At 42.8% G+C, this 56939-nt stretch carries 57 protein-coding genes and 2 tRNA genes (1 of these 59 running past the window's edge); 29 read left to right on the top strand and 30 right to left on the bottom strand.

The annotated features are described in order from the left end of the window. The 3 genes from ACOOEY_RS07995 to ACOOEY_RS07985 form a co-directional block, all read left to right on the top strand. Positions 1–634, top strand: the final stretch of a protein-coding gene (locus ACOOEY_RS07995; protein ID WP_420388142.1) for a TonB-dependent receptor. It extends 1823 nt beyond the left edge of the window; 634 of the gene's 2457 nt are visible here — the last part of the coding sequence; the start codon falls outside the window, past its left edge; its stop codon occupies positions 632–634. A 208-nt stretch (positions 635–842) separates the two neighbouring features. Further along, positions 843–1841, top strand: a complete 999-nt coding sequence (locus tag ACOOEY_RS07990) for an ROK family protein (RefSeq protein ID WP_420388141.1) — start codon at positions 843–845, stop codon at positions 1839–1841. Between the two features lies 1 nt (position 1842). Then, complete coding sequence (locus ACOOEY_RS07985; protein WP_420388140.1) at positions 1843–2490, top strand: hypothetical protein; 648 nt, start codon at positions 1843–1845, stop codon at positions 2488–2490. A 60-nt stretch (positions 2491–2550) separates the two neighbouring features. Here ACOOEY_RS07985 and ACOOEY_RS07980 read toward each other — a convergent pair whose 3' ends face one another. The 4 genes from ACOOEY_RS07980 to prmC all read right to left on the bottom strand — a co-directional run bounded on the left by ACOOEY_RS07980 (position 2551) and on the right by prmC (position 7316). Continuing rightward, positions 2551–4308: a M56 family metallopeptidase gene (locus ACOOEY_RS07980; protein ID WP_420388139.1), complete on the bottom strand. Its 1758-nt coding sequence runs from the start codon at positions 4306–4308 to the stop codon at positions 2551–2553. A gap of 19 nt (positions 4309–4327) precedes the next feature. Next, positions 4328–6052 (bottom strand): M56 family metallopeptidase, encoded by a 1725-nt coding sequence (locus ACOOEY_RS07975; protein ID WP_420388138.1) that lies wholly within the window; start codon positions 6050–6052, stop codon positions 4328–4330. Beyond that, positions 6052–6420 carry a BlaI/MecI/CopY family transcriptional regulator gene (locus ACOOEY_RS07970; protein ID WP_420388137.1) on the bottom strand — a complete coding sequence of 123 codons (369 nt, stop codon included), beginning with the start codon at positions 6418–6420 and terminating at the stop codon, positions 6052–6054. The genes ACOOEY_RS07975 and ACOOEY_RS07970 overlap by 1 nt, the downstream gene beginning before the upstream one ends. 92 nt (positions 6421–6512) lie before the next feature. Beyond that, complete coding sequence (gene prmC, locus ACOOEY_RS07965; RefSeq protein WP_420388136.1) at positions 6513–7316, bottom strand: peptide chain release factor N(5)-glutamine methyltransferase; 804 nt, start codon at positions 7314–7316, stop codon at positions 6513–6515. A gap of 46 nt (positions 7317–7362) precedes the next feature. On the opposite strand from prmC, the gene ribD reads away from it, so the two are divergent. From ribD to ACOOEY_RS07945, 4 genes are all read left to right on the top strand, one after another. Further along, positions 7363–8427, top strand: a complete 1065-nt coding sequence (gene ribD / locus ACOOEY_RS07960; RefSeq protein WP_420388135.1) for a bifunctional diaminohydroxyphosphoribosylaminopyrimidine deaminase/5-amino-6-(5-phosphoribosylamino)uracil reductase RibD — start codon at positions 7363–7365, stop codon at positions 8425–8427. Positions 8428–8520: 93 nt separating this feature from the next. Then, positions 8521–9003 carry a GAF domain-containing protein gene (locus ACOOEY_RS07955; protein ID WP_420388134.1) on the top strand — a complete coding sequence of 161 codons (483 nt, stop codon included), beginning with the start codon at positions 8521–8523 and terminating at the stop codon, positions 9001–9003. A 43-nt stretch (positions 9004–9046) separates the two neighbouring features. Beyond that, entirely contained in the window at positions 9047–9262 is a 216-nt protein-coding gene (locus ACOOEY_RS07950) for a hypothetical protein (protein ID WP_420388133.1), read from the top strand. Next, a complete protein-coding gene (locus ACOOEY_RS07945) occupies positions 9263–9556 on the top strand; it encodes a type II toxin-antitoxin system RelE/ParE family toxin (RefSeq protein WP_420388132.1) in 294 nt (97 codons plus the stop codon). It abuts the gene before it with no gap. A gap of 201 nt (positions 9557–9757) precedes the next feature. On the opposite strand, the gene ACOOEY_RS07940 is transcribed toward ACOOEY_RS07945, so the two are convergent. The 5 genes from ACOOEY_RS07940 to ACOOEY_RS07920 all read right to left on the bottom strand — a co-directional run bounded on the left by ACOOEY_RS07940 (position 9758) and on the right by ACOOEY_RS07920 (position 13749). Further along, positions 9758–10420 carry a phosphatidylserine decarboxylase family protein gene (locus ACOOEY_RS07940; RefSeq protein ID WP_420388131.1) on the bottom strand — a complete coding sequence of 221 codons (663 nt, stop codon included), beginning with the start codon at positions 10418–10420 and terminating at the stop codon, positions 9758–9760. A 4-nt stretch (positions 10421–10424) separates the two neighbouring features. Beyond that, positions 10425–11702, bottom strand: a complete 1278-nt coding sequence (locus ACOOEY_RS07935; RefSeq protein ID WP_420388130.1) for a Glu/Leu/Phe/Val family dehydrogenase — start codon at positions 11700–11702, stop codon at positions 10425–10427. A gap of 85 nt (positions 11703–11787) precedes the next feature. Next, complete coding sequence (locus ACOOEY_RS07930; RefSeq protein ID WP_420388129.1) at positions 11788–12600, bottom strand: phosphatidate cytidylyltransferase; 813 nt, start codon at positions 12598–12600, stop codon at positions 11788–11790. Continuing rightward, a complete protein-coding gene (locus ACOOEY_RS07925) occupies positions 12593–12805 on the bottom strand; it encodes a hypothetical protein (protein ID WP_420388128.1) in 213 nt (70 codons plus the stop codon). Before ACOOEY_RS07925 ends, ACOOEY_RS07930 begins: the two co-directional genes overlap by 8 nt. Continuing rightward, positions 12802–13749: a CPBP family intramembrane glutamic endopeptidase gene (locus tag ACOOEY_RS07920; RefSeq protein WP_420388127.1), complete on the bottom strand. Its 948-nt coding sequence runs from the start codon at positions 13747–13749 to the stop codon at positions 12802–12804. The genes ACOOEY_RS07925 and ACOOEY_RS07920 overlap by 4 nt, the downstream gene beginning before the upstream one ends. Before the next feature lie 35 nt (positions 13750–13784). On the opposite strand from ACOOEY_RS07920, the gene dusB reads away from it, so the two are divergent. Further along, positions 13785–14780: a tRNA dihydrouridine synthase DusB gene (gene dusB, locus ACOOEY_RS07915; RefSeq protein WP_420388126.1), complete on the top strand. Its 996-nt coding sequence runs from the start codon at positions 13785–13787 to the stop codon at positions 14778–14780. Positions 14781–14833: 53 nt separating this feature from the next. Continuing rightward, the gene (locus ACOOEY_RS07910) at positions 14834–15754 is read left to right on the top strand and encodes a DMT family transporter (protein ID WP_420388125.1); all 921 of its coding nucleotides are present in this window, start codon (positions 14834–14836) and stop codon (positions 15752–15754) included. Here the strand turns inward: ACOOEY_RS07910 and ACOOEY_RS07905 are convergent. After that, a complete protein-coding gene (locus ACOOEY_RS07905) occupies positions 15747–16580 on the bottom strand; it encodes an endonuclease/exonuclease/phosphatase family protein (RefSeq protein WP_420388124.1) in 834 nt (277 codons plus the stop codon). The genes ACOOEY_RS07910 and ACOOEY_RS07905 overlap by 8 nt on opposite strands. A 156-nt stretch (positions 16581–16736) precedes the next feature. On the opposite strand from ACOOEY_RS07905, the gene ACOOEY_RS07900 reads away from it, so the two are divergent. Both ACOOEY_RS07900 and ACOOEY_RS07895 read left to right on the top strand, forming a co-directional pair. After that, positions 16737–19139 (top strand): ABC transporter permease, encoded by a 2403-nt coding sequence (locus ACOOEY_RS07900; protein ID WP_420388123.1) that lies wholly within the window; start codon positions 16737–16739, stop codon positions 19137–19139. Positions 19140–19215: 76 nt separating this feature from the next. Beyond that, a complete protein-coding gene (locus tag ACOOEY_RS07895; protein WP_420388122.1) occupies positions 19216–20538 on the top strand; it encodes a hypothetical protein in 1323 nt (440 codons plus the stop codon). A gap of 1 nt (position 20539) precedes the next feature. On the opposite strand, the gene ACOOEY_RS07890 is transcribed toward ACOOEY_RS07895, so the two are convergent. Genes ACOOEY_RS07890 through ACOOEY_RS07875 form a run of 4 tightly spaced genes read right to left on the bottom strand, consistent with a single transcriptional unit; the run spans position 20540 to position 22410 of the window. Beyond that, complete coding sequence (locus ACOOEY_RS07890) at positions 20540–20722, bottom strand: hypothetical protein (RefSeq protein ID WP_420388121.1); 183 nt, start codon at positions 20720–20722, stop codon at positions 20540–20542. 3 nt (positions 20723–20725) lie between these two features. Then, positions 20726–21178, bottom strand: a complete 453-nt coding sequence (locus ACOOEY_RS07885; protein WP_420388120.1) for a YybH family protein — start codon at positions 21176–21178, stop codon at positions 20726–20728. Positions 21179–21207: 29 nt separating this feature from the next. Beyond that, the gene (locus ACOOEY_RS07880; RefSeq protein ID WP_420388119.1) at positions 21208–21771 is read right to left on the bottom strand and encodes a DinB family protein; all 564 of its coding nucleotides are present in this window, start codon (positions 21769–21771) and stop codon (positions 21208–21210) included. Positions 21772–21825: 54 nt separating this feature from the next. Beyond that, complete coding sequence (locus ACOOEY_RS07875; protein ID WP_420388118.1) at positions 21826–22410, bottom strand: Crp/Fnr family transcriptional regulator; 585 nt, start codon at positions 22408–22410, stop codon at positions 21826–21828. Positions 22411–22465: 55 nt separating this feature from the next. Between ACOOEY_RS07875 and ACOOEY_RS07870 the strand changes: the two genes are divergently transcribed. Then, positions 22466–22639 (top strand): hypothetical protein, encoded by a 174-nt coding sequence (locus ACOOEY_RS07870; RefSeq protein WP_420388117.1) that lies wholly within the window; start codon positions 22466–22468, stop codon positions 22637–22639. Continuing rightward, positions 22632–23111 (top strand): nucleotidyltransferase, encoded by a 480-nt coding sequence (locus ACOOEY_RS07865; protein ID WP_420388116.1) that lies wholly within the window; start codon positions 22632–22634, stop codon positions 23109–23111. Before ACOOEY_RS07870 ends, ACOOEY_RS07865 begins: the two co-directional genes overlap by 8 nt. On the opposite strand, the gene ACOOEY_RS07860 is transcribed toward ACOOEY_RS07865, so the two are convergent. The 6 genes from ACOOEY_RS07860 to ACOOEY_RS07835 all read right to left on the bottom strand — a co-directional run bounded on the left by ACOOEY_RS07860 (position 23097) and on the right by ACOOEY_RS07835 (position 31786). Next, entirely contained in the window at positions 23097–23843 is a 747-nt protein-coding gene (locus tag ACOOEY_RS07860) for a sulfite exporter TauE/SafE family protein (protein ID WP_420388115.1), read from the bottom strand. The genes ACOOEY_RS07865 and ACOOEY_RS07860 overlap by 15 nt on opposite strands. A 124-nt stretch (positions 23844–23967) precedes the next feature. Beyond that, positions 23968–25425 carry a M20/M25/M40 family metallo-hydrolase gene (locus tag ACOOEY_RS07855; protein ID WP_420388114.1) on the bottom strand — a complete coding sequence of 486 codons (1458 nt, stop codon included), beginning with the start codon at positions 25423–25425 and terminating at the stop codon, positions 23968–23970. Positions 25426–25494: 69 nt separating this feature from the next. Next, positions 25495–26850 carry an MFS transporter gene (locus ACOOEY_RS07850; protein WP_420388113.1) on the bottom strand — a complete coding sequence of 452 codons (1356 nt, stop codon included), beginning with the start codon at positions 26848–26850 and terminating at the stop codon, positions 25495–25497. Positions 26851–26856: 6 nt separating this feature from the next. After that, positions 26857–28230, bottom strand: coding sequence for an alpha-amylase family glycosyl hydrolase (locus ACOOEY_RS07845; RefSeq protein WP_420388112.1), 1374 nt, complete (start codon positions 28228–28230; stop codon positions 26857–26859). After that, positions 28221–30626, bottom strand: a complete 2406-nt coding sequence (locus tag ACOOEY_RS07840; protein WP_420388111.1) for a TIM-barrel domain-containing protein — start codon at positions 30624–30626, stop codon at positions 28221–28223. The genes ACOOEY_RS07845 and ACOOEY_RS07840 overlap by 10 nt, the downstream gene beginning before the upstream one ends. 113 nt (positions 30627–30739) lie before the next feature. Further along, positions 30740–31786, bottom strand: a complete 1047-nt coding sequence (locus ACOOEY_RS07835; protein WP_420388110.1) for a LacI family DNA-binding transcriptional regulator — start codon at positions 31784–31786, stop codon at positions 30740–30742. 389 nt (positions 31787–32175) lie between these two features. Here ACOOEY_RS07835 and fbaA point away from each other — a divergent pair, with 389 nt between their 5' ends. After that, positions 32176–33240, top strand: a complete 1065-nt coding sequence (gene fbaA, locus ACOOEY_RS07830; protein WP_420388109.1) for a class II fructose-bisphosphate aldolase — start codon at positions 32176–32178, stop codon at positions 33238–33240. Positions 33241–33344: 104 nt separating this feature from the next. Next, positions 33345–34214 (top strand): pirin family protein, encoded by an 870-nt coding sequence (locus tag ACOOEY_RS07825; RefSeq protein ID WP_420388108.1) that lies wholly within the window; start codon positions 33345–33347, stop codon positions 34212–34214. Between the two features lie 72 nt (positions 34215–34286). Here the strand turns inward: ACOOEY_RS07825 and ACOOEY_RS07820 are convergent, their stop codons facing one another. Beyond that, entirely contained in the window at positions 34287–35381 is a 1095-nt protein-coding gene (locus tag ACOOEY_RS07820) for an alkene reductase (RefSeq protein WP_420388107.1), read from the bottom strand. A gap of 192 nt (positions 35382–35573) precedes the next feature. Here ACOOEY_RS07820 and ACOOEY_RS07815 point away from each other — a divergent pair, with 192 nt between their 5' ends. Both ACOOEY_RS07815 and ACOOEY_RS07810 read left to right on the top strand, forming a co-directional pair. Further along, on the top strand, positions 35574–36023 hold the full coding sequence (locus ACOOEY_RS07815; protein WP_420388106.1) for a hypothetical protein: 450 nt from the start codon (positions 35574–35576) through the stop codon (positions 36021–36023). Positions 36024–36068: 45 nt separating this feature from the next. Further along, entirely contained in the window at positions 36069–36569 is a 501-nt protein-coding gene (locus tag ACOOEY_RS07810; RefSeq protein WP_420388105.1) for a hypothetical protein, read from the top strand. A 373-nt stretch (positions 36570–36942) separates the two neighbouring features. On the opposite strand, the gene ACOOEY_RS07805 is transcribed toward ACOOEY_RS07810, so the two are convergent. Next, positions 36943–37323, bottom strand: a complete 381-nt coding sequence (locus ACOOEY_RS07805; protein WP_420388104.1) for a VOC family protein — start codon at positions 37321–37323, stop codon at positions 36943–36945. A 2-nt stretch (positions 37324–37325) separates the two neighbouring features. Continuing rightward, entirely contained in the window at positions 37326–38804 is a 1479-nt protein-coding gene (locus ACOOEY_RS07800; protein ID WP_420388103.1) for a bifunctional metallophosphatase/5'-nucleotidase, read from the bottom strand. A 68-nt stretch (positions 38805–38872) separates the two neighbouring features. Between ACOOEY_RS07800 and ACOOEY_RS07795 the strand changes: the two genes are divergently transcribed. Then, positions 38873–39466: a hypothetical protein gene (locus tag ACOOEY_RS07795; protein ID WP_420388102.1), complete on the top strand. Its 594-nt coding sequence runs from the start codon at positions 38873–38875 to the stop codon at positions 39464–39466. 3 nt (positions 39467–39469) lie between these two features. Here ACOOEY_RS07795 and ACOOEY_RS07790 read toward each other — a convergent pair whose 3' ends face one another. Further along, complete coding sequence (locus ACOOEY_RS07790) at positions 39470–42514, bottom strand: DNA polymerase III subunit alpha (protein WP_420388101.1); 3045 nt, start codon at positions 42512–42514, stop codon at positions 39470–39472. Positions 42515–42686: 172 nt separating this feature from the next. On the opposite strand from ACOOEY_RS07790, the gene dinB reads away from it, so the two are divergent. Then, the gene (dinB, locus tag ACOOEY_RS07785) at positions 42687–43898 is read left to right on the top strand and encodes a DNA polymerase IV (protein ID WP_420388100.1); all 1212 of its coding nucleotides are present in this window, start codon (positions 42687–42689) and stop codon (positions 43896–43898) included. Positions 43899–43903: 5 nt separating this feature from the next. Here dinB and ACOOEY_RS07780 read toward each other — a convergent pair whose 3' ends face one another. The 3 genes from ACOOEY_RS07780 to ACOOEY_RS07770 are packed head-to-tail and all read right to left on the bottom strand — an operon-like array spanning position 43904 to position 46862. Next, positions 43904–44458, bottom strand: coding sequence for a thioredoxin family protein (locus ACOOEY_RS07780; RefSeq protein WP_420388099.1), 555 nt, complete (start codon positions 44456–44458; stop codon positions 43904–43906). A gap of 42 nt (positions 44459–44500) precedes the next feature. Beyond that, positions 44501–45856: a magnesium transporter gene (gene mgtE, locus ACOOEY_RS07775; RefSeq protein ID WP_420388098.1), complete on the bottom strand. Its 1356-nt coding sequence runs from the start codon at positions 45854–45856 to the stop codon at positions 44501–44503. Between the two features lie 58 nt (positions 45857–45914). After that, the gene (locus tag ACOOEY_RS07770; RefSeq protein ID WP_420388097.1) at positions 45915–46862 is read right to left on the bottom strand and encodes a succinylglutamate desuccinylase/aspartoacylase family protein; all 948 of its coding nucleotides are present in this window, start codon (positions 46860–46862) and stop codon (positions 45915–45917) included. 126 nt (positions 46863–46988) lie between these two features. Between ACOOEY_RS07770 and ACOOEY_RS07765 the strand changes: the two genes are divergently transcribed. From ACOOEY_RS07765 to ACOOEY_RS07745, 5 genes are all read left to right on the top strand, one after another. After that, entirely contained in the window at positions 46989–47480 is a 492-nt protein-coding gene (locus tag ACOOEY_RS07765) for a Spy/CpxP family protein refolding chaperone (protein WP_420388096.1), read from the top strand. A 76-nt stretch (positions 47481–47556) separates the two neighbouring features. Next, complete coding sequence (locus ACOOEY_RS07760) at positions 47557–48135, top strand: RNA polymerase sigma factor (RefSeq protein ID WP_420388095.1); 579 nt, start codon at positions 47557–47559, stop codon at positions 48133–48135. A gap of 41 nt (positions 48136–48176) precedes the next feature. Next, positions 48177–48506, top strand: a complete 330-nt coding sequence (locus tag ACOOEY_RS07755) for a hypothetical protein (RefSeq protein ID WP_420388094.1) — start codon at positions 48177–48179, stop codon at positions 48504–48506. Then, the gene (locus ACOOEY_RS07750; RefSeq protein ID WP_420388093.1) at positions 48503–49000 is read left to right on the top strand and encodes a Spy/CpxP family protein refolding chaperone; all 498 of its coding nucleotides are present in this window, start codon (positions 48503–48505) and stop codon (positions 48998–49000) included. The genes ACOOEY_RS07755 and ACOOEY_RS07750 overlap by 4 nt, the downstream gene beginning before the upstream one ends. 53 nt (positions 49001–49053) lie before the next feature. Beyond that, positions 49054–50208 (top strand): cytochrome-c peroxidase, encoded by a 1155-nt coding sequence (locus ACOOEY_RS07745; protein ID WP_420388092.1) that lies wholly within the window; start codon positions 49054–49056, stop codon positions 50206–50208. A gap of 128 nt (positions 50209–50336) precedes the next feature. Here ACOOEY_RS07745 and ACOOEY_RS07740 read toward each other — a convergent pair whose 3' ends face one another. From ACOOEY_RS07740 to ACOOEY_RS07730, 3 genes are all read right to left on the bottom strand, one after another. Continuing rightward, positions 50337–52898, bottom strand: coding sequence for an ATP-dependent Clp protease ATP-binding subunit (locus ACOOEY_RS07740; protein ID WP_420388091.1), 2562 nt, complete (start codon positions 52896–52898; stop codon positions 50337–50339). Positions 52899–52985: 87 nt separating this feature from the next. Further along, positions 52986–53618, bottom strand: a complete 633-nt coding sequence (locus ACOOEY_RS07735) for a WbqC family protein (protein WP_420388090.1) — start codon at positions 53616–53618, stop codon at positions 52986–52988. Beyond that, a complete protein-coding gene (locus ACOOEY_RS07730; protein ID WP_420388089.1) occupies positions 53618–54241 on the bottom strand; it encodes an L-threonylcarbamoyladenylate synthase in 624 nt (207 codons plus the stop codon). Before ACOOEY_RS07730 ends, ACOOEY_RS07735 begins: the two co-directional genes overlap by 1 nt. Positions 54242–54292: 51 nt before the next feature. Here ACOOEY_RS07730 and mltG point away from each other — a divergent pair, with 51 nt between their 5' ends. The 5 genes from mltG to ACOOEY_RS07705 all read left to right on the top strand — a co-directional run bounded on the left by mltG (position 54293) and on the right by ACOOEY_RS07705 (position 56926). Next, positions 54293–55327: an endolytic transglycosylase MltG gene (gene mltG, locus ACOOEY_RS07725; protein ID WP_420388088.1), complete on the top strand. Its 1035-nt coding sequence runs from the start codon at positions 54293–54295 to the stop codon at positions 55325–55327. Between the two features lie 3 nt (positions 55328–55330). Further along, on the top strand, positions 55331–55738 hold the full coding sequence (locus ACOOEY_RS07720) for an acyl-CoA thioesterase (protein WP_420388087.1): 408 nt from the start codon (positions 55331–55333) through the stop codon (positions 55736–55738). After that, positions 55735–56685: a YihY/virulence factor BrkB family protein gene (locus tag ACOOEY_RS07715; RefSeq protein WP_420388086.1), complete on the top strand. Its 951-nt coding sequence runs from the start codon at positions 55735–55737 to the stop codon at positions 56683–56685. The genes ACOOEY_RS07720 and ACOOEY_RS07715 overlap by 4 nt, the downstream gene beginning before the upstream one ends. Before the next feature lie 65 nt (positions 56686–56750). Continuing rightward, a tRNA-Ser gene (locus ACOOEY_RS07710) sits at positions 56751–56835 on the top strand. Positions 56836–56854: 19 nt separating this feature from the next. After that, positions 56855–56926, top strand: a tRNA-Glu gene (locus ACOOEY_RS07705). Positions 56927–56939 lie beyond the last annotated feature (13 nt).

Here is a 56939-nt window from a genome sequence, read left to right as displayed (position 1 = left end):
TGAAGCCAACTACTACCTGATGGATTATAAAAATCAGCTTGTGCTTACCGGTGAGGTAAACGATGTAGGGGCAGGTGTCAGAACCAATGTGCCAGATAGTTATCGTATGGGTATAGAACTGTCTGGAGCTATGCAGGTAAATAGCTGGTTTGCCTTTCAGGCCAACCTTGCTCTGAGTGAAAATAAGATCAAATCTTTTGAAGAAGTGATTTTCGACTATGGGGTTAATTTCGATGAGTATAACGAGGTGAGAACAGAGTTTGAAGATACCGACATTAGCTTTTCTCCTGCTGTGATTGCCGGTGGGCAGTTAATGTTTACTCCGGTTGCTAATCTGGAAATTGCTCTTCTTTCGAAATATGTTGGCGATCAGTACCTGGATAATACATCAAATGAAAACAGAAAGATTGATGCCTTCTTCGTGAATGATATCAGGTTCAATTATGGATTTGAAACCTCGTTAGTGAAGCGTATCAATCTGAGTCTTTTGATCAATAATCTGTTGAATACAGAATATGAATCAAATGGCTACACCTTCGGATACTTCGGAGGCCCGGATTATGAAGTCAGAGAGAATTACTTCTACCCGCAGGCAGGTACCAATTTCCTCTTTTCGGTTGGCCTGGACTTCTAGTCTGACAGACCGAGATTTGAATAAGCCCCTGTATGATAGATACAGGGGCTTATTTTTTATGCAATCGTTTACCTAAAAACTCTAAACCATTGTTCCGCTTATCAACCGCTAATCCTCATATTGTACTAATTTTAGATACTGTGATTGCGAAATCGCGAATTTCTGCTAAATCGCAAGACAGTTAGGATAGGCAAGAAATAGTGATGTCATGAGAGAGACAGCCATAGGTATAGATATAGGCGGAACCTTTACCAAATACGGGCTAACCGATGTGGAGGGAAACGTCTTGATGGAGGGATCCATACCCACCTATACTCATAAGGAAATCAAATCTTTTTTAGATGCTTTAAGTGAGGCTATTCATAAGAGTCTGGACGAGCTGGGTGAACCCATTGAAATTCTTGGAATAGGTATCGGAGCACCTAATGGCAATTACTACAAGGGAACAATCGAACATGCTCCCAACCTGCACTGGAAGGGCATTGTGCCCTTTATCGACATGTTCAAAGAGTACTTCGATTTACCCATGGTACTTACCAATGACGCCAATGCCGCGGCTATTGGTGAAAAGGTCTTTGGTGGAGCTAAAGATATGGACGATTTCATCGTCATTACTTTAGGTACAGGCCTTGGCTCGGGATTGGTGACCCGTGGAAAACTGATATACGGTCACGATGGTCTGGCAGGTGAACTGGGACATACCAATGTTTACCCTGATGGCCGCGAGTGTAATTGTGGCAAGAGAGGTTGTCTGGAAACGTATGCTTCAGCTTCCGGTATCAAAAGAACCGTCTTTAAGCTATTGGCTACCAATAATGTAGATACCCCTTTGCGTAGCTACACTTATGAATCTCTCACCTCTAAGAAAATTACCGAAATGGCTTTGCAGGGAGATCCAATTGCCCTGGAAGCTTATAATTATACTTCTGATATTCTTGGCCTAAAGCTGGCCGATGCTGCAGCAGTGACCAGCCCCGAGGCTATTTTCCTATTTGGTGGCTTGGCTAAGGCCGGAGATATTCTGGTGGAAGCTACCAAGAAGTCATTCAATGAATACCTCTACCCTGGATACAAGGGAAAAATCAAAATTAAGCTGTCTGAGCTGATGGATCGCAATGCTGCTGTACTGGGTGCAAGTGCCTTGGTATGGAGTGAAATTGCTAATAGCAATACCATTAGAATTCCTCAGCAGGCCAGAGCGGTTTAATATGTCTTCACATCACATCGTCAGAGATGAGCAGGAGCCTGCTCTTTTGATTGATGATGCATCGGTCATCCATTACAACTTTGTTGAACTGTTATTGGAATGGTCACCCAAGGTCATTGTTACGGTCAATGCGCTCGATGATGTACTTCAATGGGGAGTGAAGATCGATACAGTCATAGCCAGACCTGATCAGGTGAAAGATTTTAAGGAGAAACTCAAACCTCAGTCTCCCGTCCAACTATTGGTTTTCGAATCGTCCGATTTGTTACAATCTGCTTTTGTTGTACTGGAAGACTTCAAGCATCATGCTGTCAATATTCTTGCAGATACATTTAACAGTAGCTGTCTGGACACCATAAAACACTATGCTGACCAAATAGACTCAGTACTCTACTACAATGATCAGAAGTGGGTTTATGAGTCGAAGGGAGTGTTTCAAAAGTGGGTAAATATCGGTGATGTTTTTGGAGTACACCCCATTGTTCCCGGAACCTATTTTAAAACTGAAGGATTCTACACCAACCTTGAGAATGAAATGTATCTGGAGCCCTTTGAGCTAACTTCAGAGGTAGAAGGTAAGGTGAGGGTGCAATCAAATCAAAAACCCTTTTGGCTGATTGAAAGCCTGAAGACGGACTTGTATCTGTGAAAATGAGAATGGCACCCTAAAGTAAGATGCCATTCAATGAACCTCAATCAATCAAATTTCTTACATCATGTATTTGGTGGGTATGGAGATTTTTACTCTTACTTTTACCTGCTCCCCATCTTTCACGCCTCTTTTCCATGTATAGAACTGTCTTGTCTTGTTCTGTATGTCTTCCATAACCTCACCAAAAAATAAATAGAGAGGTTTGTTTTTTCTGTCACTTCCCTTCAGCTCTGTGGTTAGGTTTAGATTAGATATTTGTCTTCCTCCGTAAACTACGGCTGTAAAATCTATGGTTTCCGGTAGATCTTCCTTTCGAATATGCGAAGGTAGCTTTGTATCAAGAGCAATGGCTCGAGTGAAGGTTTCGAGTCCGCCTACGGGTTCAGGTTTAACATCGACTTCATCCTCATCAAACACTTCTGTTTCCCGGTCGAACGAAGGCTCGTAAAACATGATGTATTTCAATTCAATTTCAACTTCCCGCTCAAATTCATTGATCAGTTCATATAGGTCGAACATATAATTGGGCATAGTATTACTCGAAATGCGAGTAGACCTGATCCTGATGCTGTCTTTTAGCGACAACTGTATCAGTTCTTTCCGGTCATTTTTATCCAGCTCGCCAAAGTATAGCGGACTGTTGTTTTTGTAATAGGTGCCCTGATAGTCGAAGCTTGCCGGATTCTGCATGTATTGGTACCTGATCTGTTTATCCGGATAGACTTCTTTCAACCTTTTTAAAACCACCTCGAATTTAGGAGGGAGTTTATCTGAGGCGATAAAGGAAGGAAGAATACCAAGTCTGTTCCTCATCAGTTGTAAGGCCTCATCTTTTGAGTTTACCGGAGTAGGCTCAATGATAAGACCGAAGTTTTTGTCGTTATCGTTTCCAGGCTTTTCCTGTGCCTGGATGGCATTCCAGCCCAGAATACCTAGTCCGTAGGTGGTGATAAATAATACTGCTACTATAGTTGTTCCAAGTCTGGTTTTGTGTGCATTCATAAACTTCAGTCTTTTAGATAATGTGGAAATTGAGGCAAAGGAGTGGCCCAGTGCATGCTGCTGACCATTGAGACTCACCGCTATCAATGCTTCGGCATAATGTCTCAGTTGAAATGACTTTAATGCAGCTTCATCAGCAAGTGCTTCGTGGAGCACTCTAAGTTCGCGTCCAATCAAATAGATGATCGGATTATACCAAAGTAATGCCTGACAGATTTGATTAAATATCAGATCTATTGTATGCTTTTGAGCAATATGAGTGGTTTCGTGATGTTGAATGATTCTCCATATCTCAGGAGTATAAGTATGATCTTTAGGTATAAAGATGACTTTGCTAACCGAAAATGGTGTGGATACTGCCGGATGGAAGACGCAGGTTACACCATTAATCAGTCGTTTTTCGCCTGAATATCTCCAATACAATAGTTTAATAGCCTGGAGAACTAAAGCAAGAAGAGATATCATGACACCAACCACATAGATGATTGAAAGACGCTCTTGCCAATCGATACCAGTATAGGTAACACTGAATGAATCGACCTCGGTAAGAATGTTTTGTTGTGATGGAGTGGTCTCAGGAACCGTCTTAAAGATGACAGGTTTTTGTTCTGCAACCTGTTGAATGAACCGAGGTTCACCTTTGGTCACCTTATACTCCAAAAAGGGGGATAAGCAGCAGGTGGCTAATATAATGAGAACAAGCCCTCTTCTTAGGTGAAAACTGGTGTTGTTCCTGAATATGAAATAGTAGGCAGCAAATAGGAGTGTTAACATTGCACTTACCCTTAAGCTCCATATCATTAATTCTTCCATGCTCATAGAGTTTTGAAGATTACATCATGTATTTGGTGGGTATAGCAATTTTCACCCTCACCAGTACTTCCTTACCGTCCTTGATGCCGCGTTTCCAGGGGTAGATGCTTGAAATTTTAGACCTGAGTTCGTCATGAACTTTACCGAAAAAGCGATAATAGGCTAGGTTTTCTTTTTCAGACCCATTCAGTTCAGTGAGTAGATTAAGGTGGGAAATACTCTTTCCTCCCCTTACCACAAACTCAAAATCTACGGTTTCCGGTAGTTTATTGGTGGCCAGGTCCTCTGGTATTGTGATGTTGAGTGCTATGGATTTGGCCAGGTTGTCAAGGCCGCCAATAACCTCTGGTTGCTTTTCTACTTCATTAATGCTATAGATAATACCGTCATCTGCCAGTTTGGTTGGTGTGGCCTCATAAATCATCAGGTAGTTGGCATTGGCCAATATGATTTCTTTCAGGTCAGGAACGGTTTCGGAGTAGGTGTAATACATGGGAGATGATTTACCGTTTTTGTTAAGGTTAACACTGATTTTGGAAGTATCCTGTTGGACCAGGTTGAATACCTCCAATTTCTGATCATCTGAAACCTCATCAATATAAATCGGTTTATAGCCTGGTTCATAAGCATCGAAGTACATGGAAAAATCGCCTTTTTCGAAATACCTGTAGCGAATGGATTTATCTGGGTTTTCTTCCTTCAGTCTTACAAAGGCTTGTTTATGCTCCTTGCTGAGCTTATTAATAAGCCCTATTTTAAAAGGGAAGGACATTAACTCCTGGATTTTAGCATCAACCTGCTCTACCGTGATTTCAGAGTCAATTTCATCTTTGTCTTGTGCTTTGAGCGAAGTCCAGCCAATCAGGCCTGTAACGCTGATCAGAAAGATGGTCAGCACAAGAATGGTCTTTTGGATTTTTGTTTTGTGCGTTTTCATAAGGGATATTCTTTTAGATAATGAAGATTTTAAAGCAAAGGAGTGTATCAGCTTAAATTGTCTTGTGGCCAGGCTCACACTCATCAATGTCTCTGCATAGGTGTTAAAATCAAATTGCCGTAACACCTGCTCATCGGCCAGCGCTTCATGAACCACTTTGAGTTCTTTTTGAAGCAGATAAATCATTGGATTGTACCACTGAAATGCCTGGATAATCCGGCACAGTAAAAGATCGAGGCTATGCTTTTGGTTGATATGGACAGTTTCATGCTGGGCGATAATTGACCAGGCTGTTTCCGAATAGACTGATTCAGCAGGTATGAAAATCCATGAGCCAAAGGAGAAGGGAGACTTGACAGAGGAATGTTTCCATACTGTGATGCCTGATATGTTGTCCTTCTTTGCGATCAATAGCAGCCTCAAAATTTTGCCAAGATCAATCAGAAGAATGATGAAAGATACAGCAAGTCCGCTCAGGTAAAGCCATTGAAATGTGTGATTCCAGTCGATCGCCCGTTTTTTGGAGGACTCTGCAGATACTATACTGATTTCTGTATGTGTCTCGGGTTCAAGAGACTGGCGGATGCCAAGAGGCATCATCTCATAAGCTTCTTTGATTACCCGGGGCTGTTGATCACTTACTCCAATTTCAATGAAAGGAGCTATGGAACATATGATCAAAAGGATCATCAGAAGTGCCCTTTTTAGTGTGTACTCAGTATTATATCTAAAGAGAAAGTAATAGAAAGAGAACACAATGAACAATAATGCACCAGCCTTGAGGCTCCAAAGTAAAACCGGGTTCATTAGTCCTCCTCTTTTTTGCTTTCCAATATCTTAATGATCTCATCCAACTCGTCTATATCCATTTTTTTACGGTCAGCAAAAAAGGAAACGAGCCTGGTCAATGAGCCTTCAAAGTATTTGCTCATCACATTGTTCATGGCAAAGTCAGAGTACTTGGACTTGCTGATTAATGGATAGTATCGCTTGCTATTCCCCAGCATTTCGTGCGCTACGAATCCTTTTTGTTCTAATACAGTGAGTACTGTAGCAACAGTGGTATAGCTGGGTGGATCTTTCTTGAACTGTTCAAGTATTTCTCTGGTAAAAGCCATTTCAAGCCCCCAGAGTATCTGCATAATCCGCTCTTCAGCTTTGGTTAATTCTTTCATAGAAAATCAATCTACTATAAATATAGTAATTAAACTATATAAATAGTAAAACTTCGAAAAAGATAGTAGTTAAAGAAGGTTAAAGAGAATCTCTATCTGAAAGCAGCCATGACCATTCGGTCTTTGCTCTGCAGGTCTTTCCGAATGGTTACCTGATTATATCCCTCATCCTCAAGCAATGATTTTACTTCAGGTCCATAAGACTCATGTATTTCAAAATAGAGGAGGCCTCCAGCATTCAAGGATGGTTGGGCTTTCTGAGCGATTGTCCTGTAGAAAAGCAGAGGGTCATTATTGGGTACAAAGAGTGCCTGGCCAGGCTCATGCTCCAGCACGTTGCTGTGCATTTGGTTTTTGTCAGATTCAGGGATATAAGGAGGATTGCTAACGATAATGTCGTATTGGCCGTTTAGATCTTCTTCCAGAATATTGAGTTCAGAGAAGGTGACATCAGCTTTCAACAGCTCGGCATTCCGCATGGCAAGGTTTAGCGCTTTCGTTGAAATATCAATGCCGTCAGCTTTCAAACCACTTATTTCCAGAGCCAGTGTAATCGGAATACAACCGGTACCTGTTCCAATGTCAAGGAGGTAAATTTCCTGTTTTCCCAATTCCCTAATTCCCTCAATTACCCAATTCACCAGTTCTTCTGTTTCGGGTCTGGGAATTAATGCTTCGGGTCCACACTTAAACCTTCTTCCATAGAATTCACCAAAACCTACTACATGTTGAAGAGGGGTTGCCGCTCGCAGTAGCCTTAAGTCGTGATGCATGAGTTTTTCATCGAAATGGATGGGGCTATTCATGGCCAGTTTCATTGCATCTACATGAAAGCGATCGTGTAAATAGTGTCTGGCCAATGCCGATACTTCACGCTCTTCGTACAAGTTTGCCAATTCATTGATAACTTGGCGCAGCAAATCTTTTGCAGGCTTTTGCGACATGGTACAAAGTAAAGCAATTATCGAATCAAAGAATTTCAGTGAAGATGATATTCGCTTTATGCGAAGAGCTTTGGAACTGGCTGCTTTAGGCAGGGGATCTGTAAGCCCCAACCCTATGGTAGGCTGTGTCATTGTTCATGAAGGTAAAATCATTGGGGAAGGATGGCATAAACAATATGGTCAGGCACATGCTGAAGTCAATGCTATTCAATCTGTATCGGATCATAACCTTTTACCGGAGTCTACCTGCTATGTTACACTGGAACCATGTGCTCATCACGGTAAGACGCCTCCTTGTGCAGATCTGCTGGTGAGTAAAAAGTTGAAAAAAGTGGTAATCGCAGCTTTTGACTCTAATCCATTAGTGGGAGGAAAAGGCATTGCCAGAATGAGAGACGCTGGTATTGAAGTATTGACAGGCTGTCTGGAAGAGGAAGCCAGGGCTCAAAACTGTCGCTTCTTCAGCCTGATAGAAAGAAAGAGACCTTATGTTATTCTGAAGTGGGCTCAAACAGCCGATGGTTTTGTAGCCAGAAAGAACTTCGACTCTAAGTGGATAAGCCATGAGTACTCCAGAAGTCTGGTACACCAATGGAGGGCTGAAGAAGATGCGATTATGGTAGGGGTGAATACTGCTATTTATGATGACCCTGCTTTGAATGTGAGAAGTTACATAGGAAAGGATCCCATAAGAGTTTTGGTAGACAGAAACTTGAAAACTCCAGGTCAACTGAAAATTAAGGATCAATCAATTCCTACGCTTGTCTATAATATCAAAGAGAACCTACAGTCTGATCAGCTGGAATATGTTAAGCTAGGTCAGAAGGAGTTTCTGTCCGAGCTCTTGCTTGACTTAGGTAAAAGACAAATTCAATCCGTCATCATTGAAGGTGGTGCGGCTTTGCTGAATGCTTTTATTGAAGCAGGTCTTTGGGATGAGGCCAGGATATTTACAGCTGCCAACCAATTTGAGGAGGGGTTTAAAGCCCCCATGGTCTCAGGAGAGCTGGTGTCTGTTTCAAATGTGCTGGGCGATGAGCTCAAAATATACCTCAACAATTAACTGAACTGATTCGAAGTAGGGTGTAGAAAGAATCAGAGATACTTGAACTCTATTAGCTGGTACGTAGTTACCTTTGCAATTCATTAAAAAGCTATGGCTGAAGAACTTTTGATCAACAATACTGCTACCAAAGCAGAGAAATATGAAAGCTTACTTCCACAGATAGAAGCGCTGGTAACGGGTGAGCCTGATCTTACCGCTAACCTTGCTAACATCGCCTCGGCACTGAAGTATGGCATGGGCTTCTTCTGGGTTGGATTTTATTTGGTAAAAGAAGGTGAGTTGGTGTTAGGTCCATTCCAGGGCCCCATTGCCTGTACAAGAATCAGAAAGGGTAAAGGGGTTTGCGGAACCAGTTGGGAAAAAGGCGAAACGGTATTGGTGCCCAATGTAGATGAGTTTCCCGGTCATATTGCCTGTAGTTCAGATTCTAAGTCTGAAATCGTATTGCCAGCTTTTAAGCATAATGAAGTGGCTTTAATTCTGGATGTAGATTCAGATCAGTTGAATGATTTTGATACAGTGGATCAGGAGTATTTAGAGAAATTGATGAGAGTCATTGATAAACTCCTTTGATGGGTAGATCTTCTGAAAATCAATTTTCGTTATCTTTAAAACAATGACAACAATTACGATTTCAGAGAATATCAATCTTCGAAAGAAACATTTCGAGTCTGTCGAAGAATTTCAGACTTATCTTTTGCTGTCAAGGCAAGAGGAGGATTTGAGTGAAGGACATAAGACTATTTTAGATGAGCGCTTGGAGGAGATGGAGCGTTTTCCGGAGAAAAGCATCAATCTTGAAGAATTAAAAAAGCGAATAAAGAGAAGGTAAATGTCTAGCCTTCAAATACGCACACACGCCCAACTGGATATTCAAGAGATTGTCGATTACTATGATGGAATATCTTCAGTTATTACAGACAAGTTCCTTGACCAATTGTATCAGTCATTAGATTTTCTGGCTGAGCATCCTAAGAATTTTCAAGTAAAGTATCGAAATACAAGGGTTTACTATCTTAAGGATTTTCCCTTTGGAATACATTACTTAGAAAGGAATGATCTGGTGGTTGTTCTGGCTGTGCTGCATACAAGTCGCAACCCAAAGGTCTGGAAAACTCGATCTTAAGCAATCCAATGGGGTCCATGCTTTTGGTCTCTTCCTGTAAAAGCAGATTTTCACCAGCAAGTTGATAGGGTTAAAAGCTTGATTGTTTTGGTCTAACAGGTAAATAAGCACCTCACAAGACCAACAAAGGCAAGAAGTTCAGATTAACGGAACGAATTCAATTTTAAATAATTGGAGAAACCAGAAAGACTAAACTAAGGCTTACTTTAACTCAGCAATCACAGTTTGTCCACCACGCGTAACCTGCCCCATTTCCACTTTAACGTCAGCATCAAGCGGGAGGAATAAGTCTACACGGGAGCCAAATTTGATAAAGCCGAATTCACGTCCCTGAATTACACTGTCTCCCTCATTGATATACCATTTGATTCTTCTGGCGGCTGCTCCGGCAATTTGCCTGATCAGTATCTCAACATTCTTATGAATCTGGTAAACTACGGTTGTTCTTTCGTTTTCGGTGCTTGACTTGGGGTGCCAGGCTACCAGGTATTTACCCGGATGATATTTAAAGTATTTGATGAGTCCCGTGACCGGGTTTCGGTTTACATGCACATTAGTAGGTGACATGAAGATAGATACCTGGATTCTTTCCTTTCCACGAAAGTATTCGTCTTCTGTGGTGGTTTCAATCACTACCACTTTACCATCGGCAGGAGCCAGGATTTGCTTTTCATTGAGTTCAATTTTTCTGGCAGGATTCCTGAAAAACTGAAGAAAGAATAGGAAGATGATCAAGGATACTCCTCCGATAATGCCTTTCAGTATATCTCCAAAAGGAGCCAGAATAATGATGCCGGCATTAAGAACCAATAAAATAAAGAAGAGGACTGTTAACAATCCTCTTCCTTCCTTGTGTACTTTCATATAGTTAAAAACCTCCTCTGAACTTATAGGTTTCAGCTACCTTCTCAATGGCTACAACATAAGCCGCTATTCTCATAGGGATGTCGTATTTCTGAGAGGCATTATAAACCTTGTCAAAGGCATCTTTCATAATTCTGTCAGACCTTCTGTTTACGCGCTCGCGAGTCCACTTATAGCCTAAACGGTTTTGTACCCACTCGAAGTAAGAAACGGTTACACCACCAGCATTGGCCAGGATATCAGGCACAGCCATAATTCCCTTTTCGTTGATCACTTTGTCAGCTTCAGCAGATGTTGGTCCGTTGGCACCTTCTACAATCAACTTAGCCTTAATCTGGTCTACATTGCCCAGGTGAATAACATCTTCTACAGCTGCAGGTACGAGCACATCGACTTCCAAAGTAAGAAGTTCTTCAGGCTTGTCCATCAGGGTTGCACCAGTATAGCCTTCGAGAGTTCCGTTGTTATTATCGCGGTACTCAATAGCTTTCTTAATGTCTATTCCCTTCTCGTTGTAATAAGCACCTGAAATGTCGCTGATCGAAACAACAGTACATCCTCTTTCTTCCAATAGAAGTGCAGCAAAAGAACCTACATTACCAAATCCTTGCACAGCAATTGAAGCATGGTAAGGGTTGATTTTTAGTTTTTCCATGGCTGCCAGGGCAGAAACCATTACACCACGACCTGTCGCTTCAACACGGCCAAGTGAACCACCTAGAACGAGAGGCTTTCCTGTTACAACGGCATTGACTGTGGTTCCCATAGAACGTGAATACTCATCCATCAGCCAGGCCATCTCTCTGGGGCCAGTTCCCATATCAGGGGCAGGTATGTCCCTGTCGGGACCAAAAACGCCAGACATTGCTTGCGTATAAGCACGGGTCAATCTTTCAATTTCACCGGCAGACATTTGCCTTGGGTTGCACTTAATACCCCCCTTGGCACCACCGTATGGAATATCCACAACGGCACATTTCCATGTCATCCACGCTGCAAGTGCCTTCACTTCGTCCAAATGCACATCCATGGCGTAACGAACGCCACCTTTTGAAGGCCCCAAAATATTCGAGTGGATCACGCGGTGACCTTCGAACACTTGAATAGAGCCATCATCCATAGTGATGGGGAGTGAAACAGAGACTTGCTTTGAGGGTGACTTTAAAACATTGTAAACTTGTTCGTCCAGTCCCAGCACCTCGGCCGCAATATTGAACCTGGACATCATTGACTCAAAAGGATTGGATTTATCCTTAATCGGAGCCGGTTCGATGTAACCCATAGGGAGTATTTTGTTGTTTAAGACGGGGCAAAATTAACTAAATTTTAAGCGAATATGTCCAACCCCATTGGCCTTATTTTCTGAATTAAAGTATAAAGTGAAGGTAGGCCGTAGTGAACGGTAAGCTAAGGAGTAGTCCATCAAATCTATCGAGAAAGCCCCCATGTCCCGGTAAACTGCGTCCTGAGTCCTTTATTGCCAATGTTCTTTTGAATAGAGATTCCGCAAGATCGCCAATAGTGCCAAACACTCCGATGATAACTGCCAGACCTAACCACTCATAAAGATTCATAATGCCAAAGATTGAAAAGCCTGCATAGGCCAGAATAAGCCCGAAAACAAAACCACCAATGGTTCCTTCCCAGGTTTTCTTGGGAGATACTTTTTCAAAAAGCTTGGTTTTTCCTATCGTTTTGCCAACAAAGTAGGCTCCCGTGTCATTAGCCCATTGCAAAAAAAGCATACCCAGTATCAGCTCGTACTGATATTCACCTCCGATAAAGGCAATGGGATGCATAAGTGCAAAAGGAAAAGCGATGTAAACCACTCCTAAGGTGGTAATGGCCAGGCAACTGATGGCATGCGATGTTTTCATCGCCTGCAAAGGATAAATAAATACTATGGCAAAAAGAGCAGGCAAAAGCCAGAAAAGCTCTGCCGAAAGTTCTAACTGAAAATAACAGAAGAACAGCACATAGGTGATGAGCGAAAAGCCAAGTCCCCAGACTTCATAAGGTCTTCTGCCTGATTGACGGGCCAAACCGTAGAATTCTTTCAGGGTAATGAGCATAATGAGTACAAAAACAGCAGCGAAAGCCCAGGGAGAAAGAACCGTTGCGGCAATGATAGCTCCAACACCTATAAGAGCTGTTAATATCCGCAGGGCTAAATTATTCATTGTTAAAGCTGATCTGTTCGTTGATAATTTTTAGAGCTCTGATTACACTATCAGGGTTTACCTTAACCTCCAACTGACCAAATTTATAAGCATGGTCCTGAAGATTTAAAACAATCGCAGCAAAGCCCTCATTGTTCAAAACATCTTTGACAATTTCAGCCTGGTGTGGAATAGTAGTGCGGTAAACTGTTTGCCAACTGCTCACTCTTGTGATTTTGACCGAAGATACTGATTTCTGAAAAGAACCATAAATGCAACGAAAAATACCGCAGCGATAATCTGCCAGACCAGAGGTACAGTTTCGGTATCGTCAAGATTGACTTCTGATTCTGAAAACTGAGCTGAATAAGCAAGAATAACTCCGATGCCATTGTTCACAGCGTGTGCGATAATTGGGTACCAGATGTTGCCCGACCATACATAAAGGTAGCCAAAGGCCGCTCCAAGCATCATCCTCGGCAACAGACCAAAGAACTGCATGTGAATAGCGCCAAAGATGAAGGCAGATATCCAGATGGCAACATGCTTGTTTTTAGCCAGACGATGCAGGCTGTTTTGCAGAACTCCCCGGAACATAATTTCCTCACCAATACCGGGCAAAATAGAAATGGCGATAAGTCCGAAAATAAACTCGCCTATATTATTGAAAGTGGTAAAACGCTCAGTGGCCTCAGCCAATTGATCTTCCATTTCTCTGGCCCACTGCTCAAAACCTGACATGAATTCAGGAAAGTGGAAATTCTCATTCCATTCTATGAATATGGAGTTAACCACCATAAAGGCTGCTGTAGCCAAAACAGTGAGGATCAAAGGGATTGCGCTTACACCTTTTTCGTTTGAAAGAACTGAGATGCTTTTGTTGGCAAGTACCTTTAAGTAAAACCATGGTGTAACAAAGGTGAATATCAGGGTATAGCCAATTTGACTCACTAAAACCTGAGTCAGACTCATATGATCATAAATGGCATTTGGGTCAGACATGAGTGTGGCCATATCAGCACCATTAGAAAAGGCAAAAACAAATGCTGCAATGGCACCTACAAACTGGCCAACAAAGAAGCCTACTATTAGAAATCCCAGGACAATTAAAAATGAAGCTCTCTCCGATCTTCCTCCCGTAATATCAATTCCCTTGTCAAGTCTCGTCATAATGGCGTAAATTTACGCGAAAATTTGAATAGCCCTTGGTACAGATAGGAAACGTAGAGGTTGGAGATTTTCCATTGCTGCTTGCCCCCATGGAGGATGTGAGTGATCCGCCATTCAGAGCAGTGTGTAAAGAGAATGGTGCAGATTTGATGTACACCGAGTTTATTTCGTCAGAAGGATTGATCAGAAATGCCGAGAAGAGTGTGCAGAAGCTGGATATCTATGACTACGAAAGACCGATTGGTATTCAGATTTTTGGTGACAAAATTGAATCCATGCGTCAGGCAGCTGCTATTGCTGAAGAAGCTCAGCCTGAAATCGTAGATATTAACTATGGCTGTCCGGTTAAGAAAGTAGCCTGCAAGGGGGCTGGTGCAGGAATACTGCTCGATATCCCGAAAATGCAGAAGATGACGGAAGAGATTGTCAAACAGGTACAGCTTCCGGTTACTGTAAAAACGCGCCTGGGTTGGGACGATAGTACCATTAAAATTGTAGAGGTGGCCAAGCGCCTTCAGGATGTGGGTATTAAAGCGCTGACAATCCATGGTAGAACCAGAGTACAGATGTACAAGGGTGTTGCCGACTGGACCAAAATTGCTGAAGTTAAAAACCACCCTGATATTCATATTCCAATTTTCGGTAATGGTGATATCGACTCTCCGCAGAAAGCGCTGGAGTATAAGCAGAAGTATGAAGTGGATGGTATTATGATTGGCAGGGCCAGTATTGGCTATCCCTGGATTTTCAATGAGATCAAGCATTTCATGAAAACCGGTGAATTACTCGATCCACCAAGCATGGCGGAGAGAGTGCAAACCGCTAAAAAGCATCTGAGTTTCTCTTTGGAATGGAAAAATGAAAGACAGGGTATCTATGAAATGAGAAGGCATTATACTAACTATTTCAGAGGGGTGCCCAATTTCAAACCTTACAGATCGAGGCTGGTAGAGTCGGAAGACCCGGAAGAACTTTTTGCTATTCTCGATGAAGTAGCCGATGAGTTTGCGGGGGCTTATTCAATGGCATGATTTCGCTTCGCTACATTCATTAATTATTCTACATTTGGGCTTCTTTCAGAAGCATGAAAAATACCAATGTACTTGCCTGGGCTATCTTGGCCATCCTTTCTCTGATCTGGGGAACCAGTTTCATCTTAATTAAGAAGGGTTTAGTAGTTTATAATCCAGGTGAAGTGGGTGCTATCAGAATTCTGGCTGCCTGTCTTTTTCTGGTTCCGGTAAGTATACCAAAAGTCAGAAAGCTGACAGCAAGGCAATTAAAGTTGCTCTTTTTAATTGGTATGGTGGGCACCTTTGGTCCGGCATTCCTATTTGCTCTTGGTCAGACCCGATTAGATAGTGGTATTACTGGTGTTCTGAATGGGCTGACCCCAATCTTTACCCTGATAATCGGAGCGGTATTCTTCAAGCAGAAGTTTAACAGGGGAAATTACATTGGTATCATACTCGCTTTTATCGGAACGGTGGTACTTCTAACAGCTGGTAGTGGAGGTGAAATCAGCGAGTTCAATTACTACGCCCTGTTCATAGTACTTGCTACGGCCTGTTATGGTACCAATCTCAATGTGATTAAGTTTTATCTGTCAGACTTGACACCGGTAGTGATCACCAGTGTGAGTATTCTACTGGTCGGCCCTCTGGCCGGGCTTTATCTTGTTTTCGGAACGGACTTCTCTGTGAAACTGGCCACAGAACCAGGGGCGGTAAAGGCCTTAGGTTATCTCAGCTTACTGGGAGTTATGAGTACTTCACTGGCCCTGATCTTATTCAATAAACTGGTACAACTTACTACTCCGATTTTTTCAAGCACCGTTACTTACCTCATTCCTATTGTTGCCTTAACATGGGGAATACTAGATGGCGAAGTTATTATAGTAGGTCAGGTTGTGGGGATAGTAGCCATTCTGTTGGGTGTTATTATCAATAACAGAAGAAGAGCTAAAGCACAAAAGGCTCAAAGCCTCGGAAAGGGCACTAATTAAAACTGAATTTCCCCACTATTGGATAATGGTCTGAAGGAAAAAAGAACTTGTTTTTCCATCGGTCTATGGTGAAGCTATTCAACTGCAGGTCATCGGCTTTCAGGTAAAAGATATAGTCAATTCGTTCACAGTGACTGCCACCATTCCAGTTATGGTAAGTACAGCCTTCCAGTTCATCGCCCTTATAGGTGTCTTCAAAATACTCCTTTATCCTTTGGATGTTTTCACCTTGCGGAACCTCATTGAAGTCTCCGAGTAGAATGGTGGGCATGGGCTCTACTTCCGTCATCAATTTTCTGAGCAGTAGCTCCACACTTCTTTCCCGGCTGTAAACTGAGCGATGATCCAGGTGAGCATTAAGCAGGCGAAGCTTTTTACCAGTTGACTTATGTTCGAGAATTACCAATGTCGCAATTCTGGGTAGTGTATTTCCCCAGCTTTTGGTGGCCGGCTCATCGGGAGTATCAGAGAACCAGAAAGTTTCATCCTCAACCACCTTCCAGGTTTTCTTATTGTAGAAGACTGCGTTCGATTCGCCCTTTTTCTCTTCTAAAGTTCTCGATCGAAATACCACATCGAGTTGCGAAACTTCATCCAGAATTTCATCTACCTGAAGAGGTAGTGCCTCCTGGGTAGCAATAATGCCATCTTTGTAGCGATTGAAAATGGTCATAACCCGTCCGCGTCTGCTTTTCCATTTATTTTCACCATCTCCGGGTGTTCCATAGCGGATATTAAATGAGACTACTTCAAATTCCTGTGCCTGAGTTTGATGTGTGATAAGTAGGTTGAAAAATATTAGTCCTACCAGAAAAGCATTTCGCATACATAAAAGTGGTAAATCCACGCAAAACAGACAAGTCAGGAACTTGATTGCTTTCAATTTGACTTTACATGCAACCCTGTAAATGCTAACTTGTCCCTTATTGTAATTCGTACAAGCTTAAATTGTACGTACTAACACTCAAATCAAAAAAAGGTCATGCTCAAAAACTATTTTAAGGTTGCGCTCAGAAATCTTCTGAAGCACAAAGGATTTTCATTTATCAATATTGTAGGGCTCTCGGTAGGGCTCACCTGCTGTTTACTCATTGGTCTCTATATCAATGAAGAAATGAGCTACGATAAGTTTCATGAGAATGCTGATGAAACCTATCGCTTTACCAGAGAATTTATGAGTCAGGATGGTAGCACCTCGCTGCACTTATCGCGGCTGGCCCCACCGTTTGCTCACTACCTCAGAGATTACTATGAAGGGGATATTGATAAAATTGGTCGTTTTATCACCACTTCCGGTACTGTAGAATATGGCGAAAAGCTATTCAATGAGAGTGATCTGGCATTTGCCGATCCGGAGATAGTAGATATCCTGACTTTCGAAACCATTGAAGGGAACCTGAAGGATGCGCTTCAAAAACCAGGGTCCGTTGTGATCTCCAAAAGTCTGGCTGAGAAATATTTCGGTAATGAAGACCCAATGGGTAAAACCATCAGAGTTTTCGATCAGGTAGATTTATTGGTTCAGGGAGTTTACAGCGACTGGCCTGAGAATTCAAGTTTTGAACTCAATATGATGGCTGACTTCTCAGCCATGGAGCAGTTTTATGGTGGACGAGAAAACCTGCTACAGGCCTGGGGTAGTAACAACTTTACCACACTCTTTACTTTAACAGAAACCGGAAGTATTGATGGTATCCTGGGTAGAATGGAGGAATTCCTCAAAATCCAATTGGGAGAAACGGCTCCAACCTGGACACGACTTCATGTACAGAAACTGACCGATATTCACTTGCACTCTAGCTTGTCAGATGAGTTGGGAGAGAACTCGGATATTACTTATGTCTATATTTTCACTTCTATTGCTGTTTTAATTCTTTTGATAGCCTGTATTAACTACATGAACCTGGCCACGGCAAGATCGACCAGAAGGGCCAAAGAAGTGGGCATGCGCAAAGTATTTGGGGCAGGAAAAACCAGTCTGATTAACCAATTCCTGATTGAGTCTATGGTGCTTACCCTGTTTGCGGTAGTACTCTCGATTGGAGCCACTTCAGTAATTCTCCCTTTCTTCAGACAGTTTACAGATCTTCAGCTGAACTTTAATGTGGTAGATAATTTCGGATTACTGGCCATAATATTTGGAAGTGCCTTGTTAGTAGGAGTATTGGCTGGAAGCTATCCGGCATTTTACCTGTCAGCTTTCAGGCCACTGGAAGTCATGAGAGGTAGTAAAGGTTCGGCACCAGGTAAATCTGGTTTGTTGAGAAAAATACTTGTGGTAGCTCAGTTTTCTATTTCTGTAGTGCTCATCATTTCCACTGTAGTGGTGGTGCAGCAGCTCAACTTTATGCAGAATAAGAACCTGGGTTATGATAAAGATCAGATGATGATTCTGAATGTCAGTCAGGAAGTGGCGGCTAATTTCCAAACCTTCAAGAATGAACTGACCAATATTTCAGGAGTAAAATCGGTAGGAGGTTCCAGTAGAATTCCTTCAGGGCAGTTGCTCGATTCACAAGGAGCTCAGGCCGAAGTAGACGGACAAATGCAACCTACCCAAGTGGTCATTAAGCAATTACAGATTGATCCTGACTTTATTCCGAACTACCAGATGGAGGTCATAGCCGGAAGAAATTTCTCTGACGACTGGAGCCGGGACTCGGCCAACTTTATCTTGAATGAAAAATCTGTGGAGATTATTGGCTGGGAAGGCCCGGAAGACGCCATCGGCAAAAGAATGAATTATGGAGGTGTAGTCGGTAGAGTGATCGGGGTGGTAAAGGATTTCCACTTTGAGTCTTTACAGAGTGAAATTGTTCCGGTGATTATGGAAAATAACCGAAACAGAATGCAATACCTGTCCATTAAAATTGAGGGGCAAAACCTGAGAAGCTCGGTGAGTGAGATTGAGCAGAAGTATGCTGAATTTTCTCCTAACTCACCTATCCGCTACAATTTCCTCAATGAAAGATTCGACAACCTATATCAGTCGGAGTCACAGAGGAGTGAGCTTTTTACTATTTTCTCTGGTCTGGCGATTTTCCTGGCCTGTCTTGGTTTATTTGGTTTAGCCTCATTCACTGTAGCACAAAGAGGTAAGGAAATCAGTATCAGAAAGGTTTTAGGAGCTTCTGTTAATCAGATTGTATCTACGCTAAGCAAGGAGTTCGTCATTTTAGTAGGAATTGCCATGCTTCTGGCCGCCCCGGTGGGTTGGTATTTTATGAGTGACTGGTTAGGTGGATATGCCTACAGAATTAGTCTGGGTGCTTTGCCTTTTGTTATCGCAGGAGGTGTGGCCTTGTCTATTGCCTTTATCACCATTAGCATGCAGACCTTCAAAGCCGCATTTTCAAATCCGGCTACCCGATTGAGGGAAGATTAGTTGTTTAAAGTTGCTAATCAATTAACTGAGAGTATTTCAACTTAGTTTTTAGTTATAAAGTGCCTTTATTGCTTTCATGAAGTTGATAAAGGCATTTTTATTTTTTCTTACTCTGGCCTTAACTGCCTGCGGAGGTGCTGATAATGAGCAGACGCTTCAAGAGGCTGGGCCTCCATCGGAAACCTTACCAACCACAGCCGAACTTGTCCTAAAGGATTCTATTATGATTGATGTAATGGGTAACCTGAGCATCTATGATTATAATGCCCGTACCGGGTTATTCCTGGCTGGCGATATCGGTGCGGGGATTATCATGATGGGGGCCAGGCAAAAGTTTAATACACTAGGGCATCTGGTAATTGATCAGAAAGGCCAAATCATTCAGCAGTTTAAGAGGTTCGACCGGGGTCCTGAAGGATTTGGGAGTAATGCGATGGACAATTTCTTTATCGGTGATAGTACTATTGGCGTGCTTTCGAAACTCGGGCTTTTTCAGTATGGATTAGATGGTTCTTTTATCAAGAAGTATAAAGAGATCAATACACTAGACTTTATTGGTTTCTCACAGCATAAAATTGCTGCGGCCGATGACAAGGGTAATCTGGCGCTGGGCCTGGCTAAAGGTCTGGAAGAAGCCGGTCGTGCCTGGGACAGTCTTTTTCAGATTGTTAAGCCCATGCGCTTCTATGATCTTAATGCCTATGAAACAGGTTACGAGGCATTGGAGACCGGAGAAAAGGCAAAGTATGGATTTCCCGATGACCCGGTGTATTACCCGGAAAACGACTATGGTGTAAGGCAATTTCCGCCTCATGTAGTATATAATGATGCCAGAAAAGAAGTCTATGTTATGTACCCCAAAATTAAAGTGTTGGAGGTTTATGATATGGAGACTGGTGAGTCGAAAGGTGAGATTGATTTAGCTCCTGAGCATTTTGGAGATCCGGTGAAGTCAGGTTCAGTAGCAGGAGCCATTGGTGGATATGAAGGCCTGGCCTGGCTCAATAGAGGTGGGCGCATGGCTAGCTCTGATTACCTGCATATAATTCAACTGGGTGAGTATACTCTGTTGAGGTATAGTACAGCCATTCCTATGGATGTTTTAAACCCGCTGATTAATGCGGGTTATAGAAAGGATGACAGATGGCCATCAGTGAGGAGGGAGCATTATAAGTTTTATTATCAACTCTTTAAGGATGGCAAAAAGGTGGTGCCTGATTTTCAGATTCCACAGCTGGAACCTCAAAAAGGACAAATGGAGTTTAATGTACATTCATTAACCAGAGGAGTGATTGTTGGAGGCGATGGCTTGAATCGCTTATATGTGTATATGCCCAATGATGGTGACTTTGAGCGTGATTATGAACTCATCTATGTGTATGAGATTAGGCTCAAATAGCCTAGTCTTTGTTGCGCTGCCTGTTGATCATTTCAAAGCCGAAACCCATGGCAATACCAACCGCCATGCCTATTGCGAGGTTATCCATCGCTATGCCAATACCTGCTCCAATGGCGATGCCGGTACCAATTCCTACACCTCTGGGGCGCTTTACTTGCTTGTTATCTTTGTCTTCACTGCTCATGAGTTAATTATTTAAGGCGCTCCACATATCTGCTGACATCCGCCATTGGCCATCAGCTTCTTTTCGCCAGGTAATCAGGTATTGCCCCCTGAAAGTAATCGTATCTCCATTCCTTACTGATTTGCCTTCATAGTAACCAAAATCCTTCGCCATGTCACCTGATACTTCCAGTTCGACAGGTGTGGAGGCATGTTCCAATACTTTGACGGATGCCGGAAGCCTCCAATAATTGGTCACTTCCTCTTTCCCACGAATCATTTCCCTGCTTCCCGACATAATGACGATATCATCGGTATAATATGACATCTGCTCTTCAAGATTTCCATCCATATAGGCCTGAGAAAAGGCCTTAGAGGCAACGGCTATGGCGGCTTTCTCTGCTTCAGGATCAGTTGAAGGAGTTCCGCATGAATACAAAAAGGGGATTATTAGAGCAGAAAGTAGTATTCGTTTCATCAAGTTGAATGTAACGAATACTCATGGGATTAGACTATGGCATTCTTGATTCTTTTGACCTGAAGCACATGTCGGTCCAGGTGACCTAAAAGAAAACGGAAGGCATCGCCTAATCTGAGCTTAACCAATGGGCCCAATGCAGTGGGTACTTTTACTTTATTCAGGCTGTAGTTCGATGATTTTCTGATCAACTCAATTAATTGCTCATGCGTCTGGAAAAACTCTTCAATGGCAGATTTGGAATCCAATGCCTGACGGGGGTCCATCGACTTGAAGGTCTTCATGGTATTCTTTATTTCTCCGTTGTCTTTTGGGGAGATCATTTTAGTGAAGTAGTCACCCTTCCAGTGTGATTTGAAGAAATCATCAGGCTTTTGACTATACTTCTGATATGCCTTTTCAATATTCTTTACATAGATTTCATTGGCAATGCTTAGGTGTTTCAGACATTGAAGAATACTCCATTTCCCTGGAGCTTCCTGGGTGTTCAGTTCTTCATCGCTTAAACCGGAGATAGCATTTCTGACTTCAGAAAGTGCGTTTTCGCATTGTGCGATAGAATTGTCTATATGTTCCTGAGCTTTGATCTGCATTTTTTGCTGTAAAATAAATCGTTCAGATTTTAAGATGTATTGATATAGATCAAGTTATTCTTGGGCCCACTTTTTCCTCATCCTGGAAAAGGTTTCAGGGGTCATCCCCAAATATGAGGCTAAATGTTTTTGAGGTACCAATTGGAGTACATGCGGACTTTGATGCATCAGGCGTTTGAACTTCTCTTCCGCAGTATCTGCCAACAGACTCCTGATAAATATACCCAATCCGAACATTACCTGTTGATTGAATTTGAACAGCCACTCTTTCACAAAGGGATGCTTTTCCTGTAGTTCCATAAGACTTTGATGGTGAAGTCTGAGGCCGGTAGTATCTACCAGAGCCTCTACCGTCCAGTCAGAAGGACGCTGGAAAATGAGAGAGTCATATACCCCACTAAACTCGCCATTGTACGAAAAGCCCATATTGTATTCCTGTCCGTTCTTTTCGAAATAGCCTCTCAAGAGACCTTCATGGATGTAATAAAAGTATTTCTCTACCTCTCCACATAAGGTAACAGGCTGGTTGCGCTTCACTTCATAAGGCTTCCAAGCCTGATGAAAGATATTCCAGTCTGCCTCTGAAAGACTAACAAACTGACTGATGCTTTTGCGCAATCCCTGCTTTACTTCTTCCATGTGGGAAATTATTAAATCGGGACCATTTTTGATAGCTTTATAAGTGGCCAAAGAAATGCGAATACATAAAAATCACGAGGAAGCTGAGCGCTACGTTCTGGAGCAGGGATTCAAAAGAACTCCTGAAGAAAGAATTCTTTGGTTATTGAAGCATATAAAGACAATGCAAAGATTTAATCCAATCAAAAGGAAGCCAGGGGGATATGTATTAAGAAGAAAGGATGGATGATTTTTATTTGAAAGTGGTCCAAAGCTTCAATACTGAAGGAGTGAAGTATCTGGTGGTCGGTGGCTTTGCTGTCAACTTTCATGGATATAATCGATCTACGGCAGATCTTGATTTGTGGGTTTCGAATGAAGAGGACAATCTCGATAGGATTCATAGAGCCATTGAAACGGTTGGTTTTGAGTTTGATGAAGATGCCAGTGAGGAACTGAGATCGGATCGTATGGTTTCCTTTTCTGACTCCAACTCCGTTGTCGAACTGATGACCAGGTTAAATATAAGTGAGGAAGTAGGTTTTGAATTGGCTTATCAAAGCGCTGTTTCCAAAACAGTAGAAGGAGTTGAGATGAAGGTCATTTCATTCCATGATCTCAAAAGGGAAAAGGCAAAGTCGAAACGTTATAAAGACCTTGATGACCTTTCTAAGCTGGAGGAAGCGGAGGCTTTTTATGCCCGTAAATCAGGAAAAGAATAGCTTAATAGCGAAAGCTATGGCCGTAAACATCACAAAGTACCGAATATACTTCTCATTTACTTTGGTGCTCCATCGGCTGGTCAACCAACCTCCTGCACCATTTCCCGCTGCCAAGGCCAATCCCAGCTCCCAATTGATAATGCCTGAATAAATAAAGACACCAAGGGCAGAAAGGGTATAGATAAGTACAGTAAGTGACTTGATCATGTTGATCTTAATGATGCTAAAGTGGTGAATGAAGGACAATGAAGCAATAATCAAATAACCGACCCCTGCCTGAATGAATCCTCCATAAATACCAATGAAGAAGAAGGTGACGAGCCCAATGATCCTGGACTTTCGGTTGGTACGAATGCCCTCACCGGAGTTCACCCTTTTACCAAACACCATGTAGGCCACAATCATGACGATGACTGCTGCCAGGATTTTGTTGAAAGTATCTCCCTTAATATCAACTGCTATATAGGAACCCAGAATAGCTCCGATAAAAGAAGTAACTCCCAGCCAGATATCGTAAGCTTCGGTTTTAACACCCTTGGATTGATAACCTTTCCATGACAATAAGCCATTGAAAAAGACCCCAATGCGATTGGTGGCATTGGCTACATTGGGAGGGAGCCCCAGAAAGATAAGGGCGGGTAAAGTAAGCAGAGAACCTCCTCCTGCCAGTGTATTGATAACACCTGCAATCAGGCCGACTGCAAAGAGCAGGAGGATGTTCCAGATTTCCATCGTTAAGTGTTGAGTTTGTTAAGCATTAAGTCCAGGCGGAAGTGTCAACAAAAACCTTCATAATAATTGCTGTGACTTTCATGTGGATAATATGCGATAATCTATCGGACAGGGAGATGTTATTCTAATCTTCCCATCTCCAGTCACCACCAATCTGAAGTTTAAGCTTCAGGTTATGGCCCTCCAAAAAGGCTTTGGTAGCAGCATCGTCAAGCTTTTCAGTTGGCAGCTTCTCAGCATCGGCCAGAGCATATAGCATCATGGAACTGAAGCGCACATTGTTAACCATGTGCTCTCTGTTGACCAGGTCGAAGTCATCGCAGTCTGAGTGGTAGCAACCGTAAATCGATCTGTCGAGATTTGAGCTCGGAGAAGTGTAAGGAACTCCCTGAAGCATAAACGGCTGGTGGTCACTATGCAATCCGGCACCGTTAGACACCTGATTTTTGAAGGTTGAAGAATCAACCGCCATAATCTCCAGTCCTACGGTTTTGAAAAATGCTTCTGCTTCAGGGCGGCCACCCGTTCCGAATCCAACAGGATTACCTGACATGTCCTGATTCATCACATATTTGATCTGATCGATAGTGCCATTGGCTACCGCCTGATTCACCATATACCTGGAGCCAAGCAGTCCTTCTTCTTCACCCATGAACATAACAAACTGAACAGTTCTTTTAGGTTGAAGGTCCAGTGCAGCGAATGTTCTGGCCATATCCAAAACCGCAAATGAGCCAATACCATTGTCGATGGCACCTGTTGCCAGGTCCCATGAGTCAAGGTGGCCTCCAACGATTACTTTCTCATCCGGGAATTCGCTACCCTTAATGGTGGCAATTACATTTCTGGCATTGATCAAACCCGACTGATTGGTCATATGAATCTCAGCATATTGCTGGCTGTTCTTTAAAGTCTCTTTCAGGGCCATACCATCTTCCTTGCCAATACACACAGCGGGAATATCGATTAAACTACCGGTCACGGAGGCTGTACCTGTCAGCAGTACACCGTCATCCACCTGATTGATAATGATGATGCCGATAGCGCCATTTTTTATGGCCAAAGCAGTCTTCTCAGATCGGTGAAGGTTTTGGGTGCCCTGAGGGCTTCCAGGAAGAACGCCAATGTATACGAGAGCGATTTTGCCCTCAACAGCTCCAGGTTTAGCTTCGTAATCAGCTTCCAGGCCATTGCCCATATCTACAATAGCGGCATTGATATCAGCTTCTACCGGTGAGTGAGCCAAGGTAACAGAAGGAACTGCTTCTTTTCTTCCTTTCGGGCCGATCTTCACTTCCAGTTCTCCTCTTGACCATGATTCTACTTCAAAAGGCTGGTATTCCACTTCAAGGCCATAACTCTTCATCAGGTTATAGGTGTATTCCTCAGCTTTGGCTCCTTCTTCAGAACCTGTTAAGCGGTGACCGATCGTTCTGGTGGCTTCTTCCAGTGTTTCATAGGCTTTGGAGTTAGCCAGGGCCTCTTCATTGATCTTTTGAAAAACAGTGGCTCGATCATCTTTTTGAGGGGTGCAGCTAAAAATAATGACTGATACAAAAAGTAGTAAGATGGGTTTTTTCATAATTAACAGAGTTGAGCGGTGAAGTTAAAAAGAAAAAGCAGCGGTTAAGCTGCTTTTTAAATGATTGGTTTATGCTGTGAGTGCAGGGTCGTCATTATCTTTTACAAACCTCAGGGTGAAGGCGGCCAGAATCATAAATACGCCAGACATAACAATGGCGAAGATAGGATTACCTCCATACAGATTCTTTACTATAGGACCACCAATAATCGCATTGATGATTTGTGGGAAAACGATGAAGAAGTTAAAGAGCCCCATATAGATTCCCATTTTTTTAAGTGGTATTGATCCGGCAAGAATTGCATATGGCATCGCTAAAATACTGCCCCAGGCAATCCCAACTCCAACCATTGATCCAATGAGCCAATATTTATCCGGAGCCAAATACATCGATATCAGTCCAATTCCGCCAATAACCAGAGACAAGGCATGGGTTTGTTTTCTACCCAGCTTGGCAGCAATAGAGGGTAGTAAAAAGGCATAAATGGCCGAAACTAAATTGTAGACCCCGAATATGATTCCAACCCAATCTCCGGCATCCTGATATGAGCTTGAAGAAGTGTCATCGGTTGGTAATCCCCATATGTGATGGGCGATGGCGGGTGTAGTAAATACCCACATGCCAAACAAAGCAAACCAGGAAAAGAACTGGACCAACCCTAATTGCTTCATGGTGGTTGGCATAGCAGCTATGTCTTGCAATATTTGGCTAAAACCTCTTTTCTCAGGAAGCTCATTTACCTCCGGCTCCCTTTCTTCTTCAAAAGCAGCTGTTTCTTCGGGACTATACTCCTTAGTAGTAGTAACTGTGATGAGTATGGTTACAATGAGTACTACAGCTCCACAGATAAAGGATACTATTAAGCTGGGTGGCACGGTGCCCGGCTCAGCAGTATTGGAAATGCCGAACCAATTGGTAACTGCCCAAGGCAGCCAGGAACCAATTACTGCTCCTAGTCCAATCAATACCGTTTGAATACTAAAGCCTAAGGTTGTTTGATCACCTGGCAATTTGTCGGCTACCAAAGCTCTGAAAGGTTCCATAGCCACGTTGAAACTGGCGTCCATAATCATCAGGAACCCAGCCCCAACCCATAATGCAGGTAAAAAAGCAATGAACAGATCAGCCTGTGGCATTAGAATAAGACCCACAGAGGCCAATAAAGCACCAGTTAGAAAATAGGGTCTTCTTCTTCCAAGTTTGGTCCAGGTCTTATCACTATAATGTCCTATGATGGGTTGAACAATCATTCCTGTTAAAGGAGCTACTACCCAGAACCAGGATAATTCTTCGACATTGGCTCCAAAAATCTGGAGGATACGGCTGGCATTAGCATTTTGAAGAGCAAAGCCCATCTGAATTCCGAGGAACCCGAAACTCATATTCCATATCTGGGCAAAACTAAGGCGAGGTTTCGTTTGCATATCTTTTTATTTAGAGAAGACTCTGTATCCGTTGGTTGGCTGGCTTTGTTGAATTCCAACTACTATATTCTCCCCTCCAAAAACATCCTGCATTGGGCCATAATCCATATCGATGGTAAATTCAACCGGCTGGTCTGTCACATTGATCATGGTAATGACCTCATGATCATCTTTTACCCTTTTGAAGGCAAGAACCTGATCGTCAGCTGAAGTGGTAATCCATTCCAGACTTCCTCCGGCTTCTCCATTCCACAAGGCTGGATTGTCTTCTTTTAGTTTGAAGAGGGTCTGGAACAAGTCTGAGAAAACATAACCCCCGGACCAGTCGATTGGGTCTTTTTCAAAGAACTCTAATCGTTTGGTGTTATTGACTTCTTGTCCCGAGTACACCAGAGGCATTCCATAGGTGGTTGCGGCAAATACGAACCAGGGACTTTGTCCCTCGCCAAAGAATTCTTCCGCTGTGCCATTCCATGAGTTCTCATCATGATTGGTCACAATGTTCATCTTAATATAGCCCTCCGGGTATCTGGCAAAATCGCGGGCATACATGTCTTTAATCACCTGTGGCTTTTCTTCTCCGGAGGCTACCTGGCGCATCAGGTGCATCAATTCCCAGGCATAAGTCATGTCAAAGGCTTTTTCATGATGCTCTGGTTCCTGACCTTCAGAAAGCATAAAAACTGGCTTGATAGCATCGAGTGCAGGTCTTACGTCATTCCAAAAATCGGTCGGTACACTTTCAGCCACATCGCAGCGGTAGCCATCAATGTTGAATTCGGTGATCCAGTACTTCATAGCATCCAGCATAGCGGCTCTCATTTCAGGGTTGTCATAGTTGAGGTCTATCACATCGGACCAATCCGGTACCGGTGGTTGGAAATTACCTTCCTCGGTGAGGTTATAGTAATCGGGATGATCGATCGTCCATACATGATCCCATCCGGTATGGTTTGGTACCCAGTCAATGATTGCCTTCATTCCATTGTCATGGATGGTGTTCACCAGGTTCTGGAAATCTTCATCCGTGCCAAATTCAGGGTTAACAGCTTTGTAGTCTTGTACCGCATAATAGCTGCCTAAGCTTCCCTTTTTATTCTTTTCGCTAATTGGGTGAATTGGCATTAACCAGATGATATCTATGCCCATAGCGGCAATTCTCGGGACATCTTCTGCAAAGGCGTTGAAAGTGCCCTCCTGGGTATGTTGGCGAATATTGGCTTCGTAGATTACCGCATCTTTGCTCCACTCCGGATGTACAACTCCCTGATGGGCTTCTTCTTTTGTTTCTTTCTGCTCGGTTTTACCACAGCTCACTGCCAGAACAAGGCAGCAAAGTATGAGTAAAGACTGATGTATATTTTTTCTGATTATTTCCATTGAATCTTGATTTCAGTGTCTTTCAATTCTGTTTCCAGTGTCTTTAAGGCTTTAATCTGATAGTTTCTCTTCTCTCTTTGAGGAAGCGGGTCAAATTCAGTAACAGGATCAATCAGACGGATATCTTCCATTACGTAATTTACTGATTCGCCATTGATTTCGAAGTAATCTGCCTCAAAACCGTGTAGATATACCTTGAGCTTTTGAAAAGCAGAACCCAGTTTTCCTTCTCTGGCAGAAAGGATTAGGGTATTCGACTCTCCGTTGAGCTGTATTTGTCTTTTGTAGAAATGTCCCTCTTTAAAGTCATAGGTAGAACCATCATCTTCATAGTATAACTGTTCTGAATTTTGCCGGCTGAAGTAGATATGGAGCCTTAATGTACCATCGGCTGCTTCCTGCGTAGTCTGAACGGTGTTTTGCATAGGTATAATGGCCCCGGCCTTAGCATAAACGGGAAGGTCTTCCATGGTGGTTTCTACCACAAGGTGCTGGCCACCCTGAACTTTCTCGTCTGTGAAGAAGTGATACCATTCTCCTTCAGGAAGGTAAATCTTAGCGTACTGCTGTTCGCTGGTTGTTGGGCATACGAGTAGCCACTGTCCCAAAGTAAACTCGTCCTGTGCACTACCCCCATAGATGTTATGGTCATTGTAATAATCTACAGCCAATGAACGGTTGAGGGGTAGTCCGTTGCTATGTGCTTCATAAGCAAGAGAGTAGATATAAGGCATGAGCTTATAGCGCAGGTTGATGTAGTTTCTGGCAATTTCTTCCACCTCTTCACCATAGGCCCAGGGTTCTGAATCTCTTACATTTACCATACTGTGCACGCGGAAGAAAGGAGCGAAGGTGGCTACTGCGAGCCAACGGGCAAACAGTGCTGGACCCGATTCTCCCACAAAACCACCAATATCATAACCCGCAATAGGTACTCCGGCCATGCCAAGGCTATTGACCAGGCGGACACCCAACAGCATATGGTCATCTCCCGCCACATTGTCTCCGGTCCAAACGGCTGAATAGCGTTGAACACCCGAGAAGCCGGAGCGGGTGAGCGTGAAGGGTCTCTTATTACCGAGTTGTTTTCTGGCTCCCTCGAAAGTGGCCCTTACCATTTGGAAACCGTAAACATTCCTAGCCTTTTTATGAGAGGTTTGTTGACCGTCATAGTCGAACTCAATCATGTTGGGAATGTCTTGTCCCCAGCAGGCAGGTTCGTTCATGTCATTCCAGAAACCTTCCAGACCAAGGTCGGTGTAGAACTTGAGCTCATCAGCCCACCAGTCTCTTCCTTTTTCGGAGGTGAAATCTGTAAAGTGGCTATTGCCAGGCCAGACGCCTGCTTCATACCGACTGCCATCAGGGTATTTTACAAAGACGTCCTGTTCAATACCCCGGTCATAAGTACCATAGCCCGGTTTGGTTGCTATGCCAGGGTCAAGAATGACAACGACTTTGAATCCCTGAGATTCCAGCTTTTCGATCAATGCCTTAGGGTCAGGGAATCTTTCATTGTCGAAAGTGAAAGCCATATAGTCTTTCATATAATGGATGTCGAGGTAAATGACATCGGCAGGGATCTTTTTATTTCTGAAGGTGTCTGCAATATTATAGACCTCATGGTCGGGGTAATAGCTATATCGACACTGCTGAAACCCGAGGCTCCACTTTGGAGGGAGTTCACAGGTGCCGGTTAGCTTCGCATACTCCTGAATTACCTGAGCAACTGTATCGCCCTGGATAAAGTAGTAATTCAGATCGCCTGCTTCAGCGGAGAAATAACTGAATCGGTTATTGTTTGAAGTGCCGAAATTGAAATGACTCTTGAAAGTATTGTCAAGGAAAATACCGTAAGGCTTTCCTTCTCTTACCCCAATGAAGAATGGGGTAGACATGTACAGTGGGTCAGTATCATTATTGAATCCAAAGGCATCGGAGTTCCAATTGTCGAAAGAAGAACCTCTTCTGTTCAGCCCTCCTCCCTTTTCACCCATACCCAGGAATATCTCATCCTGGGCCAGACTCTTATAGTTAGTGACTTCATGTCCGAGCCAGCTAATGCCAAAACCTGGATCATCAGCATTCAATATTTCTCCACACTTAGTCTTGAAGGTGATCCTCATAGGAGACTTTTGAACCTCTACAGAAAGGTGAGGAGAGTGGAGCTCCAACCTGTCGTCTTTTTCCCGGGCATCTATTCCTGTCTTCTGTGGAGTGAGGATGACTGAAAAAGGATAATGCTCAAAGCTATCGTTCAATGAGGCCTGAACACGACAGATTCTTTCGTTGTAAAAGGTTAGGGCGAATTTTTTATTTCCGGCCTGGCCCTCGAAGCCATTTTCTTTCCAGTTAAAAGAGGTAATGGTTCCTATAGATTCATTCTTATAGTTCATCCTGATATATCTTGTTGCTGAATCTCTCAGTAGTTAATCAGGTGAAAATAATGGATTTAGGGTGTAAGGAACTGTATTGAGCTGACTATTCAACTCACAAACGTTTGCATGACCTATACAGCCGTGGCCTCAACTCCTGCCTTTTTGCTGGAAGACTCCCTAACAATCAATTCTGTATCGAGAATCTTGATTACGCTTTTGCCACGCTCCTTTTTATTGATTTCTTCGAACATTAATCTGGCGGCTTCCCGACCCATTTCATAACCGGGTTGAGAAACACTGCTGATTGAAGGATGAACCAGAGAGCTGAATTGCCAGTCACTATAGCCTACGATGGCAATTTCTTCCGGAATTCTTAGGCCTGCTTTTTTAATGGCCTTGAGTGCACCCAGAGCGGCCATGTCGTTATTGGCAAAAACACCATCTATGGCTTTACCGGAGGCCAGAAGTGTTTCCATGGCTATTTCAGCTTCTTCCTGAGTGCCATATCGACATTCTACAATGTAGCTTTCATCAATAGGCAATTCATAGTCTTCATAGGCTGAGATATAACCTTCTTTTCTTTTTCGACCAATAATCAGGTTTTCAGGTCCTGCCAGGTGAACAATATTCTTGCAGCCCTGATCAATCAGGTGCTCTACAGCATCGTAGGCTCCCTGATAGTCGTCTACTATGACGGAAGTCGCATTCATACCTTCCACCAATCGATCGAAGAAGACCATGGGCATGCCTTCATCTACCACCTTTTGCAAATGAGCCAGGTCTGAAGTTTCGCGCGAAATGCTGACCAGCAGTCCATCTACCCTGGCACTCATCAGGGCATCAATACTGTCAGCTTCTCTTTCGTAGTTTTCATTGGACTGACAGATCATTACATTATAGCCTTCTTTCATGGCTTCATCTTCAATACCACTGATGACGGTAGAAAAGAAAAAATGCACTGTTTCGGGAATAATAACACCGATGACATTGGTGCGCTGATTTCTCAGTGAAAGAGCAATAGAGTTGGGTCGGTAATTGTATTTATTGGCCAGTTCGGTAACTGCCTTGCGGGTGCTGGGGCTAATTCCGGGAAAGTCTTTAAGGGCTCTGGAAACGGTTGAACACGAGATGTTTAGTTCTTTCGCAATGTCTTTAATGGTAACCTGTCCCTTTTTCATTCCTGTCGGCTTCGAATAATCTTTTGACTAAAAGCTTAAATAAGCTGATATGTTTCGAATAATCCAGAAAAGGCAAAATTTTTTCGAAAAATTAATTCTTCGAATTTGCTTTGTTTTGGCCGTTTCAATCGTTTGCACTTTCGGGCTAGTATACTGCCATAGAAGCGGTTAGATTGATATATTCTGCATTAATCCCTACTTTGGTATTCTGATAGACAGTCAGTAAGATCATCTGTCAGTAATTTCCTCCATTTCTATTATAGTTTACTTTACTTATAGCGCAAACCTTTGCGCTATAAGTGTTTTATACCATTTCTGTTTTCGAATGAAGGAATTAACTTCACAATTGCTTTCTTTGCAACACTATCTAAAAACATAATTTAATCGTCATGGGAAAATTCAGAAGCGGAGTGCTATACGGCCAGGAATTGATGGACTGTCTTAGCTATGCTAAGGAAAATGAATTTGCGCTACCTGCTGTCAATGTAGTGGGAACGAATAGTATCAACGCTGTATTGGAAACGGCTAAAAAGGTGAACTCACCTGTAATTGTTCAGTTTTCAAATGGTGGGGCATCATTTTATGCCGGTAAATCACTTTCTAACGATGGACAAAATGCAGCTATTCAGGGGGCAATCTCTGGAGCGATGCATGTGCACCAAATGGCTGAGCACTATGGTGTTCCTGTGATCTTACATACTGACCACTGTGCTAAGAAGCTTTTACCATGGATTGATGGCCTGCTTGATGCAGGTAAGAAATACTTCGAGAAGAATGGTCAGCCATTGTTCAGTACGCATATGCTCGATTTATCAGAAGAGCCACTTCATGAAAATATTGAGATCAGTACCGAGTACTTCAAAAGAATGGCTCCACTGGGTATGGGTATTGAAATTGAATTGGGAATTACCGGTGGTGAAGAAGATGGTGTAGATAATACCGATGTAGATTCTTCAAGACTATATACTCAGCCTGAAGAAGTAGCTGAGGCATGGGATGCTCTACGTCAGGTAGGTGATATCTTTACTGTTGCTGCTTCATTCGGTAATGTTCACGGTGTCTATAAGCCGGGTAATGTAGAGTTGAGACCAGAGATTCTGAAGAACTCTCAGGAATATATCAAAGAGAAGTTCGGTACTGAGGATAAGCCGGTTTACTTCGTGTTCCATGGTGGTTCAGGTTCTGAGCCTGAGAAAATCAAAGAGGCTACTTCATACGGTTCAATTAAAATGAACATTGATACTGATGTTCAATGGGCTATGTGGGATGGTATCCATGGTTACTACAATGAGAAGAAAGATTATCTGCAGGGACAGATTGGTAACCCTGATGGAGAAGATTCTCCTAATAAGAAATATTATGATCCACGTGTTTGGTTGAGAAAAGGCGAAGAGTCTGTTGTGAAGAGACTGGAGAGAGCTTTTGATGAGTTGAATGCTGTTGGCAGAAACTAAGAGCTTAAAAGCATAGATTAAAAAGGCATCCCTCAGGGATGCCTTTTTAATTGTTTGTCAGCGAACTTTTGCATTTTGTCAGGGTTTTCTATCAAACTCTTCCTATGTCTAATACAGATCTTATCATTGAAGAACGAAGCCGCGATATTGGCGACTTCCTGGTTGGTCGGCTTATTCCTTTCCGCAAAAAAAGAATGGTTGGCCCATTTATATTCATCGACCATATGGGGCCATCCACAATTGGCCCGGGTCATTACCTCGATATTGGTCAACATCCACATATAGGCCTTTCCACCTTGACCTATTTACTGGAAGGGGAAGTAGAACATCGCGATACTTTGGGAACGAAGCAACTGGTGAAGCCGGGCTCGGTGGGTTGGATGACTGCCGGAAAGGGGATTGTCCATACTGAAAGAACACCACAGGCTTTGCGAGATGGTAGTAGTTTCACGATGCATGGATATCAGATATGGGTGGCTTTGCCTAAAGATAAGGAATTGATAGAACCGCAGTTTTCTTACACAGAAGCCGGTGAATTACCCAGCTGGCAGGAAGGTGAACTCGATTTTAAACTGGTGGCAGGTAAAGGCTTTGGTTATGAATCTCCTGTGCCTGTTTTTTCTGATCTGTTTATGGTTGATATTCGGGCCAGGGGAAAGTCACCGATTAAGATATCTGGTCAGTTGAAGGGTGAGATCGGAATATGTATTGTGGAGGGTTATATAGAGGCCTGTTCCGAGCGGATTGAGCAAGGAAATATGCTGGTGTCTAAGGAAGAGGATATCTGTTCCATTACCCTTGGAGAAAACTCACATGTGTTGTTGTTTGGAGGATCTCCTTTTCCTGAAGAAAGGCATATCTTCTGGAATTTTGTGGCCTCAGATAAAGAGTTGATAGAAACTGCCAAGGCTAACTGGCAGGAAAAGAAATTTCAGATGCTGGAAGATGACGCTAGTTACATTCCGCTTCCTTAAGGAGTAAATGTAATAAAGGAGGCTGTATCTGACCTGAACATGGTTACTGATACAGCCTCTTTATTGAAGCTCTTATGAATTAGCTTTTGGATAGTCTGTATATCCCTCGGGGCCCGGAGTATAGAAAGTGTCCTGGTTAGGCTGAGACAGCTCAAGGTCTTCTTTCATTCTTGTCACCAAATCAGGATTAGCAATGAAAGAAGAGGCAAAACAGATAAGATCACCATTTCCTGCTTCCAGATCTTCAGTTGCTCTTTCCTTATTATAGCCACCGTTTAAGATCAACGTACCTTTGAAATTTTCACGAAGCTTCTGCTTCATCGATTGCGGTACCGGAACATTAGTGACAGCCGACATATCAGCTGTATGCAGGTAAGCAATTCCATAGGCCTGAAGTTTACTGGCAATGGCAGTGAATTGTTCTTCGATACCATCGAATTCGCCCATGCTGTTGAATACACCATAAGGAGAAATACGAACGGCTACCTTATCGCTACCAATGGCATCGATACAGGCTTCTACTACTTCATACAGGAATCTTGAGCGGTTTTCAGCATTACCCCCATATTCATCAGTTCTTTGATTGGAATTAGCATTAAGGAACTGGTTGATCAGGTAGCCATTGGCACCATGTAGTTCAATACCATCGAAGCCACCAACTTCAACAGCCAGTCTGGCTGACTCTGCATATTCTTTCACAGCCTGTTGAATATCTTCCAGGCTCATGGCTTTAGGCGTAGGGATATCTAGCATACCCTGACCATCCACATACATTTGACTGAATGGTTCTGATGGAGCAATAGCAGATGGTGCTAATACTTCGCCTCCCTCTGCAAGGTTATCAGGATGAGATACTCTCCCTGTGTGCATGACCTGCATGAAAATTTTAGCACCCTTGGCTTGTACAGCCTCAGTTACCTCTTTCCATGTTTTAGCTTGCTTTTCGCTGAAAACTGCCGGTATTCTGGGATAGCCAATACCGTTAGGTGAGGGAGATACACCCTCTGTGATGATCAATCCTGCCTCTGACCTTTGTTCATAATAGGTCTTCATGATTTCATTGGCAAGATTATCAATAGCCCTTGACCTGGTCATTGGGCCCATAACTACCTTGTTCTTCAGTTGAAGAGCACCTTGTTGATAGGGTTGAAATAATATATCTGACATATGATTTTGTTTGTTTCTACTTGAGTTTAGGCAACAGGGTGGAGACTATATTAGTTCTCTGTACGTACATTAAAATTCTGTTAAGAAGAGTAGGCCGGCTGAGTAAAGGACTTCAGTTTTCCGGTCAGCAGAGATAAATGCCTTTTATTCAAAGCATGGTAAATCTGAGTCATGTGCCTGACATATTTGTGTATGGAAAATCTGCAACCAGTTATAGAAGAACTTTCTAAGCGGGCAACAACTGCGGAAAATGAGAAGCTCAAGAAGTGGTTGAACTGTAGTATTAAGGTACTTAAGGTGCTCGATGATAAAGGTGTTGATCCAAAGGCAATGGACAAAGAACTAAAAGTACTTAGAAAGCAGCTGGATGCTGATACGCGTTATGAGCAGATCAGGTCTTTTTATGGGATGTTGACTGTCTTTGCTAAAAAGGAATACAACTTGTTACCACCAAGGTATTATCAGAACCAATGGATGGCCATTGGTATGACAGCTTTTGGTCTTCCCTTCGGTTTGATGTTTGCCCTAACGTTGGACAACATGGCTTTTTTAGGAATAGGTCTTCCTATTGGTATGTCTTTGGGAATAGCCATAGGGGCTGAGAAGGATAAAAAGGCGAAAGCGCAGGGACTGCAGTTGTAGAAAATAAAGACGGAATTCTTATCTTCCTCTTTATTTTTTGAACTCATGTCAAGTTTTAGAATCAGACCTAGATTCAGAGAGGAACTACCATTAGATAACTCCGAATACATCGCTATTCTCAAAAAGGCGATTGACGAATCAGATGGATTTACCGGCATTGTATCTGATCATTATGCCGTCATCAAGATACCCAGAGAGGAACGGCACTACTGGTCTCCTCAGCTGGCATTGACGATTGAACCTTATGATGATAAGAAGGCAGTTTTTGTAAGAGGACTTTACGGACCGAAACCGAGTGTCTGGGCTGTTTTCTTTATGTCTTATGCGGCACTGGGAGTTCTCGCCTTATTTGTTGGGGTGTATGGCCTTTCCCAGCTGATGTTAGATAAGCCCGCACCCATACTCTGGGCTATTCCTGTGTTTGCTTTGATTGCCGTTGGATTGTATCTGGTAGCCCAGGCCGGGCAGAAGGTAGGAGCGGAGCAGATGTTTAGAATCCACCACTTCTATGAGGGGCTTTATCATGATAAAGTCAGAATCAGTTAAAAAGAAAAAAGCCCCTTGCGGGGCTTCTTACTTACCTTTTCGGTAATGATCCACAATGATATCTCTCACTGAAACGCGCTGGTGATTGAAACTTTGTGAACTTCTCTCTTGAGGTACATCAGAACCAGTTTTAACCTTTCCATTCTGTGACATACCCAATTGATTGGATTTTAATACCTCCATCTAGCTTACTTTACTTATAAAAACCAAAATGCCTGTTATGGCATATATCCAATTTCCTGTTGCAATATTATGCAAACGTTTGCATAATCCAAAACAGCACCGAGAATTTTAGAAAGATTAATACAAAATTCTTGGGATGGTATTTCTACTACGATTAAGTAGAGGTTCACCCTACTTTTAGAGCAAGAATCTATTCTGCTTCCTGACCCTGACCAAAAGTTATTCGGAAGCCATTGAGGTCATATAGGTCAAAATCTGTCATTCCGTAGTCTGCTTTTACTAATTCACCCAGTTTAACGTCTCTTTTTTTGAATTCTTCATAGAGTGCTTCGACATTTCTTACGAAGACATATAGAGATGGATGAGTTTTTTGAAGCTTGTAGTCTTTCTCTACCTGAGCCAAATGGATGACCAGATTATCACGTTTCATTATGGCATAGGAAACAGGGTTCTCCCAGGTAAACTCGAGATTGAAGCCTAGGGAATCCTGATACCATTCAATACTGTCCTGAATATTAGCCACGGGAATGGTGGCGGCAAAATGATCTAAGAAGGGTTTGGTGTCGCTCATGGTTAATTGGGTAATTGACGGAAGTACGCCATAATAATATCTCTTACATCGTTTTTAACTCCATTGAATTGTTCAGGGTTATTGGCCTGGTCAGCATAGTCTTTCAAAAAAGCAAGATTGGCCTCTCCTCCACTCATGACAAACTGGGGTAACGCCAGTTTATAGGTTTGGCTTGTTGAAAGCTTTTGGCCTTTAATATACCAGCCATCGGCTTTTTTCTCGGCATTAGCCAATTGCAGGTAGCCTCCAATGCCTACATTGGTAACTGTTCCCGTTTCAAGAATTCTTTCAATTACATCTCCCTTCAAATCGATTAGTGAGATACCCCCGCCAAATGGAAAGGAGCGGAGAATGTCGTATTCAGTAATGGTGCCAGTCAGGATATCGTCCAGCCGAATGGAGCCTGAATTGAATACGGCCAGGTCGGCTTCCGGAGCCACATACAAGAAGGATTCAGCAGTCATAATTGGGTAGTTGGTTGGTTTATAACGAATGCTGCTTTCACGACCATCCAGTACTTCCTGAGTAACCATCACTACTTTCTCGGGCTCATAGCCCATATTAGCCATGCTTTCATTGCTAATGTTAATCCATTTATCAACCACTTTTTTAACCTCCGGGTCATCAGTAATGGTATCGTCAATCTTCACCAGTTCAGATTGGATGGTCGTTTTTCCGGTCGCCTTATTGTAGCTCACCCGGTGTACATAAACCGTTTTGGCATTGGCATCAGCCTTGGTCATAAGAACATCACCATACTGATGTTTCATATTCACGTGGTCATGGCCTCCCAGAATCAGGTCTAGTTCAGGTACATAGTGCGTGGCTAGGGAATCATCCATTTCTTCTTCCAGGTGGGTGATGGCAATAAATACCTCAGCTTCCTCTTTTATCTTATTGTAGGTAGCCTTTACAGATTCATACTTATCCGTATAGCTCACATAGTCTGTTTGGTTGAAAGGTACTGTTGATCCAAAAAAGGCAATGTCAACACCTTCAATGCGCTTCATTATATGGTCCGGGAAAGGCTGTCCGTTTTGTTCCCAGGGTACTGCCTTGCCATCAACCATATGGAAGCAGTTGGTGGTTGTCCAATGAAACTCAGATTCAGCAATCCTTTTCAAGTGCTCATCTTCTTTGATGTCATATTCATGATTGCCCGGCACCACATAGTCAACACCCATGGCGTTCATTACTTCAACCATTTGCTTTCCGGCTATTTTTTCATTTTGATAGGTCAGTGTACCAATCAAGGAGGGACTGACAAAATCTCCTGAAAGCGTAGTGATTACATTAGGGTTTTCCTGAAGTAGTTGTTTCCTGATGGTGGCTACGCGGGCCATACCGCCAGCTTTGCCACCTTCGACCGGAGCGATTTCATAAACATCATTCATCTGTAATATGATGAAATCTACTGTTTCGGATTGCTGGCAAGTATTAAGTAAGAGAACTACTAAAGAGAGTGCTAATAATTTTTTCATGGCATAGGTGTTTATCTAGGTAAGATAATAATTTGAGATTGCTTAATAATTAACTATAATTATAGTTAATGAAAGTTGCCAGAAATAGAAGACATACAAAAACCTTTAATTCATTTCATTATTTCTGGTGTTGGAGTGTTATCGTCATTTTTTGGGCACTAACAATGATAGGTTTATTTCCAGGGCAGAGCTCAGTTAATTCTTTTGACTGGTCTGGGTTTAATCCAGATGTTAGAGATTCAGTAGAGGCCATAGCGGATGCTCATTTTCTGTCGGGAGGAGTTATTGGACCTGCCGGTCTTGCGCCTCAGCAGTGGCATAGGGGAAATTGGTTGGGGAAAGAGGCTACAGAATCAGAACTGCTTCGCTTGACTGATTATCCGAATAGCGCAGTCAAAGCAATAGCTTATGAAGAATTAATTAAAGCCAAACCAGAAAGTAGTTATCAGCTATTGAGCAAAGTCCTTTTAGATCGACCTTTTACTGTTGATTATGTCTCTGGTTGTGAAGGAAAGGAGATCCTGGTACAGGAGTATTTAATGGACTATGTCTTGGGGTTGTCTAAAAATGTTCCTTCTACATTTTGGTCTGATCAGGTGATAAATAATCTTACGGATAAGGAACTGGACTTTTTAATAAGGCTTTATCAAAGTAACAGATAGTTGCTAAGTGTTTGATAATTTCTGTAAGCCTGGCCCCATCGTAGAATGTCTTGGTTCCTCCGCTAATCTTGGGTCATGGATATACTGAAGTTTCCGCATGCTGATCATTTCCAGGCTCAGGAAGTCGAATTCTTCTACCACTTTGCCATGTAGTTCATAGATGCCTTTCCCCCGGAATGGATATTTGGCAGCCATAGGGGGAAAATGAGTAGTATCGATGAAGTGCCCCTCTCTATCCAACCAGGTACCAAACTGCATGCGTTTGCCTCCGGAGGTATTCGTGTTTTTAATGTGAATTAAATAGCCTACCATTCTGACTTCCTTGTTTCTATGCTGATCCATCTCTCTTACCATAACTTCTTCTTCAGGCAGGTCTTTCAGAATATCGAAGGGATTACAAAGTGGAAATCCCAGTAAATCAATCTGGTCGAAAGCATCTTCCAATACATCATAGCTCAGTTCCGGAATTCTGAACCTTTTCACTTCAGGATCGAAAAGCATTCTCTCCGGTCTTGATTTCTTATTATTACTTAGTCTGAAGTGAGCTTCCCAGAGGAGTTCTTTCTTCCCAATACCGGTAAATCGGAAGGCATTGATTCTGATAAGCAAGCTGAGCTGATCCAATGAAATGGGGACACGCTTCATAAAATTATCAAAGCTCATGAATACTCCATTCTCATTTCTCTCATAGAGAATAGCCTCAATGGTTGATTGTTCCAGCTCACTAATAAAACCGAAGCCCATATATATGCTATTACCATAGATGGTGCAAAGGTGCTCACTTTGGTTAATGCAGGGAGCCTGAATATCGGCACCATGCATAAAGGCCTCATGAGCATACAGTTCTACCCTGTAAAAACCACCTCCATTATTCATGGTGGCTACCATATATTCAAGCGGATAATAGGCCTTGAGGTACAGACTTTGATAACTTTCTACAGCATAGCTGGCTGAGTGCCCCTTGGCAAAAGCATAACCGGCAAAACTTTCAATTTGTCGCCAAACGTCTGCTGATAGTTCATACGAATGCCCCTTACGTCTGCAATTCTCGAAGTATTTATCCCGGACCTTCTGAAATTCTTCACGGGAGCGGTATTTACCAGACATACCCCTGCGTAATACATCTGCCTCACCCAATGTGAGGTCTGCGAAGTAGTGAGCTACCTTAATGACATCTTCCTGGTAAACCATTACGCCATAGGTCTCAGGCATAATTTTTCTCAGGATTGGATGAGCCTCTTTCCTTCTTTCAGGCTCCCTAAAACGAAGAATGTACTGACGCATCATACCTGACTTGGCTACGCCAGGTCTGATGACGGAACTGGCTGCTACCAGGCCCAGGTACTCGTCCACCTTCAACTTTTTCAGGAGCATGCGCATGGCAGGAGACTCTACGTAAAAGCAACCAATGGCCTGGCCTTCTTTTAGCATTCCCTTAATTCGGTCATCGCACTTAAATTTCGGGATATCGTGAATATCAATTGTCTCGTCTTCGGGGTGATTCCGAGCAATGATCTCCAGGCTATCCTTGATTTTACCCAGGCCTCTCTGGCTGAGGATATCAAACTTATAGAGCCCAATATCTTCCGCAACAATCATATCGAAATGAGTGGTTGGGAAATTTTTGGGTGGAAGGTCAGTGGCGGTATAATAGTGTATGGGCTTTTCAGAAATAAGAATACCCCCTGCATGAATGCTCAGATGGCTGGGAAAGCCCTGAATATATTGTCCGTAGTGGAGTACCAGTCTTTGGGTTTCATCCAGGTCCTCAAATCTGGCTCCCTGAATATGCTCTATTTCATGGGGTGGAAGACCCAGGACTTTGCCCAGTTCCCGGATCACAGCCCTGAACTGAAAGGTACTGTAAGTTGCCAGCAATGCTACATTGTTACCCTCACCATGCTGAAATTCTCTGAAGATGAATTCCGTAATATCTTCCCTGTCTTTCCATGAAAAGTCGATATCGAAATCAGGAGGGTTTTGTCGATAGAGGTTAATAAAGCGCTCAAAGTAGAGGTCGAGCTCAATAGGGTCTACATCGGTAATGCGCAGCAGATAAGCCACCACACTATTGGCTCCGCTGCCTCGCCCGACATAATAGTAGCCTTTTTCCCGTGCGTACTTGCATAGCTTCCAATTGATGAGAAAGTAAGACATAAAACCCTGCTGCCTGATTACATCCAGCTCAGTTTTAATCCGGTTCTTTATGGTTTCGGAAGGATTGGGGTAACGATAAGGCAAACCTTTTTCGCAAAGCTCTTCAAGTAACTGGTAATCCTGTTCAGGAGAGTCCGTAAAGGCCTTCAGGTTTTTATTGAGGTTTTCCCCTTCAAAATCGAAATGAATACGACATTGATCGAGCAGTCTTTCCGTATTCTCAATCATATAAGGATAGGCTGAATAAACCTCTCTTAACTCATCCACCGGATAGATAAAATCTCCAGGGTCAGCTTCTTCAGCTTTGGGAAGTTTACTGAGTAGAGTGTTGTTATCGATAGCCCGTAACAAGCGGTGTGCGTTGAAGTCACGTTTCAGGACCACTCGTTCCCCTGTCTTATCTATCTTACTTCGGAAGGTGGCGGTTGGTAAGGCCACCAGCTTGTTACTATCCATTTGATGAGGCGGATAAACCAGCTTGGGCAAATCTTTAGGTTTCACCCCAATGAATTCTAAGTTTTTTAGCTCAAAGCCTGTGTATTTGCTAAAAGGATAAACCACAAAAGCATGCTGAAATTCAGGAGCCCGTGGAGGGATTTCTTCTTTGCCATGGAGATACTGCGACAAATATTCATTGATCTCCCTAAAGCCCTCATTGTTTTGGGCAACAGCCACAAAAAGCTGATCTGCCTCATTTCTAAAATCAATCCCTAAAACCGGTTTTATATCGAATTTGGAAGCTAGTCGAACAAAGTTGATACTGGCTGCGGTGCTATTGATGTCTGTTAGGGCAAAGGTTTTTACTCCCGCTTGCTGCATCATCTCAAGCAGTGATTTGGTATTTATGGTACCATATTTAAAGCTGTAGTATGAGTGGGAGTTGAGGTACATGTTAAGAAACTGCTATCCTGTTTTCATTCCTGATAGATGATGTAGATAAATCTAGAATTGGATCGACTAAATTTTATCTAAATTACTAATATAAATAGTAAACTAAAATAATTAGATTTGAGTTTCAGTTCTACAACAAACCAAACATTCTGATTCTGTAATAATAGCAGTAGTGGAGAAGACGATACTACATCTCGATCTCGACACTTTCTTTGTGTCGGTTGAGCGGTTATATGATAGCCGTTTAATTGGTAAGCCTGTGCTTATTGGCGGAACCTCAGACCGTGGCGTGGTGGCATCGTGTAGTTATGAGGCCCGGGCTTATGGTGTACATTCTGCTATGCCCATGAAGCGGGCCAAAGAACTTTGTCCTGACGCCATACAGATTAGAGGAAACTCGGGTACTTACACCAAGCTCTCGGAAGATGTTACAGAGATTATTAAGGAAACAGTCCCTCTCTATGAGAAGACTTCCATAGATGAATTCTATGCCGATCTGACAGGGCTCGATAAGTTTTTCAATAGCTATCAGATGGCCAAAGAGCTTAGGGTACGGATTAAACAGCAGACTGGCTTACCTATATCTTTTGGTCTTTCTAAAAACAAAACTGTATCTAAGGTCGCGACCGGAGAGGCAAAGCCTGATAATGAGATCAAAATAGATTATGGGCTGGAGAAGCCTTTTTTGGCTCCTCTCTCTGTGAGTAAGATCCCTATGGTAGGACAACAAACTCAGCTTACACTATATAGTTTGGGAGTAAAGAAAATCCAAACCATTCAGGAAATGCCGGTAGAACTGATGGAGAAAGTTTTAGGTAAAAATGGTGTAAGTATTTGGAAAAAGGCGAATGGTCTGGATAACTCACCTGTTATTCCCTACAGTGAACGGAAATCTATTTCTACAGAAAGAACCTTTGATAGAGATACTATTGATGTTCATAAGCTCAAAGGTATTTTGCTGGCGATGGCTGAAAACCTGGCTTTTCAGCTAAGAAGGGGACTTAAACTTACAGCCTGTGTTACGGTAAAGGTCCGTTACTCCGACTTCAATACTTATACCTTGCAATCGCGGATTCCTTATACTTCTGCAGATCATGTTTTGATTCCTAAAACACTGGAACTCTTCGATAAACTCTATAATAAGCGATTGTTGGTGCGTCTTATAGGGGTGCGCTTTAGTCACCTGGTGGAAGGTGGTTTGCAGATCAACCTTTTTGAAGACAATGAAGAGATTATCAACCTATATCATGCTATGGATAAAATTCGCGATAAGCATGGTGATCGCAGTGTGCTCAGGGCCTATGGCATGGAGGCCAAAACTATCAGCCGATTCAACCCTTTTACAGGAGAACCCCCACCGTTATTGGCCAATAGAAGACAATAGGTGTTTTACTTCCACTTAATATTACAACCCAAGCTGGGTATTTGCTGGGCTGACACCGCTTTACCTGCCAGTATTTCATCTAAGGCTGCTCGCAAATCTTTTCCGGTGACAGGTTTACCATTGCCGGGACGTGAATCGTCTAACTGGCCTCTATAAGCACATTTTAAATCCGAATCAAAAACATAGAAATCAGGAGTGCAGGCAGCGTCATAGGCTTTGGCTACAGCTTGTGTTTCATCATAGAGGTAAGGAAAGGTGTAACCCTCTTTCTCAGCTTCTTCTTTCATTAGGTGAGGAGCATCTTGCGGGTAGTTCTCGACATCATTTGAACTGATGGCTACAAACGAAACGCCTTTAGCCTGGTAATCTTTGGCAAGAGACACAATGCCTTCATCCACATGCTTTACAAAAGGACAGTGATTGCAGATGAACATAATGACAGTGGCCTTGTCAGACCTCAGCTCATTAAGACTGAGCGTTTTGCCGGAAACAGCATCGGGGAGTCTGAAATCAGGAGCTGGTGTACCCAGCGGTAACATATTGGAAGGTGTTCTGGCCATGGGTTCGGTTATTAGGTAATTGGTTGATTAGTTAATGGTCTGTCACACCAAATAGTTCATCGCTACACCTGCAAAGGTGAGGGCAAGGAAGAATCCCAGCATATCGGTTACAGTGGTAAGGATCGGGCCTGATGCTAAGGCCGGGTCGGTATTCATTTTCTTCAGAAATAGCGGAATTGTACCTCCAATGCTTACAGCCACCACTGTATTAATAGCCAGAGCACCTCCTACAACTAAACCCAGGTAGGCATTGCCCTGATAGATAAAGGCCGCTAAGCCAATCAGGAATCCCAGCACTACTCCATTGATAAGGCCTACTTTAATTTCCTGCCAAAGTACACGAGCCAGTTCATAAGGTTTCACAACCCCCAGCGAGAGCTCTCTTAAACTTACTGCAACGGCCTGGTTGCCAGAGCAACCACTCATGTCTGAGATAACCGGAAGGAAAACGGCCAGGGCTATGACTTCTTCCAGCGTGTCCTGATAAAAGGCAATAACGCTGGCTGCAATAATATTCAGAACAATATTTACCGAAAGCCAGGAAAGCCTTCTTTTAGAACGCAACCAAAGTGGCATGGAGCGTAACTCTTCACCACCCACAATACCCTGGGTCTCTAATAACTCAAGGTTTGATTTTTCTGATTCTGCTTCCCTCAGGTCTTTCCGAAGGACTATGCCAAGTAGCTGATCTTCTCCGTCTACAATGGGCACTCCGTAAAAGTCATACTTATCGAAAAAGCTGATCAGGTCTTCCAACCGGGCATCCGGAGGCATAGTGAAAGCATTTTTGATCACTATGGTGTTTAGCTTAGTGTTGGGTTTGGAGAGCAACAGGTCTCTCATTTGCAAAACCCCTACGAAGCGGTCATGGCTGGTTACATAGATATACTGAACATGGTAGTCCTCATACTCTTCGGCCTTCTCCTGCAGGTCTTTTACCGTTTGTGCAACAGTCAGATTAGCATCAAAAGCGAGGTACTCTGTTACCATTAGACCACCAGCCGATTCAGGGTCATACTGAATCAGTCTGCGAACATTTTCAGCCTCTTCCGGATGCATTTCCTCCAGAATGGCTTCAGCATCCCGGGTGTCCAGTTCAGCTAGAATATCTACCTGGTCATCACTATATAATTCATTTAGAATGGAGGCCGCTGTTTCAACCTGGGCATTTTCAATGGCAGCAATGGCCTGGTTTTGAGGAATGCGTTCCAGCAAGGTGGCAGCGTCCTCCGGACTAAGCAGGTTGACGAGTTCCGTCTGCTCATCTTTAGAAAAACGGTTATAAGCGTAGACTAAATCTTCGGCTTTCAGGCTTTCCATCATGTCATGAATAGCCGTCTCATCTTTTGCCTTGATCAGGTCTGATAATTCTTCCAAAAACGTAGTTTCCTTCTCCATTATTTGAAATTATGATTTGCAGATTTCGTCAATCTAAAATCTTGCTTTTCAGCTGCCTTTATTTATTCACCCCAATGTGCATAATAGCATCGCCTTGATGCACGATCGGGTTATTATTGAGTCCGATAACATAACCATTGGCCGGACTTTTTACTTTGTGTTTAAAAGAACCGAAAGGTTCGGCAATGTAGCCTACAACCTGGTTTTTCTCAATTAATTCACCAGACTTAACCTGAGTGAGAAATATACCTGAGTACTTGGCTCTCACCCACGAGGAGTGATAAATAATTTTCGTTTTATGTATGGGTTCCGGAGCTCTTTCTCTCATGCCCAGGTGCTTCATTACACGCAGTGCCCCATTAATACCGGATTGGATGGCCTGTTCATCGAAGCGGGCTGACTCTCCTCCTTCATAAACTAGAATATGTTTACCCATTCTGGCGGCAGTTTGCCTTAGCGATTTTTTCCTGAAGGGGGAATTCAGAATAAAAGGAGGTTCAAAAGCTTCGGCAATAGCTTTGTTTTTTGGATCCTTCATCACACACCTGATTTGAGGAAAGTTGGTGCGATCGGCTCCACCCGTATGAAAGTCGAGGCCCACATCAATTTTAGGAATGATATTATTCGTCAGGTAGTGAGCCACACGTGAAGCAAGTGAACCATTTTTGTTGCCTGGAAACGATCGGTTTACATCTTTGCCATCGGGTACATAGCGGCTGAAATTAATAAACCCGAACATGTTGATGATGGGGATACAGATGACCGTACCGATTTTGGGTTTATGCTGATCCTTCTCAATGATTCTCCGCACGATTTCAGTTCCATTAATTTCATCTCCATGCAGACCACCACTCAATAATAGGGTTGGGCCATCTTCCAATGCACGAGCTACTGTAATTTTTAGATTGATGTCTGAATGGGAAGGAAGCCGTGCAATATTCACATTGATAACTGCTTCTTCTCCCGGCATTACGGGTTTACCGCTGATGATAAATGGTGCTCTCAAATTTTTAGTAATTGTTCCGATAAATCTACGCACAAACGCTGAATAGGCTTAACCTATTTTAACATTTCACTCCACAAGTTTTCTGCTGCATGAGCATCAAACCTGACAAATAAAATAGCAGAAATTATGAAAAAGATGACAAAGGTAAAATGGAGCTTGGCCATGGTAATGATGATGTTCATGGTTACAACAGTAGATGGTTATGCACAAAGGAGACAAGGTCCCCCACCACAACAAGGTGAACGCCATCAATCAGATGAGGGGGAGAGAGAAAGGGGACCGAAGATTCCTAATCTAACCGAAGAGCAGAAGACTCAGATGAAAGCACTTCATCTCGAAACAGAGAAACTGAGTCAGCCTATACACAATGAAATAGGTGAAAAGGAGGCCAGATTAAAGTCGATTACCTCAGCTTCTGAAATCGATTTAAAAGAGGCGGGTAGGGTAATTCAGGAGATATCGGATTTAAAGGTGAAACTGATGAATCTCAGGGTCGAGCATCTCGCTAAGGTGAAGGAAGTGCTGACGGATGAGCAAGAGTTGGCCCTGAATCATCAATTGCCTGGAAGACCAGAAAGGCCGGAAGCCGGAAAGCATGGCTTTGGCAGAGGTCGGTAAGGGCAATTATTAAGTGTAGTTTTTACGGGCTGTTTCACTGGCTAAGTAGGTGAGACAGCCATTTCTCCAACCAAAATTGACAGGAAGAGCACTCATATCGGCATTACAGCAAAAGTCTGAACAGGCTTTTCGGGAGTTGGTTGAAAATTTTCAAGACAAGGTTTACAATACCTGTTTGGGAATGTTGAGAGATACGGCCGAAGCAGAAGAGTGTGCACAAGATGTTTTTATAGAAGTCTATAGATCAATTGACGGTTTTAGGGAAGAGGCGAAGTTAAGTACCTGGATATACAGAATTGCTACGACTAAAAGTCTGGAGCGCATCAGAAAACGAAAGGCAAAAAGGAGATTCGCTTTTCTAAGTAGTCTTTCTGAAGATGGAAAATCCGAAGTAAAGCAGGTTTCCAATTTCGTTCATCCAGGTCTGCAAATGGAGCAAAATGAAAATGCCAAAGCACTTTTTCATGCTTTGGAGCAATTGTCCGAAAATCAAAGAGTAGCCTTTACACTGCACAAGCTGGAAGGGCTTCCCTATGAAGAGATTGCTGCAGTATTGGAGCTTTCACTCTCTTCAGTTGAATCACTAATGTTCAGGGCAAAGCAGAACCTGAAGAAGTTGCTAAAGAATTATTACGAAAAAAATATGGTGGATTAGCGCAAGTTTCAATCTGCTAAAGCATCCAATAGGTCAGAACAATGAGGAAGAATGATCAACATACAGAGTCAAAGGTTGACGAAAGCTTGAGAAGCCTTGATCATATTGAACAAGCTAAAGCTCCTGATTTCTTTTACACGCGCCTGCAGGCAAGAATGGAGGCAGAAATGCTGGGTAAGCCATCAGGATTTTTCAGGCTGGGTAATTTGAGGTTGAGCGTGGCTTTGCTGGTGATCGTTTTCGTCATGAACTTCCTGAGTTTGGTACTTATCGATTTTTCGGGAAATACTTCTCCTGATGGTTTGAGTACCCTATCGAGCGAGTATTTCTCTCCTACGGATGACTATGACTATTTAAGTGTACAGGAATGAAGAACTCGAAAACCATAGGGATAGCCGTAATCATTTTAGCCATCATGAATGTCGCATTGTTGATCTTCTTATGGCTGGGTTATCAGCATAATCAAAGATTGGTAGGAAGGGCTGGAGGTCTATCTGTACTGACTGAGCAATTAAACTTGTCAGTTGAACAAGAAAACCAGTTGGAGCAACTGAGGAGAGAGCATTTCCAGATCATGGAACCACTTAGAAGGCAGTCACGCCAGACCAGGGCCAGCTTGCATGCACTTTGGGCAAAGAACTCGAGGGAAGGTGAAATAGATAGTTTGATCAACAGAATCGGAGAGCTTCAGGCTCAGATTGAGAAAACTACTTTTGAGCATTTTGCAGAAATACGCGCTATCTGCAATGATGAGCAAAAACGACTTTTCGATGAGGTAATTCAAGATGTATTAAAACAAGGAGAACGGCCACCACGCCAGAGACCAGGACAGGAGGGGAGACCACCACCTATAGGTAGAAATTAATCAAACCTCAACCGGTTTGAATCGAACTGCACCATAACATAACATACTATATAATGCGAAAGAGATGGATTTTTTTAGTGGTAATAGTTACTGTGCTGAGTAGCTGTTCGCAAGATGGAGATGATGTTGATATGGATGATATCAACAGCGGAAACTTTTCAGAAGTAATCAATTTACCTGATGATACTTACAACTATGCAAACATTGATCTGCCTGATCATTTTTTGGCGAATGCAGTAAGCAGAATTGACAATACTCCGAATAACAATCAGGTAACGGATGCCGGAGCCACACTCGGAAGGGTGCTGTTTTACGACAAGATTCTCAGCGCAAACAATACTACTGCTTGTGCGTCTTGTCATATTCAAGCCAATGGCTTTGCTGATGGAAGAGCCCTGAGTATAGGTTTTGAAGGGGGTGAAACAGGCAGGAATAGCATGGGGCTTGCGAATGCCAGGTACTACGACAATGGTCATTTTTTCTGGGATGAAAGAGCCGGTACACTGGAAGATCAGGTGCTGATGCCAATTCAGGATGATGTGGAAATGGGACTTACTCTAGACGAGTTGGTAAGCAAAATCCAGGAGCAGGACTATTATGAACCCCTTTTCACTGAAGCTTTTGGCAATTCAACCGTTACAACTAACAGGATTGCCGATGCATTGGCACAGTTTGTACGGTCAATGGTTTCATACGAATCGAGATTCGATGTAGGTCTGGCGGCAGTTAATGGAAATGAGAATGCAGATTTCCCGAACTTCAGTCAGCTTGAAAACCTGGGCAAGGATCTGTTTTTTAGTGGAAGAACACAGTGTAGTAATTGTCATGCAACAGCCACTATGAGCGGAGATCGGGCAAGAAATAATGGTCTCGATGCCGGGTTCCCAGACTTAGGTCTGGGAGCAGTAACAGGTAACGCGAACGACAATGGTAAGTTCAAAGTTAATTCATTGAGAAACATTGCTTTAACAGCTCCGTACATGCATGATGGGAGATTTGAAACTTTAGAGGAGGTTATTGGGTTTTACGATAGAGGAATTCAAAATAATCCCAATCTTGATCAACGATTGAGAACCAATAATGGGAATGTAAGACGAATGAATCTCAATCCACAAGAAAGACAGGCCTTGGTTGCCTTTCTGAGAACACTGACAGACGACAATTTTATTTCAGATGTTAAGTTCTCCAATCCTTTCACAGATCAGTAAGAAATTATAGTTCATATACTATATATTTTGGTTGAAGAATGAGGGCCCGGATGGGGCCCTCTTCATTTTTTGATATAAAAAAAGCCACAACTCAGTAGCTGTGGCCTTAATCTTTATAATCGGGGAAGTTACTCCGGAGAATCTTCTTCCTCTTTCTTCTTATTTGATTTTCGCTTTTTCTTGACCTTAATGGTCAATTCTTCTGCTCCTTCAGCATGATCGGCCTGTAATGTATCGCCTTCATTGATATCTCCTTTCAGAATCTCTTCAGCTATCTGATCTTCCAGATATTTCTGAATAGCTCTGTTCAAAGGTCTTGCGCCATATTGAGGGTCGAAACCTTTATCGGCTAAGAAATCTTTAGCCTTTTCGGTCAGGGAGATTTTATAGCCCATCGCTTCAACTCTGCCCAGAAGCTTTTTAAGCGTAATGTCAATGATTTGGTGAATGTGCTCTCTTGAAAGAGAGTTGAAAATAATCACGTCATCCAGTCTATTCAGAAATTCAGGGCTGAATGTTTTCTTCAGTGCCTTCTGAATAGTGTCCTTGATCATGGCATCTTCATTATCGCGCTTTAGCTGAGTAGCGAAACCGATCCCGGTACCGAAATCTTTCAAGTCTCTTACACCAATGTTTGAAGTCATGATGATGATAGTATTTCTAAAGTCCACTCTTCGACCCAATCCATCTGTCAAAATACCGTCATCCAGTACCTGCAACAGAATATTGAATACATCGGGGTGAGCTTTTTCTATCTCATCGAGCAGTACTACTGAATAAGGCTTACGTCTTACTTTTTCAGTTAACTGACCTCCTTCTTCGTACCCTACATAGCCCGGAGGCGCTCCTACCAGTCTGGATACCGAGAATTTCTCCATATACTCACTCATGTCAATTCTGACCAGTGAATCTTCTTTATCGAAAAGATAGGTAGCTAATACCTTGGCCAATTCTGTTTTACCCACACCAGTTGGTCCAAGGAAAACGAATGTTCCAATTGGCTTGGCTGGATCTTTCAAACCTACCCGGGTTCTTTGAATGGCTTTTGTTAGCTTCTTAATAGCTTCTTCTTGCCCGATAACTTTTCCGCTCAGTTCGCTAGCCATGCCTACCAATTTGGCCTGCTCTTTCTGAGCTACCCTCTTAGTTGGAATTCCCGTCATCATGGCAATAACTTCAGCCACATTATCTTCGTCAACTACGTAACGCTTAGACTTACTTTCTTCTTCCCAACGGGCCTTGGCCTTGTCAAGCTGATCGATTAGCTTTTTCTCTTTATCTCTGAGTTGTGCCGCCTCTTCATACTTCTGGCTTTTCACTACTCTGTTTTTCTCTTTCTTGATTTCCTCGATCGACTCTTCGAGTTTCACGATTTCATCAGGGACATGGATGTTGTTGATATGAACTCTTGCACCGGCTTCGTCCAATACATCAATGGCTTTGTCTGGTAAGAATCTGTCAGAAATATATCTGTCAGAAAGGCTCACACAGGCTTTAATAGCTTCTTCAGTATAATTCACGTGGTGGTGATCTTCATATCGCTCCTTGATATTCTCCAGAATCTGGATTGTTTCTTCAGGAGTTGTAGGATCTACCATTACCTGCTGGAATCTACGGGCAAGGGCACCGTCTTTCTCAATATATTGACGATACTCATCGAGAGTAGTCGCTCCAATACATTGAATTTCGCCACGGGCCAATGCTGGCTTGAACATGTTCGAAGCATCCAGTGATCCGGAAGCTCCACCGGCACCAACAATGGTATGTAGCTCATCTATGAAGAGTATCACTTCAGGAGATTTTTCCAGCTCGTTCATTACGGCCTTCATTCTCTCCTCAAACTGACCTCTGTACTTAGTACCAGCTACCAAAGAGGCCAAATCCAAGGTTACCACCCTCTTATTAAAGAGTACTCTGGATACTTTCTTCTGAATGATTCTAAGTGCAAGGCCTTCTGCAATAGCAGATTTACCAACACCCGGTTCACCAATAAGGATAGGATTGTTCTTCTTTCTTCTGGAAAGAATTTGTCCTACTCTTTCAATTTCTTTTTCGCGGCCTACGATCGGATCAAGCTTTCCTTCTTCTGCATATTTCGTCAGATCTCTTCCGAAATTATCCAAAACCGGAGTTCTTGATTTCTCTGCGCCTTTGCCAGAGGATCTCTCGGATCCTCCGCCTCCTGAACCACTGCTAAACATTCTTGATGAATCATCATCAGGATCCTCAGTGTCAGATGAGGCTATAGGGTTGTCTGTCTGATATTCCAGCATTTCTTTCACTACTTCATAATTCACATCGAATTTCTCCAATATCTGCGTAGCGATATTGTCTTCATCTCTCAATATCGACAGCAAAAGATGTTCTGTTCCAATTAATTGACTCTTGAAAATCTTTGCTTCGAGATAAGTGATTTTTAATACTTTTTCTGACTGCCTTGTCAGAGGAATATTAGCCAAGTTTTTTACGTTGTGGTTTGCTGTACCTTTAGTAGCTCGCTCAATTGCTTCGCGAAGCTCTTCAAGGGAAGTACCTAATTTTTTAAGAATACTTACAGCAACTCCTTCTCCCTCACGGATCATCCCTAAAAGCAAGTGCTCTGTTCCTATGTAGTCATGGCCAAGGCGTAATGCCTCTTCACGACTCAGGGAGATCACTTCTTTTACTCTATTCGAAAATTTTGCTTCCATTTAATACCTTTCTCTTGGTCTATTAAACCTCAAATCAATATAAGAAGATATGGTTAAGATTTAATAGCAAACAATGCCAAAAACCGATTAGTTCTCTGAGAAAACACCTGACCGCTTTAATACCATTAAAGCATCGGGTCCCATACAGAACAACAAATCTAAGACGCTCAGGTTTGGTACAAAGTTGTTGCCAAAAACCTGATAGTAACTTTCTGGCCTAAACCATGTCAGACCTTCATGCCCTTTTTTTGGATGAATTGTCGACCTGAAGTCAAAAATGTCCTCAGAAACCTTTAATTCATATTTTTCAGTGAAATTTATTTTTACTGGCAGATTGAGCATTTTGAGACATAATGTCAGCAGCCGGTTATTTAATTCGAAAACAGTGGAGCAGGGTTTGAATAATTCCCGCTGAATGTAGTCTGCATAATAATCATAGAAAGGGGCCTTTCCATAGGCCGATTGTATAGCCCGCCAATGATTGTTAAGCCATTTCTGTCGATGGTCAATGGACATACTTTGTATAGGCCTTCCACTATTGGCAAAGCGCACAGGTACGGTTAGTCTTTGTATACCATTAGCCCCAAGAATCTCACATCGGTTCCTATAGGTTTGCTTCTCAAAATGCTCATGAGCTTCAATCCAGATTTCAGTGGAGTGAGCCATTAGCACAAAGCTGGCAATGGGTGGGAAGTATTGTGACTCTAATAAGATTTTCACTACAGGAATGCTTCTATATCACCTAAGCCTTCACGAATCACTTCAAAATAATCACCTGAGCAATCGACCACGGTAGAAGGTACGTTGGCACCATAGCCACCATCAATAACAACATCTACCAGGTTTTGATACTTCTCGTAGATAAGCTCAGGGTCTGTTGAATATTCAATTACCTCGTCTTCATCCCGGATTGAAGTGGTAATAATAGGATTGCCCAGTCTTTTGACCAGCTCTCTTGGGATATTGTTGTTCGGTACCCTGATTCCTACTGTTTTCTTCTTAGCGTTGAGTACTTTAGGAACCTTGCTATTGGCTTCAAGGATAAAAGTGAAAGGCCCCGGAAGGGCTTTCTTCATTACCTTAAAAACAGGAGTGCTCAAGTGCTTGGTGTACTCTGCGATCTCACTTAAATCATAACAAATAAAGGACAGTGTACTGGGCTTCGCATTTTTAATCTGGCAAACCCGTTGGACTGCCTTCACGTTACTGAAGTCACAGCCGATACCATAGACAGTGTCGGTAGGATAAATCACTACACCACCATCTTTAAGTACCTTAACCACCTCGTCTAATTTGTGAGGTTCGGGATTTTCTTCGTAGAGTCTGATGTACTCGGCTGGCATGAATCTGAAATAAAATCGAAGTTAGGACAAATTCACTATTTTTGAGCCCTTATGAAGAAAAGAAAGCGTTTTGTGTTGTTTATGGTCATCTTTTCAGTGCTGTTGACCTCGTTTTCATTTTATTTCTATCAGCTCTTCTATGGCGTAAATATTTTGCCTGAAGAGCAGCCAAGAATGGTTTTGATAGACCGTGATGATACCTTCGACTCCCTGAGAAACTTTCTCTACGAGGAGCAGATTATTGAAGATGCCCTGTCATTCAGTTTTGTAGCCAAAATATTGAAGTATCCTGACCTGATTAAGCCTGGAATGTATTTGCTTGAACCGGGTATGACCAATCTGGAGGCGGTAAGAAAGTTGCGCTCGGGTGATCAGATTCCGGTTGATGTAACATTTAATAACGTCCGTTTCAAAACCGATCTGGCTGAAAAAATCACTACTGGTACGGGAGTTCAACCTCAGGAATTCGAGGCATTGCTTAATGATGACGACTTCCTCTCAAAATACGACTTCAATAGTGATAATGTGATGGCCATGTTCATCCCCAATACTTATGAGGTTTACTGGACTATCTCGGCAGAAGCACTTTTTGAGCGTATGAATAAGGAGTATGTCAATTTCTGGAATGATAGCAGAACCAGACAGGCAGAATTGTTGGGCCTGACTCCCGTTCAGGTATCTACTTTAGCTTCCATTGTTCAGGATGAAAGCATCATTGCCGAGGAAAAACCAGTGATAGCTGGTCTTTACATCAATCGACTCAATAGGAATATGCTTCTTCAGGCAGATCCTACCGTCAAGTATGCCTTAGGTGATTTTGCTATACAAAGAATTCTTACAGCAGATACTCGTATCGACAGTCCTTATAATACTTACCGATACCGTGGATTACCTCCCGGACCAATTAACTTGCCTTCAATTAGTTCTCTCAATGCAGTTCTCAATTATGAGAACCATTCCTATATTTATATGTGCGCGAAAGAAGACTTCTCGGGCTATCATCGTTTTGCAGAGACGTTGGTAGAACATAACCGCAATGCCAGGCTTTTTCAGCAAGCACTCAACAACAGGAAAATATACAGGTAATACATGTACACAGCAGAGACGCAGCTTCGGATCAGGTACGCAGAGACAGATCAGATGGGCTACGCCTATTACGGGAATTATGCCACTTACTATGAAGTGGCCAGGGTAGAAGCGTTGAGGCAGTTGGGGTTTCAGTACAGGAAGATGGAAGAAGAGGGTGTAATGATGCCTGTGACAGAACTCAAATGTAAATTCCTTAAGGCAGCTAAGTACGATGAATTAATAACCGTTAGGGTAACAATTACCCAAATGCCGGCAGTAAGAATGTTTTTCACTTATGAGGTGATTGGAGAAACAGGAGAGAAGCTTAATGAGGGCGAGACAACATTAGTGTTCATCAATATGTTGACCAACAGACCTTGTAAAGCCCCAGAATATCTTCTGAGTATTCTGAAGCCCTATTTTAAATGAAAAGTCGCTTAATCAAGTACATCACCAGTCACCCGGCCTATCAAAGGTTCGTCAGTTTTCTGCAGCGGATTAAGCTGGGAAAGAAGAAGATTGGACTGTATGATGCGATTGTTATTTTTCTCCAGAAAATGGGCGATGATGAGATTCTCGGTCGGGCCAATGCGGTAGCCTTTAGTTTTACCATGGCCATATTTCCGGCAATCATCTTCTTGTTCACTTTAGTACCCTACATCCAGATTTTCTTTCCGGAAGTCACTAATGATCAGATTATCGGTTTTATGGAAGACCTGCTCCCGGCTAACCTTTATGCTGCGGCTGATACCACCATTCATGATATAATCAATAAACAAAGGGGAGGACTCCTATCCTTCGGTTTCATCTTAACCTTGATTCTCTCTACCAATGGAATGAATTCATTGATGGCCGCATTCAATGCTTGTTATAAAACAAAAGAAACAAGAGGCTTCCTGAAAATGCGATTTATCGCCACTATGCTCATTGTTATTCTGTCCCTTTCTGTAATTGTTTCCATTGCATTATTGGTGGTAGGGCAGCAGTTGTTACAGGATTATAAAGTCAGAGAGTTTGTGCAGGAAGTGGTGTCGCTCGATTTGATTATTGTATTACGCTTTGTTGTACTCTATCTGATCTTTCAGATTGCCATCTCCTTTATATATTACTTTGCTCCGGCTGTACATGAGCGATGGCATTTCTTCAGTGCCGGTTCCATCTTTTCTACACTGGCCTGTTTGGCAGCCTTCTTCGGTTTCTCTTTTTACATCAATAATTTTGGTACCTATAATAAGCTTTATGGCTCCATAGGAGTGTTGCTCGTTTTGATGCTCCTCCTTTTTATTCTTTCGTTGATTTTGCTCGTTGGCTTTGAAATGAATGCTGCCCTGGATAAGGCTAAATTCGACAAATTGAAGACGGAAGATAATATTTGATAATTCTTGCTTGCACAAAAAAAACTTCCACTTATCTTTGCAGTCCCAATCGGGAGATCACATCCAGAGGAGTGGCAGAGTGGTCGAATGCGGCGGTCTTGAAAACCGTTGTACCGCGAGGTACCGGGGGTTCGAATCCCTCCTCCTCTGCTTTTATTGACAAAGTCAAGGTCCCTTCGTCTAGGGGTTAGGACGCCAGGTTTTCATCCTGGAAACAGGGGTTCGATTCCCCTAGGGACTGCAAGAGAAAGCTC

Origin of the sequence: Roseivirga sp., from assembly GCF_965216855.1 — a bacterium.
Taxonomy (GTDB): Bacteria; Bacteroidota; Bacteroidia; order Cytophagales; family Cyclobacteriaceae; genus Roseivirga.
This window is presented reverse-complemented; position numbering and strand designations above follow the sequence as displayed.

Bases quoted from the DNA above. Each gene is read 5' to 3' on its own strand.
- ACOOEY_RS07990 (WP_420388141.1), top strand. From the start codon at position 843: ATGAGAGAGACAGCCATAGGTATAGATATAGGCGGAACCTTTACCAAA.
- ACOOEY_RS07985 (WP_420388140.1), top strand. From the start codon at position 1,843: ATGTCTTCACATCACATCGTCAGAGATGAGCAGGAGCCTGCTCTTTTG.
- ACOOEY_RS07980 (WP_420388139.1), bottom strand. From the start codon at position 4,308: ATGGAAGAATTAATGATATGGAGCTTAAGGGTAAGTGCAATGTTAACA.
- ACOOEY_RS07975 (WP_420388138.1), bottom strand. From the start codon at position 6,052: ATGAACCCGGTTTTACTTTGGAGCCTCAAGGCTGGTGCATTATTGTTC.
- ACOOEY_RS07970 (WP_420388137.1), bottom strand. From the start codon at position 6,420: ATGAAAGAATTAACCAAAGCTGAAGAGCGGATTATGCAGATACTCTGG.
- ribD (WP_420388135.1), top strand. From the start codon at position 7,363: ATGGTACAAAGTAAAGCAATTATCGAATCAAAGAATTTCAGTGAAGAT.
- ACOOEY_RS07955 (WP_420388134.1), top strand. From the start codon at position 8,521: ATGGCTGAAGAACTTTTGATCAACAATACTGCTACCAAAGCAGAGAAA.
- ACOOEY_RS07950 (WP_420388133.1), top strand. From the start codon at position 9,047: ATGACAACAATTACGATTTCAGAGAATATCAATCTTCGAAAGAAACAT.
- ACOOEY_RS07945 (WP_420388132.1), top strand. From the start codon at position 9,263: ATGTCTAGCCTTCAAATACGCACACACGCCCAACTGGATATTCAAGAG.
- ACOOEY_RS07940 (WP_420388131.1), bottom strand. From the start codon at position 10,420: ATGAAAGTACACAAGGAAGGAAGAGGATTGTTAACAGTCCTCTTCTTT.
- ACOOEY_RS07935 (WP_420388130.1), bottom strand. From the start codon at position 11,702: ATGGGTTACATCGAACCGGCTCCGATTAAGGATAAATCCAATCCTTTT.
- ACOOEY_RS07930 (WP_420388129.1), bottom strand. From the start codon at position 12,600: ATGAATAATTTAGCCCTGCGGATATTAACAGCTCTTATAGGTGTTGGA.
- ACOOEY_RS07920 (WP_420388127.1), bottom strand. From the start codon at position 13,749: ATGACGAGACTTGACAAGGGAATTGATATTACGGGAGGAAGATCGGAG.
- ACOOEY_RS07910 (WP_420388125.1), top strand. From the start codon at position 14,834: ATGAAAAATACCAATGTACTTGCCTGGGCTATCTTGGCCATCCTTTCT.
- ACOOEY_RS07905 (WP_420388124.1), bottom strand. From the start codon at position 16,580: ATGCGAAATGCTTTTCTGGTAGGACTAATATTTTTCAACCTACTTATC.
- ACOOEY_RS07900 (WP_420388123.1), top strand. From the start codon at position 16,737: ATGCTCAAAAACTATTTTAAGGTTGCGCTCAGAAATCTTCTGAAGCAC.
- ACOOEY_RS07895 (WP_420388122.1), top strand. From the start codon at position 19,216: ATGAAGTTGATAAAGGCATTTTTATTTTTTCTTACTCTGGCCTTAACT.
- ACOOEY_RS07890 (WP_420388121.1), bottom strand. From the start codon at position 20,722: ATGAGCAGTGAAGACAAAGATAACAAGCAAGTAAAGCGCCCCAGAGGT.
- ACOOEY_RS07885 (WP_420388120.1), bottom strand. From the start codon at position 21,178: ATGAAACGAATACTACTTTCTGCTCTAATAATCCCCTTTTTGTATTCA.
- ACOOEY_RS07880 (WP_420388119.1), bottom strand. From the start codon at position 21,771: ATGCAGATCAAAGCTCAGGAACATATAGACAATTCTATCGCACAATGC.
- ACOOEY_RS07875 (WP_420388118.1), bottom strand. From the start codon at position 22,410: ATGGAAGAAGTAAAGCAGGGATTGCGCAAAAGCATCAGTCAGTTTGTT.
- ACOOEY_RS07870 (WP_420388117.1), top strand. From the start codon at position 22,466: ATGCGAATACATAAAAATCACGAGGAAGCTGAGCGCTACGTTCTGGAG.
- ACOOEY_RS07865 (WP_420388116.1), top strand. From the start codon at position 22,632: ATGGATGATTTTTATTTGAAAGTGGTCCAAAGCTTCAATACTGAAGGA.
- ACOOEY_RS07860 (WP_420388115.1), bottom strand. From the start codon at position 23,843: ATGGAAATCTGGAACATCCTCCTGCTCTTTGCAGTCGGCCTGATTGCA.
- ACOOEY_RS07855 (WP_420388114.1), bottom strand. From the start codon at position 25,425: ATGAAAAAACCCATCTTACTACTTTTTGTATCAGTCATTATTTTTAGC.
- ACOOEY_RS07850 (WP_420388113.1), bottom strand. From the start codon at position 26,850: ATGCAAACGAAACCTCGCCTTAGTTTTGCCCAGATATGGAATATGAGT.
- ACOOEY_RS07845 (WP_420388112.1), bottom strand. From the start codon at position 28,230: ATGGAAATAATCAGAAAAAATATACATCAGTCTTTACTCATACTTTGC.
- ACOOEY_RS07840 (WP_420388111.1), bottom strand. From the start codon at position 30,626: ATGAACTATAAGAATGAATCTATAGGAACCATTACCTCTTTTAACTGG.
- ACOOEY_RS07835 (WP_420388110.1), bottom strand. From the start codon at position 31,786: ATGAAAAAGGGACAGGTTACCATTAAAGACATTGCGAAAGAACTAAAC.
- fbaA (WP_420388109.1), top strand. From the start codon at position 32,176: ATGGGAAAATTCAGAAGCGGAGTGCTATACGGCCAGGAATTGATGGAC.
- ACOOEY_RS07825 (WP_420388108.1), top strand. From the start codon at position 33,345: ATGTCTAATACAGATCTTATCATTGAAGAACGAAGCCGCGATATTGGC.
- ACOOEY_RS07820 (WP_420388107.1), bottom strand. From the start codon at position 35,381: ATGTCAGATATATTATTTCAACCCTATCAACAAGGTGCTCTTCAACTG.
- ACOOEY_RS07815 (WP_420388106.1), top strand. From the start codon at position 35,574: ATGGAAAATCTGCAACCAGTTATAGAAGAACTTTCTAAGCGGGCAACA.
- ACOOEY_RS07810 (WP_420388105.1), top strand. From the start codon at position 36,069: ATGTCAAGTTTTAGAATCAGACCTAGATTCAGAGAGGAACTACCATTA.
- ACOOEY_RS07805 (WP_420388104.1), bottom strand. From the start codon at position 37,323: ATGAGCGACACCAAACCCTTCTTAGATCATTTTGCCGCCACCATTCCC.
- ACOOEY_RS07800 (WP_420388103.1), bottom strand. From the start codon at position 38,804: ATGAAAAAATTATTAGCACTCTCTTTAGTAGTTCTCTTACTTAATACT.
- ACOOEY_RS07795 (WP_420388102.1), top strand. From the start codon at position 38,873: ATGAAAGTTGCCAGAAATAGAAGACATACAAAAACCTTTAATTCATTT.
- ACOOEY_RS07790 (WP_420388101.1), bottom strand. From the start codon at position 42,514: ATGTACCTCAACTCCCACTCATACTACAGCTTTAAATATGGTACCATA.
- ACOOEY_RS07780 (WP_420388099.1), bottom strand. From the start codon at position 44,458: ATGGCCAGAACACCTTCCAATATGTTACCGCTGGGTACACCAGCTCCT.
- mgtE (WP_420388098.1), bottom strand. From the start codon at position 45,856: ATGGAGAAGGAAACTACGTTTTTGGAAGAATTATCAGACCTGATCAAG.
- ACOOEY_RS07765 (WP_420388096.1), top strand. From the start codon at position 46,989: ATGAAAAAGATGACAAAGGTAAAATGGAGCTTGGCCATGGTAATGATG.
- ACOOEY_RS07755 (WP_420388094.1), top strand. From the start codon at position 48,177: ATGAGGAAGAATGATCAACATACAGAGTCAAAGGTTGACGAAAGCTTG.
- ACOOEY_RS07750 (WP_420388093.1), top strand. From the start codon at position 48,503: ATGAAGAACTCGAAAACCATAGGGATAGCCGTAATCATTTTAGCCATC.
- ACOOEY_RS07745 (WP_420388092.1), top strand. From the start codon at position 49,054: ATGCGAAAGAGATGGATTTTTTTAGTGGTAATAGTTACTGTGCTGAGT.
- ACOOEY_RS07740 (WP_420388091.1), bottom strand. From the start codon at position 52,898: ATGGAAGCAAAATTTTCGAATAGAGTAAAAGAAGTGATCTCCCTGAGT.
- ACOOEY_RS07730 (WP_420388089.1), bottom strand. From the start codon at position 54,241: ATGCCAGCCGAGTACATCAGACTCTACGAAGAAAATCCCGAACCTCAC.
- mltG (WP_420388088.1), top strand. From the start codon at position 54,293: ATGAAGAAAAGAAAGCGTTTTGTGTTGTTTATGGTCATCTTTTCAGTG.
- ACOOEY_RS07720 (WP_420388087.1), top strand. From the start codon at position 55,331: ATGTACACAGCAGAGACGCAGCTTCGGATCAGGTACGCAGAGACAGAT.
- ACOOEY_RS07715 (WP_420388086.1), top strand. From the start codon at position 55,735: ATGAAAAGTCGCTTAATCAAGTACATCACCAGTCACCCGGCCTATCAA.